This is a genomic window from Aerococcus loyolae (assembly GCF_002871915.2).
Lineage (GTDB): Bacteria > Bacillota > Bacilli > Lactobacillales > Aerococcaceae > Aerococcus > Aerococcus loyolae.
This window is the reverse complement of the sequence record NZ_CP126958.1, coordinates 1-57,671: the sequence shown is the minus strand read 5'-3', so window position 1 is coordinate 57,671 and position 57,671 is coordinate 1. Positions and strand designations below refer to the sequence as shown.

Here is a 57,671-nt window from a genome sequence, read left to right as displayed (position 1 = left end):
TATCCTGAAGGGGTAGCCAAGTACCTCGAATTTCTCCAAACCACCATTTCTAATGATTTATCCGGCTTAAAACTCTGTATTGACGCCGCTAATGGTTCCGCTGCGCCTTTAGTTAACCGTCTCTTTGCTGATTTAAATGCAGACTTCTATGCCCGGGCAACCCGTCCTGATGGCCTAAACATTAACGATGACTGCGGGTCTACCCACCCTGGTGAGCTCCAAAAACTAGTCCTCGAACAAGGGGCTGATGCTGGGGTTGCCTTTGATGGGGACGCTGACCGCTGCATTGCTGTTGATGACAAAGGCCGTTTAGTGGATGGCGACCACATTATGTACATCTGTGGTAAATACCTCAAAGACCATGGCAAATTAAAAGACGACACCATTGTTGCTACTGTCATGTCTAACTTAGGTTTCCATAAGGCCGTTGAAGCTGCAGGGATGAATGATAAGGTCACCAAGGTAGGGGACCGCTATGTGGTTGAAGAAATGCGTAAAGGCGACTACACCCTGGGAGGAGAGCAATCAGGTCATGTTATCTTTATGAACCATAACACGACCGGTGACGGCCTCTTAACCGCGATTCAATTACTCTTCGTCCTCAAACAATCCGGCAAGAAACTCAGCGAGTTAGCTGATGAAATGCCAACCTATCCTCAAGAACTCATCAATGTCAAAGTGACCCGCGCCGGCAAGGAAGAAGCCATGAACAATGCGGACGTCAAAGCAGAAATTGATGCGGTTGAGAGTGAATTAGGGGAAGAAGGTCGGGTCTTAGTACGTCCTAGCGGTACCGAAAACTTACTCCGGGTTATGGTTGAAGCTAAGAGCGATGACCTAGCCTTGACCTATGCCCAACGCATCGCTGACAAAGTCGCTGATATCTATGGGGTAGAAGAATAAAAGATTTCATTATAAAAGGAGTCCTCAATTAGGGGACTCCTTTTTTGCATACTAGCTATTCAAAATATCTTTCTTTTCAAACCTGCTCCAGTCACAGGACGAACGTCCACTTCAAAAACTGGTAACGCTCAGCCTTGCTGAGCTTATCCCAGTTTCCTCCAGTTGCTATAGCTGTTCGAAGCGGAGCGAGTTACAGATATAGTATGCGTAGCGGTTTCGTCCTTTAGTGTGACTGTCGCACTCTCTTCTATTTCTTACTTAGGCGGGCTAGGGCTTGGCGTTCTTTTGGGCTGACTTCTTGGTCATTGCGTTTGAGACTGAAATGATCGGGCACTGGGTCGACGCCGCCGCGAGCATAGGGCTGGCAGCGTAGAATTCGGGCCAGTCCCATCAGCGTCCCCTTGAAAAAGCCATGCTTTTCCAGGGCCCTAAGCATATAAGTCGAGCAAGTGGGATAGTAACGACAAGACGGCGGTAAGGCAGGCGAAATAAAGCGCTGGTAAAATCTTACCAGCGCTTTTAGTAAATAAGTAAGCATTAAGCCTTAACCGCTGCTTCAACATTAGGAATTAAGAGTGCTTTAGCCACTTGGTCATGGACTTCTTGGCCCTTCAATTGCCGAACAATTTCAAGAGCAAAGTAATAAGCCGTAGCAGGGCCTTGTGAGGTGATTACTTGGTGGTCTTTATCATTAACAACAAGTTCGTCGGCCACATATTCCTTGAAACTTACTTGGTCACTAAGGGCTGGGAAGATAGTTCCACGAATTTCTTGGGAAATTCCCGCCTTATCTAAGACTCTTGGTGAGGCACAGATGCTGGCAATATAACCAGAATCTGATTGATATTGTTCCTTGAGGAGCTCGATGACTTTAGCATTTTCTCTAAGGGCATTGGTCCCTCCAACTCCACCAGGGGTGATCACGATATCATAGTCCGCTCCCTTAATATCTTCTAAGAGATAGTCCGCTCGGATAGTGATATTGTGGTCTCCCACCGTATCAAGGTCACCTTCAGTAGCCACCACGTCAATGGCGATTTCAGCCCGACGTAAAATGTCAATCACTGCGACTGCTTCGGTTTCTTCATAATCCTTACTTAATAAGATCATTGCTTTCATCCGCTATACCCCTCCATTTGTTGATTCGTCAAAAGTTACTATCCCTATTGTAGGCTCATTTTCATAAAGTGTAAAGAAAGTAGTGATTAACCCTAACTGAATTAGTCTTTATCTTGGCCTTGTTTATGGTAGTTAATAAAATCATATTTTTGGGGTTGGCGTTTAAACTTTTCTACCACATACGGGCAGCTGGGTAAGATGTATTTACCTTCCTCTTTCATGTAATCCACCAAGTGATCAAGTAACTGCCCAGCCACTCCCTTTCCTCTAAGAGAAGGATGGGTCCAAGTATGGTCAGCAATCACAAATTTATCTGCCGGACTCCAAGTAATTTCACCGATTTTTTGGCCATCTTCACCTTCAATAATAAAAGCATTGCCGTCTTTTTGTATTTCGTAAGCCATAATCATTCCTCGTTTCCTAGTTCATTCATTCGGAGGCTGGATTAAAGGTCCTAACCTCTTTCATAAATTATCAAAACGTGTTCCAAGCGCGAGGTGAGCTCCATTTCAGAAGTCCTTGCAAATCCTCTTTGAGGATTTACTGCGAACTTCTTCCAATGTTCTCCCCTCTTTTTGCGCTTGTCACACTCTCGTTCACTAAGATCAGGATATCATGAATTTACCATATTTTCTAATAAGGTGATGTAACGCTTAGCAAAGGGGGATGTTTTCCGGTAGCGGGCTTCGATGTAACCAATTTTATTGGGCTTATTATCCTGGCCTTCGATAGGAATGATGCGTTCTAAATCAGCAAAAGGAGAAGTCACTAAACCGGACCCAATCAAATAAGCCTGGGTATTGGCTAAAACATTAATGACGGTAGCCCGGTCAGAAGCATAAACAACCTCTTGTCCTTCAAAATCAGGCTCCAGAGATTCTTCGGTAAATTGCATGGAAGAGCCCCGGCTTTGTTCAAATTTAATCACGGGGTACTGGCTCAATTCTTCTAAAGACACCTGGTCACGGTCAGCCAAGGGGTGCTTAGTCCCCACAAAGGCATGGGGGTAGAAGTTTCCCAATTGATGAAAGACCAACTCATAGCGGTTGAGATACTGTTCAATGACCCGCTGGTTTTTATCATTCATGTATAAGAGCCCTAACTCAGAATAGGACCGTTTGACATCTTCTAAGACTTGGCTGGTTGAAGTTTCCAAAAAACGAAAATCCCAGCCATTCCCGCTCTCTTCAGCAATTAATTGGCTAAATGCCTCACAAGCAAAGTCATAATGCTGTCCTGAGACAGAAAACAAGCGTCGCTCATTATCTTCTAAATAGCGGTTCTCTAAAGTTTCAACCTGTGAGAGAATATCCTCGGCGTAAGAGAGGAATTCGCTTCCCTCATTGGTAATGAATACTCCCCGCTTAGTACGCTCAAAAATTTGAATTTGGTACTCTTCCTCTAATTCCTTAATCGCGGTAGACAAACTAGATTGTGCCATATACAAGCGGCGGCTAGCTTCACGAAAGGAACCACTGTTGGCAACCACCACGGCATATTTTAATTTTTGAAAATTCATATGGATTCCTCTTTTATCAATAATTAATTAACGTATCTGATCAAATGCATTCCTTAGGTCCTTTACTAAGTCTTGGCCATTTTCAATGCCGACCGACAAGCGGACAATTCCATCATTAAGACCATATTTAAGCCGTAATTCTTCTGGAATATCGGCATGGGTCTGAGTCTTTGGATAAGTAACTAAACTCTCTACCCCACCCAAACTTTCTGCAAAGGTAAATATTTTAACGGCATGTAACCAATCATTGATTTTACTTTGGTCAGCCATTTCGAAGGTTACCATACCGCCTTTACCGGTATAGAAGACTTGGGAAACTAATGACTCGGTTTTTAGGTAGTCAACAATGGCTTGGGCATTAGACTGGTGTTGGTTCATCCGTAAGGCCAACGTTTTGAGCCCACGAATGGTTAACCAACAATCGATTGGACCTAAAGTTGCCCCTGTGGTATTTAACTGGAAGGCTAGGGCTTCACCAATGGCATCGCCCCTACAGGCTACCAAGCCAGCTAAAACATCATTATGCCCGGCGAGATATTTGGTAGCCGAATGAACCACAACATCTGCCCCTTGGCGAAGAGGTTGCTGTAGGACAGGGGTATAGAAGGTATTATCCACAACGACCAAGGCCCCAACGGCATGCGCCTTATCAGCAATGGCTTGGATATCGAATTCCGTCATCATTGGATTGGTAGGCGTTTCAATGAAGACTAATTTAACATCATCATTTAAGGACTGGTCAATTTCTTCTGCGCTTAAACAGTAAGTAAAGCGATATTGGCCGCGTTCTTCTACGGCATGGAAGTAGCGGTAGGTCCCCCCATATAAGTCTTGCAAGGTGACGACATGGTCGCCCGCTTCTAAAAGCCCTTCAATAACGAGTTGGATAGCTGCCATCCCTGAACTCGTGGCAAAACCATAGTCGCCCGCTTCTAAATTTTTAATCCCCTCTTGTAGGATATTTCGAGTCGGGTTGGCTGTCCGTGAATAATCGAATCCGGTTGACTCGCCCAAACCAGGGTGAGCGTAGGCAGTACTTAAATAAATTGGTGTATTAACGGCTCCAGTACGTTGATCGCTGCGGTTACCAAGCTGAGCAAGGTAGGTTTCAATATGTTCCATATATACAGACTCCTTCACATCTTTCCTATCATCATACCATGCTAGAGACGGTTTTTGCCTAAGAATAACAGAACACTACTGTTCGCCATAAGCGATCATTTTCTTTTTAATCAATTTACTCAATAAAAAAAGAGAATGTCAATGATAACATTCTCTCTTACTAAGTCATTTAAAACGATTATGAAAGCAATAAAAAAAGCTACTGACGGGATTCGAACCCGTGACCTCCGCCTTACCAAGGCGACGCTCTACCAACTGAGCTACAGCAGCAAGAATATTCCTAAAAAATAACTCCGCAAGTAGGACTCGAACCTACGACATCTTGATTAACAGTCAAGCGCTACTACCAACTGAGCTATTGCGGAATAAAATAAGATTGCACGGCAACGTCCTAGTCTCACAGGGGGCAACCCCCAACTACATTCGGCGCTAAGAAGCTTAACTGCTGTGTTCGGGATGGATACAGGTGGGTCCTTCTTGCCATCGTCACCGTACAATTTATTTTTTGAGCTTGTTCGCTCAAAACTGAATCTATCATGTCTTCCTTAAACCTCATACAACCTTATCCTTTGGATAAGTCCTCGACCGATTAGTATTTGTCCGCTCCACTTATTGCTAAGCTTCCACTCCAAACCTATCAACCTGATCGTCTTTCAGGGGTCTTACTACTTTCAAAGTATGGGAAATCTCATCTTGAGGGGGGCTTCACGCTTAGATGCTTTCAGCGCTTATCCCGTCCACACATAGCTACCCAGCCATGCTCCTGGTGGAACAACTGGTACACCAGCGGTGTGTCCATCCCGGTCCTCTCGTACTAAGGACAGCTCCTCTCAAATTTCCAACGCCCGCGACGGATAGGGACCGAACTGTCTCACGACGTTCTGAACCCAGCTCGCGTACCGCTTTAATGGGCGAACAGCCCAACCCTTGGGACCGACTTCAGCCCCAGGATGCGATGAGCCGACATCGAGGTGCCAAACCTCCCCGTCGATGTGAACTCTTGGGGGAGATAAGCCTGTTATCCCCAGGGTAGCTTTTATCCGTTGAGCGATGGCCCTTCCATGCGGAACCACCGGATCACTAAGCCCGACTTTCGTCCCTGCTCGACTTGTAGGTCTCGCAGTCAAGCTCCCTTCTGCCTTTACACTCTGCGAATGATTTCCAACCATTCTGAGGGAACCTTTGGGCGCCTCCGTTACACTTTAGGAGGCGACCGCCCCAGTCAAACTGCCTGACTGACACTGTCTCCCGACCAGCTAATGGTCGCGGGTTAGAATGGTCATCCCACAAGGGTAGTATCCCACCAGTGCCTCCATCGAGACTAGCGTCCCGACTTCGATGGCTCCTACCTATCCTGTACATGTGGCACAAACATTCAATATCAACCTACAGTAAAGCTCCATGGGGTCTTTCCGTCCTGTCGCGGGTAACCAGCATCTTCACTGGTACTACAATTTCACCGAGCCTCTCGTTGAGACAGTGCCCAAATCGTTACGCCTTTCGTGCGGGTCAGAACTTACCTGACAAGGAATTTCGCTACCTTAGGACCGTTATAGTTACGGCCGCCGTTTACTGGGGCTTCAATTCAGAGCTTCGCATACGCTAACCCTTCCTCTTAACCTTCCAGCACCGGGCAGGCGTCAGCCTCTATACATCATCTTTCGATTTGGCAGAGACCTATGTTTTTGATAAACAGTCGCTTGGGCCTATTCACTGCGGCTGACCTTGCGGTCAGCACCCCTTCTCCCGAAGTTACGGGGTCATTTTGCCGAGTTCCTTAACGAGAGTTCGCTCGCTCACCTTAGTGTTCTCCACTCGACTACCTGTGTCGGTTTGCGGTACGGGTTGTTTGATTCTCACTAGAAACTTTTCTTGACAGCGTGACGTCGGCGGCTTCGGTACTAAACTTCCCTCCCCGTCACAACTCATGAAGTCTGAGGCAAGCCTTTCACTCACCTTCTCACTCATTGCTTGGACGCGTTTTTCCATCTCCGCGCTCCGCTTAGCCTTCTGTGTCCTTCCATCGCTCAAACAAATCAAACAAGTACAGGAATCTCAACCTGTTGTCCATCGCCTATCCCTTTCGGTCTCGGCTTAGGTCCCGACTAACCCTGGGAGGACGAGCCTTCCCCAGGAAACCTTAGTCATTCGGTGGACGGGATTCTCACCCGTCTTTCGCTACTCATACCGGCATTCTCACTTCTATACGCTCCACATGTCCTCACGATCATGCTTCTCTGCCTATAGAACGCTCTCCTACCATCCTACGGATCCACAGCTTCGGTGTTCAGTTTAGCCCCGGTACATTTTCGGCGCAGGGTCACTCGACTAGTGAGCTATTACGCACTCTTTCAATGATGGCTGCTTCTAAGCCAACATCCTAGTTGTCTAAGCAACCCCACATCCTTTTCCACTTAACTGAAACTTTGGGACCTTAGCTGGTGGTCTGGGCTCTTTCCCTTTCGACTACGGATCTTATCACTCGCAGTCTGACTCCCGGACTAAACTATTTGGCATTCGGAGTTTATCAGATGTCGGTAATCCAGGATGGACCCCTCGATCAAACAGTGCTCTACCTCCAATAGTCATCATCCGAGGCTAGCCCTAAAGCTATTTCGGAGAGAACCAGCTATCTCCAAGTTCGATTGGAATTTCACCGCTACCCACACCTCATCCCCGCCTTTTTCAACAGACGTGGGTTCGGCCCTCCAGTGTGTTTTACCACACCTTCAGCCTGGACATGAGTAGATCACTTGGTTTCGGGTCGACGACAACAAACTCAACGCCCTCTTCAGACTCGCTTTCGCTGTGGCTCCGCTTCTTCAGCTTAACCTTGCTTGCTATCGTCACTCGCCGGTCCGTTCTACAAAAAGTACGCCATCACCCCTTAACGGGCTCTGACTGCTTGTAGGCATACGGTTTCAGGTACTCTTTCACTCCCCTTCCGGGGTGCTTTTCACCTTTCCCTCACGGTACTGGTTCACTATCGGTCACTAGGGAGTATTTAGGCTTGCCAGATGGTCCTGGCGGATTCCGACGGAATTTCACGTGTACCGCCGTACTCAGGATACTGAATGAGGTGGCTGAGCTTTCGCCTACGGGATTGTCACCCTCTCTGATCGCCCTTTCCATGGCGTTCGACTAGCTCATTCACTCCCGTCCATCAGTCCTACAACCCCAGCATGCAAGCACGCTGGTTTGGCCTCTTTCCGTTTCGCTCGCCGCTACTCGGGAAATCGATTTTTCTTTCTCTTCCTGTGGCTACTGAGATGTTTCAGTTCACCACGTCTACCTTCCCCTCAGCTATGTGTTCACTGAGTGGACCATTGTCGATAAAAACAATGAGGTTCCCCCATTCGGAAATCTCCGGATCAAAGCTTACTTACAGCTCCCCGAAGCATATCGGTGTTCGTCCCGTCCTTCATCGGCTCCTAGTGCCAAGGCATTCACCGTACGCCCTTATTCACTTAACCACCGGTTAAGTTGTATGATGCGAAAAGTTTTAAAACTCTTTCTTTTTCGGTTTTTACGCTTGGTAAAATTGGTTTATTGACATTTCTATCTCGCAAAAAATAGAAATGCGGAATGTTATGATAGTATTCAGTTTTCAAAGAACAATCTGCAACGTTTCCGTTGCAATGGAGGATAGCGGGATCGAACCGCTGACCTCCTGCTTGCAAAGCAGGCGCTCTCCCAGCTGAGCTAATCCCCCGGGTATGAGTTATGGTCATATAATAAACATGTAATGGGCCTGAATGGACTCGAACCATCGACCTCACCCTTATCAGGGGTGCGCTCTAACCAGCTGAGCTACAGGCCCGGTTAAATCCATCAACCATGTGGATAGACCTCTCAAAACTAAACAAAGAAGACTCAAATATGCATTCCGAATATATCCTTAGAAAGGAGGTGATCCAGCCGCAGGTTCACCTACGGCTACCTTGTTACGACTTCACCCCAATCATCTGTCCCACCTTCGGCGGCTGGCTCCAAAGGTTACCTCACCGACTTCAGGTGTTACAAACTCTCGTGGTGTGACGGGCGGTGTGTACAAGACCCGGGAACGTATTCACCGCGGCGTGCTGATCCGCGATTACTAGCGATTCCGGCTTCATGTAGTCGAGTTGCAGACTACAATCCGAACTGAGAATGGCTTTAAGAGATTCGCTTGCTTTCACAAGGTCGCTGCTCGTTGTACCATCCATTGTAGCACGTGTGTAGCCCAAGTCATAAGGGGCATGATGATTTGACGTCATCCCCGCCTTCCTCCGGTTTGTCACCGGCAGTCTCGCTAGAGTGCCCAACTGAATGCTGGCAACTAACAATAAGGGTTGCGCTCGTTGCGGGACTTAACCCAACATCTCACGACACGAGCTGACGACAACCATGCACCACCTGTCACTTTGTCCCCGAAGGGAAAGCTCTATCTCTAGAGTGGTCAAAGGATGTCAAGACTTGGTAAGGTTCTTCGCGTTGCTTCGAATTAAACCACATGCTCCACCGCTTGTGCGGGTCCCCGTCAATTCCTTTGAGTTTCAGCCTTGCGGCCGTACTCCCCAGGCGGAGTGCTTAATGCGTTAACTCCGGCACTGAAGGGTGGAAACCCTCCAACACCTAGCACTCATCGTTTACGGCGTGGACTACCAGGGTATCTAATCCTGTTTGCTACCCACGCTTTCGGGCCTCAGCGTCAGTGACAGACCAGAAAGTCGCCTTCGCCACTGGTGTTCTTCCATATATCTACGCATTCCACCGCTACACATGGAGTTCCACTTTCCTCTTCTGTACTCAAGTTCCCCAGTTTCCAATGCACTTCCACGGTTAAGCCGTGGGCTTTCACATCAGACTTAAGAAACCGCCTGCGCCCCCTTTACGCCCAATAAATCCGGACAACGCTTGCCACCTACGTATTACCGCGGCTGCTGGCACGTAGTTAGCCGTGGCTTTCTGGTAAGATACCGTCAAGACTGGAGCAGTTACTCTCCAATTTGTTCTTCTCTTACAACAGAGCTTTACGATCCGAAAACCTTCTTCACTCACGCGGCGTTGCTCCGTCAGGCTTGCGCCCATTGCGGAAGATTCCCTACTGCTGCCTCCCGTAGGAGTTTGGGCCGTGTCTCAGTCCCAATGTGGCCGATTACCCTCTCAGGTCGGCTATGCATCATTGCCTTGGTAGGCCGTTACCCCACCAACGAGCTAATGCACCGCAAGGCCATCGATAAGTGACAGCAAAGCCGTCTTTCCAAAGGCCACCATGTGGTGACCTTTCCTATGCGGTATTAGCACCCGTTTCCGGATGTTGTCCCCCGCTTATCGGTAGGTTCCTTACGTGTTACTCACCCGTCCGCCGCTAACGTCAGAAGTGCAAGCACTTCGTCGGTTCGCTCGACTTGCATGTATTAGGCACGCCGCCAGCGTTCGTCCTGAGCCAGGATCAAACTCTCATGAAAGAATCATGAGCGCTGATAGCTCATTTGTTTGCTGACTAGTTATAGTCTGGTCTAGACTTATTGTTTGAATTGTTGGTTCATCAACAAAATGTTGATGCCCTACACATTTGGTTCGTCTTCTTTGTTCAGTTTTCAAAGGTCTATAATTTATAACCGCTGTCCTTTTGACAACTATTATATATTATCACATGATGATGTTGATGTCAACATGTTTTTAAAATATTTTTTGAAGCACTTTGCTTACAAATAATATTTGCGCTGCTTCTTAAAAGAAACAACTCAATTAGTATATCTTGTTTTCATTGGGATGTCAACAAGTTTTTTAATCTTTTTTGCCTTGCTCCTGGAAGTTGTATTCCCTGGAAGAAAGGCACGAGTAAAATACTATCACAGCTTATGTGGTTTGGCAAGAACTTTTTTAATCTTTTATATAATGATTTCGCAAGCCCTGGTATTCTCCTTGGATGCGCTGCTTTAGATTGGCTTGATACCAGAGGCGCATCTGCTCCCCATAAAGGTGAATTTGTTGGGCGACTGGTGAACTTTTGCGGTCGCTTAGAAATTGTAAGACGACCTGTTTGCCCTTTTCTAAAGGATATGAAAAACGAGTAAATAGAGCATTGGCGATCACGTTATTGACATTATCCTGCCAACGCTCAACAGGTCTCGCTTCATCACTAATATGTAGGAAGCCCAGGGCCAGGCCAGCAAGTAAATAGTAGTCCAAGTCATTAGCTAAAGTATCTGTTTGCCCCAGACAGAGATTAAAGAAAGTAACAAGTTCACCATTTAAGTGGTTGAGCTGGGCCAGTTCTTCCTGAGATAACTGATAGGACCAGCTTAACCCGGTCTTATCCTCCTGATAGGACTGAACAAAGGAAGGGAAGTGACGTTTGAAGACCGGGTCCTCGATCGGATAGTCTGCGTTAGCTGGAATAGGGCGTACCCTCTCATAGCTATCATTGTAGACAAAGTGAGGTGGGGTGGTCTTGGTAGAGAACTGCATGTCAGCTCCCAGAGGATAGCGGTAAATAAAAGCAATGGCAGGCTCAAGGGCTAGGACTTGTTCATAGCTGACTAGTTTGGCCTGGGAATGCTTAAGAGAAGTGGTGGTATCCGCCTGGCTTAAAAATCGCCAGCCGCTATCATTCGCCAATGCGGGGGCTTCTCTCCAGGCCCACAACAGCGGTGCCTTTCTTTGAAAGAAATTGGTGGACACCAGCGATAGCTTGCCTTCTGGTAGCCATTCATTCATATCACATTCGCTCCTTGTACTCTTTATGCCTAAGCTCATTCCTGCATCCATTAAAAAACATTTTTCCTAGCCCGTCAATAGGCAGTCCGCAACGAAGTCTCCCTCTATATAGTAAGAACCGGCCCAAAAGCCGGTTTCCTCCTCAATTCATTCGCAAGCAACTAGGACAGGTACATAGGGATCGTTGCAATAAAGTTATTAATAAAGTGAACCGTCATTGCGGCTTCAATCCGCCCGGTCCGGTAATAAGTCCAAGCCAGTGCCATCCCCATGGCATAGTAACCCAGCCAATGAATCCAAAGATTTGAGGCGTGGAGGGTAGCAAAGAAAGCTGCCGCTAAAACCATCCCCAAGAAAGGGTGCTTAGGAACAAAGTACCGCATGATTAGGCCCCGGGTCAGAATCTCTTCACTAATGGCCGGTAGGATACAGAAGCAGAGGAAGATCTTCCAATTGGGCATCTGGTTAGCCGAGTTCATCAAAATGGTCTGGTTCACTGAATCAACCTGTTCAGGATAGAGCCATTGGGTCAAGCCTCCAATCAGCCATTGAAAGGCAAAGATTAAGACCACTCCAATTAAGACGTCAAAGAAAAAATTGCTGGTTAATTTCTGCCGGCTAAAGAACTTGAGCCCACAAGCACTCAACCCCCATATAAAGAGAGCAATCCAGATGATATCTAAGATAATATAGATTGTGGGATAGGAATTTAACAAGAGCAGGACATCCATAGCCGAGTCAATATTCTGCTCGGAGCCTAGAAAGAATAGGGTTAGGCCCTGGATGATGGTTTCACCAACAAAATAAGCGATAATACTCAAAATAACCAACCATTTACGGGACTTCCCTGGGTAGGGATCTTGATACCAAGTCTCATTCATCATAACCATCCTTTACTTGGGCACGGGGCCATTTTTTGATTATTTTTTTACTACATGATTATTTTATCAAGGTCTAAGAGGCTTGGCTATCTGGGGCCCTTGTAACCAAACTTATTTGTCTTTATTCAACAAAGCACCTATAATAAGTTTATCTTAACATAAGATAACAAATTACCAAGGAGGAAAAAATATGAGTCAATTGTTAGATACACTCTATGAAAAACTAGAGGAAAAGAATGACCGTATGATTGAAATTCGTCGTGAACTTCACGAACATGCGGAAAAATCTTTTGAAGAGGAATGGACTTCAGATTATATTGCTGACTTCTATAAAGATCTAGACTGTCAGGTTGAACGTAATGTCGGTAATGGTTATGGAATCGTGGTAACAATTGATTCAGGCAAGGAAGGCAAGACCGTGGCCCTACGTGCTGACTTCGACGCCCTACCTATTAAAGAAGACACTGGTCTTGACTTCGCTTCAAAAACCGATGCCATGCATGCCTGCGGACATGACGGTCATACGGCTTACTTACTAATCTTAGCTGAGACCTTTATCGAATTGAAGGATCTCTGGCAAGGAAAGATTGTCATCCTACACCAAAACGCTGAAGAAGAAGGCCCTGGTGGTGCGAAATCCATGGTGGAAGCCGGCTGTTTAGACGGAGTAGACAATGTCTTCGGTATGCACGTCATGAGTAACATGCCTGTAGGTGGCATCTACTATAAAGAAGGCAATGCCCAAACTGGTCGCGATAACTTCTTCCTTACCATTAAAGGGGAAGGTGGACACGCTTCCTCACCACATACTTCTAACGATGCCATCGTTGCTGGGGCTTACTTTGTTACCCAAGTACAAAGTATCGTCTCCCGCCGTCTCAATCCTTTTGACGTGGGATCCATTACCATCGGAAACTTCGACGCTGCCGGTGCTGCTAACGCCATCAATGGCCAAGTCAAAATCTCTGGCGACGTCCGTTCCATGTCACCTGAAGTTGGCGAAACCATCGAAAAAGAAATCAAGGCTAAAGTTAAAGGCTTAGAAGCCAGCTTTGGTGTCACTGTCGAACTCGAATACCTCAAAGGTTACCCAGTACTCTACAATGACCCTGAAGTGACTGAATTTGCGGTCAAAGCCCTAGAAGATAACAAGTACCCTGAATTGAAGAAAGTGGAAGCTACCCAACCACAACCACCTTCCGAAGACTTTGCCTTCTATGCGAAAGAAGTCCCAAGTGCCTTCTTATGGGTTGGCTGTGCCAGTGATGACCAAGACGCTCACCCCGCTTACCCTCACCACCATCCAAAATTCTTTATGGATGAAGGCGCCCTTATCGTTGCTGCCAAAGGGATGGCCACCATCGTTTCCAGCTATATCGAAAACGACGGCATAAAAGCCTAACCCTAATCAATCCCTAATAAAAAAGGTCAGCTAAGACCCTGAAGAGGTCTCGAGCTGGCCTTTTTTGTCTTTGAATCATTTACTTAAATTTCATCCGTCGATTACGGCGAATAAATTTAGGCAGGTGTTGGTTGAAGATGATAGATACCAGGGTATCAGTAGTAAAAACCGCTAAGGCAATGGCTAAAGCGATGAAGAGGGTGGTCGATAATTCCGACAGCCCCCGAGACATATCTCCTTGGAAGAGAAAGAAGGCGGTCCGGTACATGCCACCCCCAGGCACCAAGGTAAAGAAGCCCGGGATAAAGAAGACCGTCACCGGTTCATGGAAGAGTCGGGCAAACCAGTGAGACATCCCAGCAATCAAAAGGCCGGCAATATAAGTGGCTAAAACCGTCCCTATATTGAAGAAGTCCAGGCACAATAAATACAAGGCCCAGCCGGCAGTATCAATAATTGAGGTTTTTAAAATCATCTTGCGGGGCTCTTCAACAGAAATGGAGCAAGAAATACCGACAAAATAAGCAGCAATCAGTTGGATAAGATAATTAGACATGTGATAACCCCCCTAAAATCGCCAAGCCGACCACAGAACCAATCGCAATCATCAAGGCTTCAAAGAAGGCCTCCATGGCCCGTGCCGACCCCGCAATATAGTCTTCCCGGAAAATATCCCGCAAGGAGTTCGTAATCGCCGTCCCCGGCACCATGGGCATAAGGGTAGCCACAATAACGGTGGCCACATTCATTTCTGGGAAGAGGTGAAAGAGCATTAAATAAGCCGCCAAAGTGACTACCAAGGACTGGATCACATTGGAGAGGGCGTGGTTGATGTAATACTTATCAGTTAGGATGGTCATCAAGGAGAGGATCACCCCATTTATTCCGGAAGCGATAAATTCTTCCAGCCCACCTTCAAATAAAATCGAAAAACTTAACGCTAAGCCAATAATTCCCAAGGAAGATACCCAGGTTGAATATTGATTGGAGGCTTGGCGGATGATCGTGAGTTCTTGGTAGGCTTCATCCATGCTGATCTTGCCACCAAGCAAGGCCCGGGAAACGGTATTCACCTTGGAGATCTTATTGAGGTTATTGGACCGGGAGGTAATCCGCTTGATCCCAGCAAAGCCCCCACTGGCATAATTAGGGTCATCTAGAATGGCATAAATACTGGTAGAGAATGAGACCGCAACGGCATAAGAGGCCTTGGAATAGGTCAAAATCCGGTTCATGGTATCCTCCACCCGATAAGACTCTGCATTACTCTCGCACATGATCTGTCCGGCTAAGAGAGCAGTTTCTAGAATCTTCTTTTGCATCGTTGGTGTTTGCTTAGTGGTTCTTTCTTGCAATTGAGCACCCCTTTTCTAACTTTTCCCATCGATTGTAACATATCTAAGAAAAGATGGGAGAAATTAGCCCCCGAAATCTCCCTACTTAAAATCCTGGTCTCATCTACTTTATTTTAAGAACGACAAGCACTTAAAAAGAGGCCATGACCCCAGTCATAACCTCTGTAATAATTCTGATATTATACTTCTTTATTAAGACACTTTTCCTAAACTTAGAGAATAAATTTTTTGAACTGTAACAAGGTATGTTTTATTAATTATTTTCATAATACTATGTAACGCCTAGTAGCGAGATACGGCCTTAATTGGCATTTGGATCACCTTAACCTTTCTGTTGAGAAATGATTGGGCTTAATTCCAAATCCTTCACTCCCTTCCGAGAACAAAGAAAAAACGAGCTCAATTAGATCAAGCTCGTTAACATCTCTTTATTCATTGGTGTTAAAAAAGGCAATAGCTCTCCTAGCAATCCTGGCGCGCATTTGAAAGTATTATGCTTAAAGACCACCATGATTGTCACCTCTTCATTGGCTACACTTTGGAGAGTTACTGTAATTTCATTATAGCCAGACTCCCAAGATTTGTAAAAGGATAAGCTGACTAAATCAATTCATCCTCACCAGAGCGTTTGCCATCAATAAGCACCTTGGCAATCCGCCAGCTATCCCGGAATGGATGGTAGTGGGTAGTCCGGTCCTCTTCATAGACCGTTTCAATGGTCTCTTCTAAGTAAGGAAGTTCCCGCTTCGCCATCACGATCAACATATTCATTTCATATTCAAACTTAGACCCAGGTAAATCGATCAACCAAAGCAATTCCTTAGCATTAATCCCCCGTAAACCAGTTTGGGTATCGGTAATCCAGTAACCAAAGAGCCAATCAAAGAGGCGGGTAGTGGTTTTATTACCTAAGCGGCTCAAAAAGGGCACCTGGTCTTGGTCGAAATCGCGCTTACCCAAGACAAAGGAGACATCCGGGTGGTCTACTAGCGTTTTTCCAATGTTTAAGACATCTTTGACGGTATGTTGACCATCCGCATCCGCAGTGACAAATCCCTTATAGTCTTGGCCATGTTTCAATTCAAAATCAAAGGCGGTCTTTAAGGCAGTCCCCTTGCCACGATTAATGAGATGAGTCAAAACTTCTACCCGGTCACGTTCAGCGACTTGGTCGAAGATGGCTTGGCAGTCTTCTGGGCTCCCATCATTAACGACCACTACTTGCGGGACGCCGGCTTGGAGCAATTGATCGACATAGGGGACCAAGTCTTGGGTGGGTTTATAGGCTGGAATGATAACCGCAAATTCTTGCATACTTTAGACTCCTTATGGCAAAATTCTTAACTTCTATTATGGCACAGTTCCCCCTAAAAGTGAATTTTAAAAGCGGATCTTAAGGAAAATTCAGCATTTATTGCATTATTTTAGTCCTAAAGTTTATAATGCTAAGTGGAAAAACAACGAAAGGATGCGATCCCATGAAAAAAACACAAAAACTCGCTGAGAAGCTGTTCTTTTCCTGTTTACTGACCATGTCCAGTGGGGGCCAGACAGCTTATTCTTATCTCAACCATAAGGGGGTTTTTGCTGGTTTTCAAAGTGGTAACCTCATCCGCATGGCCGTTAACTTGGGAGAGGGACATTTTGCTGACTTACCGCCCTATTTCGTCTCAATTATTTTCTTCATGATCGGCACTGTCCTGACCCGCATCCTTCATTTTCATTATGATGATCCCTCTCACGAGATCAGACGCAATGCCTTGGTCTTGATAATTTCCTTTTTAGCCATGGCCGTTGTGGCCTGGATTAGCCCAAATGGTCACCACCTGCTGGCTACGGCTTTCTTGACCATTTCAACCGCAGCCCAATTTGAGGAATTCCGCTCCCTGGAAGGAACTAACTACACCCCGACCATGATGTCGGGTAATTTTAAACGCCTCACCGAAAATCTCTTTGACTACTTCCTCTACCCCAACGCTACCGTCAAGGCCAGCGCCAAAAGTAATATTTTTTATTTTATTGCTATTATTCTCTCCTACTTTATCGGCGTCTTGGCCATCAGCCTGGGCCAAAACTGGCTGGGCATCTGGACCATTTTCATTCCTATGACGCTCACAGCCCTAGGCATCGGCATTCTCTTCCTCCAGGCCTACACCAACCACAGCCAGGCCTGAGTTCTTTTTATAGAAGAAAAGCGATTCACCTAGGAACTTAAATCTCCACTTGCTTGCGGTCCAGCAGGGCCTTGACTCTCACCAGTCAGGTAATCAATAGTAATTCCGGGTTGGCGGTTAGGAACAAAGATATGGAAGTGGACTTGCCCCTGGTCTTCAAGGGAGTAGCCTTCCATATAGACCCCAGAAGCTAATTGGTTAAACTGGTTAAAGACTGGCGTCACCCGGTATCTGACATGGTGGTTGGTCTCTTCAATATAGGCCGCCACATAGTTTTCAATCGGCAGCATGCCTTCATTATTAAACCAGCGCGTTCCCGTCATCAAATTCTTGGAATTGGCATTCTCACCCGTTAACTGGTAGCCGATCAAATGGCAGCGGTTATAGAGCCAGCCACCCGGGACATTGACATAGGACCTCTGCCGCCAACCGGTAGGCGTCACACTGGTCAGGGGCTCGCGGGCATCATCAGGCATGAGTTCCACGCCCAAGAGGCCTTCAGCCCCAGTCACCCGCTGCAAGAAATCCAAGTCCCCGTAGTTAGCATAGGCAGTCGTCAACTCCAATTCACTGCTAGTGAAGAGAGGGACATTATTATTGACCACCAGAAAAGCCTGTCCCTCTGGCACCTGGGGAATGCTGTGGTGGATTTCCTCGCGCAAGGCCTGAACTTCTTCGTCACTATGTTGGGCGTTAGGACTAGCCTGACTTTCTTTTGGAAAAGGGTTGTCCGCTTGGCCCGGCGCTTTATCTTCCTGACTTGAAGAAGAGGTCTGAGACTGTCTCCCTTCCCCGCCCGGGTCCTTAGTCTGACTAGGCTCCACATACAGGGCAAGAGCCACTAAGACCAAAACGAAAAGGCTAGAAATAATTTTTTGTTGTTTTTTTGATAGCTTTTTCTTGAATAAGTTTTTAGGTAGCACAAAGGCGGACAACACTAGTAAAACGACCACCATAATGGCTAGCAACCAGGACATCTTATCACTCTCCCTTAAAAAAGCATAAGCGATGATTACTTAAAAGGCAATTATTCTTCTTTTCGGGCGGAAACTGTCCCAATCTATTACTTTCTGGTTACAAAAATGACTTGTTCGTCTCACAATGCGAAGGCATGCTTTATAATAAGAAAAAGCATTTACAAAAAGTACCTTTTAGGGAGGATTACAATGAAGAGAGCCTTAATTAACGTCGACTATACCAATGATTTTGTCGCTAGTGATGGTAGCCTAACCTGCGGGGAACCTGCCCAAGCCATTGAGGGGGCAATCAGTCAGCTCAGTGAAGAATTTATCCAAGCGGGAGACTTCCTCGTCTTTGCCATTGATGCCCACCATAAGGGTGACCCCTACCATCCAGAGACCAAGCTCTTCCCACCCCATAATATTGTGGGAAGCCACGGCCAAGCCCTCTATGGGCAATTAGCTCAGGTTTATGAGGACAACAAGGACAATAGCCAGGTCTATTTCATGCCTAAGACCCGCTATTCAGCCTTTGCGGGAACCGATTTATTGATCAAATTACGGGAACGCCATATTGAAGAAGTGCATATTGTGGGAGTCTGCACCGATATTTGTGTCCTCCATACCGCCATTGATGCTTATAATTTAGGCTTCAAGATCGTTATCCATAAGGACTGTGTGGCCAGCTTCAACCCCCAAGGACATGAATGGGCCTTGAATCATTTCCAAAGCTGCTTGAATGCCGAAGTGATTTAAAATATTGAAACATAAAAAACTGAGCATTTTCCTCAAGTGAAAAAGGAAGATGCTCAGTTTTTTTGAATGAGCTTTGAAAAAGGAATTATTTTAAATAGTCTGACAAATTAGTGCAGGAGTTAAGAAAGTAAAATTATTTATAAATATATTTGACAATTATTTTAATTGTCCCTATAATAATCTCAAATTAATCATAGAATCGATGAAGCAAAGAGTACCGCTAGAGGATTTGTAAAGTGAGGAACGTTAGTGGAAAGTTCTCAAAAACCTAGTGGGAAACGCATTGCTGAGATGACTTAGTGAATCCTTAGCTAAGTCCGCCCCCAGGCGTTACCATGTCAAGCATTGCAAGTATTTTGCGATATTAGAGTGGTACCGTGGATAAGTCCGCCTCTTATTAGAGGCGGGCTTTTTTCATTTTATCCCTCAATAAAGATTCGATGAGAGTTTGGTCCTAGCCGGCTAAAGGGCACCATAACAAGAGAAATTTTAGAAATTTAAGGAGGATTTTCCATGAAAGCAAACGTAAAAAAAGTGTTACTCGCCTATTCCGGAGGCTTAGATACCTCAGTCACCATCACTTGGTTAAAAGAAAATTATGATAACTGTGAAGTCATTGCCATGACCGCCAATGTCGGCCAAGAAGATGACTTTGATTTCATCCATGACAAGGCCCTTCAATGCGGGGCTTCCAAGATTTATATTGAAGACCTCCGCCAAGAACTCATTACCAACTACATCTACCCTGCAGTCCGTGCGGGTGGCAAGTACGAAAACAAATATCTCTTAGGGACTGCCCTCGCCCGTCCTTTGATTGCTAAACGGATGGTAGAAATCGCCCACCAAGAGGGTTGCGATGCTATTGCTCACGGTTGTACCGGTAAGGGCAATGACCAAGTCCGTTTTGAACTAGGGATCCGGGAATTCGACCCAGATATGACCATCATCGCTCCGTGGCGGGAATGGGAAATTTCTTCTCGGGAAGAAGCCTTTGACTACGCTGAAGCCCACAATATTCCCCTCCCCATCACCCGGGAAACCAACTATTCCAAAGATGAAAACCTCTGGCACCTCTCCCATGAAGGGCTGGACTTGGAAGACCCTAGCCAAAAACCTGACTATGAAGCCATTTTAGAGCTAGGTGTAAGTCCCAAACAAGCCCCTGATAAAGCCACTCCGATCACTGTCGACTTTGAAGCGGGGAACCCGGTGGCCGTTAACGGGAAGAAGTTAGATCCGATTGCCTTAATCCAAACCCTCAACCAATTAGGTGGGGCTAATGGGATCGGTATCCTCGACCTGGTGGAAAACCGTTTAGTGGGCATGAAATCCAGAGGGGTCTATGAAACTCCAGGGGGCACCATCCTCTTCCATGCCCATGAGAAGCTGGAAGAACTTACCCTGGACCGGGATACCCTACACTTTAAACAAATTCTGGCCTTGAAATACAGCGAACTCATCTATAACGGGCTCTGGTTCTCCCCACTCCGTCAAGCTATGCAAGCCTTTGTTGACCATACCCAAAGTCATGTCAACGGCCAAGTCAAACTGGAACTCTACAAGGGCAACATCATTGACGCTGGGGTAACTAGTCCAGATAGCCTCTACCGAGAAGAACTAGCCACCTTCAATGAAGATTCCATTTATAACCAAAATGATGCAGAAGGCTTCATCAAGCTCTTCGGTCTGCCTCAAAGTGCCCGGGTGAAGAAGTAAAAACGAGATCTTGTAGGGATTTCGCTTTAATTCAGCAAAAATATAATTTATAAATTTTAAATTTTTACTTGACTCCGCTGGCTAAACTGGCTATGATATTAGCAAGATTTAACAAGGAGGTCACATCATGAAGAACGCATTCCAAAGCTGGCAAAAATGGCATAGGAAGTGAGCGAACTTTTATCGGTTTAGACTCACTTTATTTACCTTGAATGTAAAGGAGTCTATGCCGAGTGTGACCTGAATATCCACGACCGCATAGAGAAAGTCTATGCGGTTTTTTGTCGTCTCATAAGGTCTTAGACTCCAAGTAAGAACAGTTTAAAAAAAGATTTGGAGGAAATCGAGATGACAGAAATTAATAACGGTTTTTATGGTGAATTTGGTGGCTGCTATGTTCCCGAAGTGGTGAAGGAGGAATTGGACCGGATTGCCGACTTCTATGAAGACATCAAGGACGATCCCGACTTCAAAGAAGAACTCGCCCTCTACCTACGCGACTATGTCGGCCGGGAAAACCCGCTTTACTACGCTGAGAACTTCAGTAAACATCTAGGCGGACCCAAAATTTACCTCAAACGTGAAGACCTCAACCACTTAGGTGCCCACAAGGTCAATAACACCATCGGTCAAGTCCTGATCGCTAAACGCATGGGCAAGAAACGGCTCATCGCTGAAACCGGAGCCGGCCAACACGGGGTCGCCACCGCAGCCGTAGCCGCTAAATTTGGCATGGAATGTACGGTTTACATGGGGCAAAAGGACGTGGAACGGCAGAAATTAAATGTCTTCCGAATGGAACTGATGGGAACCAAGGTCGTTGGCGTCAAACGAGGAGCCCAATCCCTAAAAGAAGCCGTGGATGCCGCCTTTGAAGACCTAATTGACAATTACCAAGACACCTATTACTTAGTTGGATCAGCGGTGGGTCCTCATCCTTATCCCAGCATGGTTAAACACTTCCAAAGTGTTATTAGCCAGGAAAGTAAGGCTCAAATCCTGGAACGTGAGGGTCGCTTACCTGACGCGGTAGTTGCCTGCATCGGAGGCGGGTCTAACGCCATCGGATCCTTCGCCCATTACTTAGACGAACCTACTGTCAAACTCTACGGAGCTGAAGGGGGAGGTAAGGGCCTAGACAGCGATCAAACGGCAGCGACCTTGAATCTAGGCTCCATCAAGATCGAGCACGGGATGAATACCTACTGCCTAGTCGATGAAGAAGGCAATACCAAGCCAAGTTATTCCATCTCAGCCGGCCTCGACTATGTGGCTGTGGGACCGGAACATGCCTATCTCAAAGACAGTCACCGGGCTGAGTATATCGCCATCACTGACGATGAAGCCCTGGCCGCCTTCCAACTGCTTTCGCGTACAGAAGGGATCATCCCAGCCCTAGAATCTTCCCACGCCCTAGCCCTAGCTGCTAAACTCGCCCCCCAATACACAGCCGACCAAATCCTCCTCGTCACCCTATCCGGACGCGGTGATAAGGATGTCGACCAAGTTCTCAGAATACTCGAAAACTAAAGAACAGAGTGTGACAGTCACAACAAAGGACGAAATCGCTGGAGAAAACTGGAATAAGCACAACTAGCTTGAGCGTTACCAGTTTTTGAAGCGGACGTTCGTCCTGTGACTGGAGCAGGTTTGAACAGAGTGCGTCAAGTGCATCAAAGAGCAAGACCACTGGAAGAAAAGGACGTAAGAATTCTCAAAGAGAATTCGTCGTCATTTTCTGAAGTGGACGCTTGCTCTGCACTTGGAGCACGTTTGAACAGAGTGCGACAAGTCTACAAAGAATGAAACAAACTATAACTAATTATTCTTAAATCAATAAGACATTTTCTTCCTCATTAAAAACGAAGCCCTAAAAAATGCCCCGCCCCATAGGAGAGTGGAGCGTGGCAAGCAAGGCTTCGTTTTTTATTGTTAATAGCCTTTGTGACTTAGTCGCTTGCTTTTAGCTAGGCTGGGTCTAATTGACTATCCTCTCCTTATCGCCTATCTTTGATATAAGGAGGATTTCAATGGCAAAATTAAAAAGAAAAACCTATGAAGAAAATTCAGAAGCAGAGGACATCGTGGTCAAGATCGGTCCCCTACGTTTATATTTTCAGAATGTCTATACCATTATTTCATTAATCAATGATATTTTTACCGGGAGCCTTTATTTTATTGGCTCGATTTGTAATTTCTTTGGTGCGCCCGCTATTTATGGCAATACCCTCTTTTTAATTGGGGGCTTCTCTTTTGTCATGCGGCCGATTATTAAACTCATTCATAATATTCATATCTATAAGCAGGATAAGGTCAAACGCCAACGTGATGAAGCCCAGATGAATCCTGAAAAGGTCTTCCAAATCCACCATAGCCAAGCCAGTCCTGACCAAGCAGGCGACTACTTGGGAGATGCTTACAACCATGAATACTACGAGGACGATGATTATCAATCGCATTAAAAAAAAGCCCCTGTCGCATGGGGAGGGTTGCAACAGAAGCGGTATAAGATAACCTTTTCTCAAACATTAAATAATTTGCCAATCATTTAAAGAAGGACACTTGAGAAAATAGAGGTCGAATAATCTTACACTCTTACTTTAGCATTCGATTGTAAATTTCTAGTAAATATTAGGTTTTGTTTATGTAAATAAATAAACAAAAGTACATTTTTTAATAAAAAAAGTCCATTAGACACTTAAATAGACACTTAAATTTCTCAGACCCGTTTTAAGCAGGGTCTTTTTATATAGAAAGAGCTAGCCAAAAAGAGAAATAGTGAAGACTTGTTTTCCACGTGCTTACTCTAGTTGGCTAGCTGTATTCGAATGACCTCGATTATATAAAATATTCAGTGAAAAGTCCTACATCAGACTTTCATAGAGTGCGATGACTTCATCTAATTGGGCTGGGCGTGGGTTACCTGGCGTGCAGACGTCAGCCATGGCATCCTTAGCGACTAAAGGAATGTCCTCAGCCTTGACACCCAAGTCACTCAACTTAGCAATCATGCCGACATCTTGAGCAATGGATAAGGTGGCTTGGCAAGCGGCATCACGGGCTTCTTCAATACTCATTGTATCTGTTCCCTCTACACCTAGAGCCTTGGCAATGTCTCGGTATTTTTCTCCGGTGTAGTCTTTGTTATAGCGCATCACAACCGGCAGAAGGATCGCATTGGCTTGACCATGAGGGATGCCATACCAAGCACTTAGGGGGTGGGACATGCCATGCACCAGGCCTAAACCAACATTAGAATAACCCATGGCTGCAATATATTGAGCGCTTGCCATATCTTCTTTGGCTTTGGGATCTCCTTCCACTGCCTTGCGGATGGACCGGCCGATCATTTCAATGGCCTTGATATGGACCATGTCACTCATTTCCCAGGCACCGGGGGTAATATAGCCTTCAATAGCATGGGTCAAAGCATCCATCCCGGTAGCAGCCGTTAACTTCTCAGGCATGGACATCATCATTTCACTGTCCACAAAGGCGATATCAGGAATATCATTAGGATCAACACAGACGAATTTACGTTTCTTATCGGTGTCAGTAATCACGTAGTTAATGGTGACTTCAGCCCCAGTTCCTGCTGTGGTTGGTACCGCAAAGGTCATCATGGCCTTGTTCTTAGTCGGTGCGGTTCCTTCTAACGAAACCACATCAGCAAATTCGGGGTTTTCGATAATGATGCCGACTGCCTTAGAAGTATCCATGGAGGAACCCCCACCAATAGCAATAATGCAGTCCGCCCCACTTTCTTTGACAAAGTCGACACCAGCCTTCACCGTATTGACACTTGGGTTGGCTTCCACTTGGTCAAAAACATCATAAGGAATATCATTTTCATCTAATAGATCGGTCACTTGTCTAACCACACCCGCATCAACTAGACCCCGGTCAGTGATGATGGCCGCTTTGGTCAAATCCTTGCCACGAAACTCTTCAGGAATATGTTGAATAGCTCCGGGCCCAAAATAAGAACGTTCATTAAGAATCATACGATAAGTCATGATAAGACTCCTTTCACATTTTCCTTTATGTATCCGTTTTCATTTAATATGTTATAACTTTCACATGGAAAAGTAAAGCAATCTTTTAAAGGACTTAAAGAGCCAAAGCGTATGAATTAAGACCATTTCGTTCGACTTAAAAATTGCGCTTAATAGCTATAAATACGAAAAGAGGTAGCCCATTGAAATACCCAAGGAAAATTTTCATCAGATACCAACAAGCTACCCTTATTCGAATGACCACAATGAATATGGTATAGTGACAGCGAACTGTCACCTCTATATGTTACAACTTTCACATGAAAAAGTAAAGGAAAATTTTGCTTAATATAAGAAAACTTTATTGTCGGTAAATTGCAATATCAAGTGCATATTTATTTTAAAAAATCCCAGTGTCATGCCAAATAACTAAAAAGCTGATAAAGTCAATAATTCTTGGCCCGTTTTTCTCTAGCTTAAAGTGCTTGATTATCATTTAGAGATTCAGGGTGGGGCTGTCAAGGTGGAGAGCGAAGCGGACCTTGACTGGCCCACACTGAATCTCTATGCTTTGTTAAGCACTTTAGCCTGCTTCTTTAAGCGTTTCCTGAAGTTTCGCAACTTCTAGGTTATAACAGTCGTTAGGGGTTTGATAATCTAAGACCTTTCTAAAGCGATTATTTATTGTATTCGTATAGTGTGCGAGTTCCTGGTATGTCAGCTTTTTAAAGCTTGTCCCTTTGGGCAAGAATTCTCTTAACATGCGATTATGTCTCTCATTACTGCCTTTTTCCCAAGCTGAATAGGCATGGGCGAAAAAGACTTCCAAATCCTTCAGAGCATACTCAAGCTGAGATAGTTTAGAAAATTCACTGCCGTTATCGGTCGTTAAGGTTTTAAAACACGCTTGACCCTCTTTAAGAATCACCTTTTTAACCGATTTTACAATGGAATCTGCATCCCACTTCCAAGTCTTCTTGGTGAGGAATTTTCGCGTTTTCCGTTCAACTAGAGTAATAAGACATGGCTCTCCTTTAGTCTTCTTTCCTATCACGAGGTCAAGCTCCCAGTGACCAAATTCTTCTCTTGAAAGGACGTCTGGGCATCGCTGATCAATGCTTTTTCCAAATACCTTTTTATTCGTCCCACGCGGTTCACTAGGTTGTTTTCTTGGACGAATCCTTGTTTTCATAGGAAGATCAATATTCCTCACATTTAATAAACCAAGATTGATATATTTATACATGGTTTTGGTGCAAGGAACTCTTTCTAAAGGGTGTTTTCTGCGGTAATCATGAATAAACGTATCAACACTGAAAATACGGTCTTCTTTAGGTGTCAGTAAGGCTTCCTCAAAGGCTTTAATGAAGTTAGATTTTCCATACAAAGCGCCTCTGGCTTTAGAATTTGACCGATTATCTTTATAAACACGCGAGCCAGTTTCTGCAAGATAGACATCAACGTAGGTATGATCATAGTTCATTTGACGTGTTTTTCCACGTTTTAGTTCACGAGATATGGTGCATTGATTGACGCCAACGGCGTCAGCAATCTCTTTCTGTTTATGTCCTTCTTGGTGCATTGCTTGGATAATTCCGCGTTTTTCTGCAGAAAGGTGTGTATATGATCTAGGTTTCGTGTTAGAATGTTTCATAGCCAGTGAGTGCTCCTTTACTTGGGTTTAGACGCTTTTAAGTATAGAGCATCACTGGTTTTTTGTCGTCCTTTTCTCTATGCACTTCATTTTACAATTTACCAAACTTTATTGTCCAAGGAGAGTGATTTTTGACGATTGGACACACTCGACCAGTAGCGATAGGATAAATCCGCTTTTTCTTTTTGATCATCTTGTTGCCTGCTTACTAGCGTGATATAATAAAAGCAAAGGTTGGGTGCATTAAGTGCCCGTTTTGTGGAATTACTACAGCATTGTTACAATTTGGATTAAAGCTATTATCAAGCTAATAATTGCCGTTATTAGCCCAATGTATGCAATTGATAATTCAATGTTTGAGCGGTCTTTGGGCCGCTTTTTTATGTAAATAGGATGATATAAATGGCCAACTTTTTTGTTAGTGTTCATCATGTTAACAATGAGATACAATTAGTATGAAATAATAATAGATGAGGTTATTTATATGACTAGGATTAACATAAGAGTTGATGGCGATTTAAAAGAAAAAGCAGACGAATTACCGAACAAACTAGCGACAAATAAGCAAATTAAGAACAGGCAAGCCCGGGCAGAAGCGGAAGGCGACCAAGTAAAAACTTATGATAATGTTAATGACTTACTAGAGGCACTAAATGAGTAAAATTAGATTCATTAGATCTTACAGACATGATATAATAAAAACAAGGGACGGGACTAGCGTACTAGCCTCGTAAGAAAATTATTAAAGATTTTTGATTAAGTCTATTAGTGTAAGAATTAGCTCAATAACCGCAATGGTTAAGCCTATTATATCTTTACCGCTGATAGGCTTTTTCTTATGCCCAAAATAGGACAGAATTACAGCAAAAAAGCTCTCTTGATGGAAATTATTTAAGTAATATATATTACCAAGTCAGCAATGGGGGTAGAAATGTCTTCCGTCTTTTCTTCCGTCCTGAACCGGAAATATGGCCTTATCATCATCTATCCTCATATACAAAAACAGCGCACTAACAAGCTTTTCAAGTACTTGTTAGCGCGCTCTGTCTCATAAATGGATCCTGAGGGGCTCGAACCCTCGACCCACGGATTAAGAGTCCGTTGCTCTACCAACTGAGCTAAGGATCCGTTGACTACCTTTATAATGTTACTCCTGTTTGACCTAAAATGCAAGACTTTTTTTCATTTTAGGAGGAAAAAGTAGCCATAATTCGCAATTTCCTTATAGGATAGCGGAATTTCAAGCAAAATTGCTCCCATTCAGAGTTCAGTCATTAAGCCATTTCCTCATCTCTAAAGCTGACTGAAGAGAATTTATTGAACTCTTTGGTAAAGATCAATTTGACGGTTCCCCGAGCCCCGGCCCGGTTCTTTTCAATGATGACTTCTATGATATTATTCTCATCCTGGTCTTCGCCCTCTTCCCCATCTTCGCGCTCATAATAGTCTTCGCGGTAGAGGAAGGCCACGATATCGGCATCTTGTTCGATAGATCCTGATTCCCGGATATCACTAAGAACTGGGCGTTTATCCTGCCTCTGTTCTACGGACCGCGATAATTGGGATAAGGCAACCACGGGACAAGAAAGTTCTTTGGCTAATTTCTTTAATTGCCGGGAAATTTCAGAAACCTCTTGTTGGCGGTTTTCGCTCCGTCGGCTCCCTTCAATCAACTGCAAGTAGTCAATCACAATCAAGTCCAACTTGCCCTTGTCTTGGTAGAGACGGCGGGACTTGGCCCGGATTTCTGCCATCCGGTTCCCGGGAGTATCATCAATGTAAATTTCAGAAGACCCCAAGGCCCCCATGGCCACAATTAAGTCTGACCACTCTTGTTCCAGCAGTTGCCCCGTCCGCAAGCGGCCCGCATCAATACTGCCCTCGGCACATAACATCCGGTTAACCAAGGATTCAGCCCCCATTTCCAGAGAGAAAAGGGCAACCACTGCGCCCTGTTTAGTGGCAACATTTTGAGCGATATTTAAGGCAAAAGCCGTCTTCCCGACCCCAGGGCGGGCGGCGATAATAATCAATTCGTCTTCATGTAACCCGGCCGTCATGCGGTCTAAATCGGGATAACCTGTCGCTAGCCCCGTAATCGACTTCTTATTCTTGGATAATTCTTCGATGGTATCCAAGGACTGGTTCAAGACCTTACCAATATGGACAAAACCACTGCGGTTACGGCTTTGAGAAACATCTAAAATCGACCGTTCGGCATGGTCCAAGATGTCCATGACATCGGACTGCTCTTCGTAACTCTCTCTTGAGATTTCATTGGAGGCATGGATTAATTTCCGTAAGATCGATTTTTGTTCCACGATTTGGGCATAGTATTCCGCATGGGCAGCGGTTGGGGTATTGGTTGCTAGTTCGAAGAGGTAATCTGCCCCACCGACATTGTCCAGCATGCCTTGACTTAAGAGGCTATCCTGAACCGTAATCACGTCAATCCCCTCTTGGTCTTCATTCAGCTGCCGCATGCTTTCAAAGATGAGTTGGTGGGCCCGTTTATAGAAATCTTGGGGTTCGATATATTCATTGACAGCAGGAAAAACCTCAGGATCCAAGAACACCGACCCTAAGACTGCCTGTTCCGCTTCTATACTTTGAGGCGGAATGCGCTCGATTAAATTATCATCTGCCATCGCTTCAGACCATCCTTTCTCATCCGATCCCTACTATTATACATGAACTTTTCTAAATACCATATACTAATCCTTGTCAGTCAAAAAGACAAGAAAAAGAGCCAGTGAGGTAAAATCCCCCGGTCCTGGCTCTTTAAGCTTGCGACTAATTATTCTTCAACAATGTGGACACGGATAGTCGCTTCCACATCAGTATGCAATTTGACCGGCACATTCCGGTAACCGAAAGCCCGGATGGGTTCTGGCAGGTCAATTTTACGTTTGTCGACCTTGATGTCGTATTGTTTCTTCAAGGCTTGGGCGATTTGCTTAGAGGTCACCGAACCGAAGAGACGACCATCTTCGCCACCCTTGGCTTTGACTTCCACAACAGTCTCTTCATCTTCCAATTTTTTCTTCAATTCCTTAGCTTCTGCGAGTTCTTCAGCAGCTTCCTTAGCTTGGGCTTTCTTCTTCCCTTCTAAGGCAGAAACGGCTGACTTGGTGGCTTCCTTAGCTAAACCTTTCTTGAAGAGGAAGTTTTGCGCATAGCCGGTGTTAACCTCTTTGATTTCGCCTTTTTTACCTTGGCCTTTCACATCTTGTAGAAAAATGACTTTCATTGTTAAGCCTCCTTGTGTAATTTTCTTGTCTCATAGCTAACAGGCTTTGGGTATAAGGCCTGTTCACGAATAAACATAATCTTATTCTAATAAAGAATTGACCAGAGCTCAAGCTTTGGCCTTGTCTTCCGCTTACTTATCGGAGGAATGCCGGCGAATGAGTAGGTCGCGATCGGTAAAGAACTTCCGATAAGTTAATAAAGAAGACACAAAAGTGGTAATCGCCGCTGTCGATAGGGTCATAAACATGACAATACTTTGGTAGAGGACCGCTGTCATGGGGTCAACGCCCGCAAAGAGCAGCCCCATCATCATCCCAGGCAGGGTGACGATCCCCGTGGTCTTGGCGCCATCAATGGTCGGAATCATTCCATCAGCAATGGTTTGCCGGATCAATCCCTGCGAAGCTTGCCGGGGAGTGGCGCCCAATGCCAAACGTTCTAGGATGGCCTGGGACTGGTCACTAAAATAGGTCAGTAGGTCCGAAAAGACTAAACCTACCGCATTCATGGCGTTACCAATAATCATACCCGAAATAGGAATCACTTGGGAGGGGGTCCATTGGACTGCTCCTGAGCCCACAAAGACAAAGAGCGTCACCCCTTCTGTCACCATCAGGGTCACCAGAGCAATCCAAAAACGTCCCTTAATCTGCCCGCCGCGCTTAGAGGCGTTCCAAGCCGCGATCACTAACATTATCAGTAGTAAGAGGGCAGATAAATAAAAATTATCTTTAGTAAAAATAAATTGAAAAATCAATGCTGCAATCGACAATTGGATAACAATTCTGATCCCCGCCGTCAAGATCGCCTTCTCTAACTTCAATTGGTTAAAATAAGAAATCGCTAAACTAATCAATACTAAAGAAAAAGAAAAGGCTAGGGCTATTGGGGTCATACTTACATTTTCCATGCTATTCCTCCTCCTAATCGCGACTATGGCCGCTTAATTTTAAGCGTTGCCGGTCATCAAAGAAACTCTGATAGGCAAAATGGGTCGCCACGTAAGAAGCGATGGTTGCCGTTGAGATATGGGTAAACATAATCATCATCTGGTACATAATGGCGGTCTTAGGCTCCACCCCAGCAAAGAGCAAACCATTCATGGTCCCTGGAAAGGTCACAATTCCCACCGCATAGGCCTTGTCCAAGGTCGGCCGCATCCCCTTTTGCATGGCTTGGCGGATAATTCCCATGGACGCCTGCTTAGGATTGGCTCCCAGAGCTAAACGTTCCTGAATTTTTTGGCTATCTTGGTCGAAAGTGGTCAATAAATGACCATAGGCTAAACCCAGAGCCGTCATGGAATTCCCAGCAATGGTTCCTCCTAGGGCAATCACCTGAGAAGGGGTAAAAGCCAGGGCTCCAGCTAGGACCAGTAAGGAAAGCGTCCCGACTACCGTAAAACTAATAGCTAAGAGCGAGATCCAAAAAACATGGTCAATCCCCTGGCCCCGTTTGGCCGCGTGAAAGGCCGCATTAATAATAATCAGACCGATCAGCGTTGCAGTCAAGAGCGGGTGGTTGATATCAAAAATAAAGGAAAGGACTAAACCCACCAAGTAAAGTTGTAGGACCACTCGAAAAGCGGAAGTAACCAGTTCGCCCTCTAAGCCTAAACGTTGGCGGTAGGAAATGTAGAGACTAATCACCACCAGACCCGCACTGAGAACTAGGGAGAGGGGGTTGGCTTGGAGCATACTATTCACCCACTTCACCCCCTGCATTTCCTTGGTTGGATGATTCTTCTTCATCAGCTGGCGTTTTTTCCGTAGCTGATAAGGTCAAGGTGCGGTCGGTCATCTCGTGCTCGGAATCAATATGAGAAACCATCAAGTAGGTCACCTGGTGTTTAGCGCGGTAATCTTTTAGCCAGGACCAGACCAGGTCACGGGACTTAGCATCCAGGGCACTGGTAATTTCATCTAATAAGAGCACCTTGGGTTCAAAAAAGAGGTTCCGAATTAAAGCTACCCGTTGCTTCTCCCCGCCAGATAAGGTATCAATTTCCTTATCGATAAAATGCCTATCCAGGGCCATGGCTTCTAAACCGCGCTTGGCTAAGTCTTCATCAAAGTCCTCCCCACGAATTTCAAAGGGGAAGGCCAGGTTTTCTCTGACGGTATGGCCAAACAATTGTGGGGATTGGAAACAGTAGGAAACTTGCTTACGAATAGTGGTTGGTGGGTAGTCCTCAATCGCTTGGTCATTTAATTGGTAGCTTCCGGAAACCTGTAAAGCCGGGTCATACAATTGGGCCAAGTATTTCAATAAGGTACTCTTCCCTGAACCGGAAGGCCCTTTGATCCCGACAAATTCACCCGCTCCAATGGAAAAAGATAAGTCCTTAATAATAGTCCCCTGATCACTGGCAATAGTTAAATGGTCGACTTGGATAATATTCTCTTTCATAATTACCTACTTTCCTGATAAAGAAAATAATCAACAAGAGCCTGACTGTCCCATGTTGATTATCTTCCTTCCTATATAATAAAAGTTAAAACTCTGCTTTTGACAAACTCCCGGCCTAGTCTTCCTCACTTTGTTTCTTAATCACATCAATTAACAGCTCACGGGCTTGACTGACAGAAACATCAGAAATTTGGGTAGCAGCATTAGACAAGTGTCCGCCACCACCAAGTTCTTCCATAACGGTTTGGACATTGACATTCCCCATACTACGAGCAGAGATCCCTACCCGCTTGTCTTCCCTTAAGAAGACCACGAAGGAAGCTACAATCCCATTCATGGATAGTAAAGAGTCAGCCGCCTGAGCCGCAGTCACTGTGGAATAGACCGTGTCATCGTCACCCGCAGCGATCCCATAGTAAGGGGGCATGATGTCGACGCTTTCGATCAATTCATTCCGTTTAATGTATTCGGACAAGTCCTCCTTGAGGAACTCTTGAATCAGGATTGAATCGGCTCCACAGGATTTTAAGTAAGAAGCGGCGTCAAAGGTCCGTGACCCTGTCCTCAATGTAAAGTTTCTGGAGTCAATAATAATCCCAGCTAACATGGTCGTTGCTTCAATCCGATTAATGGATTTAGAAGAAGCATTTTGATATTCAAAGAACTCGGTGATCAGTTCACAGGTTGATGAAGCGTAGGGTTCAATATACTCTAGGAGCACATTCTCAGGGTATTCTTCCCCTTTACGGTGGTGGTCGATCACCACTACCCCATTCACCATATCAATCAATTTTGGTGCGGTAGTAATGGAAGGCCGGTGAACATCAACGATAAAGAGTAAGGAATTGTGTTCAATCAGCTCCTCAGCCTCTTGGGGACTAATGATGGACTCATTAATGACCTCGTCCTTACGCAATTCCACCAGTAACTTCTCAATATCAGAATTGATCCGCGATTCATCAATAATAATATGACACTTGCGATCATTCATCTCGGCAATACGGCGGATCCCAATGCAGGCCCCGATAGCATCCATATCCGGATAATCATGCCCCATAACAAAAATGGATTCGTTTTGTTGCATCATTTGAGCGATGGTGGTGGCGATTTGGCGGGAACGAACATGTGTTCTCTTCACCATAGGGTTGGTTTTCCCACCATAGTAACGAGCTTTTTCGCTTTCAATCTTAATCACCACCTGGTCTCCCCCACGACTAAGGGCTAAATCCAAGTTAGATTGGGCAATTTCATTAATTTTACCAATATCAGGCGCTTCGTCATCCTCTTCTTGGTAAGAAATCCCCATGGAAATGGTCAAGGGGAAGTTGCCCTTAGAGGTGGTTTCGCGAATAGTATCAATCACTGAAAAGCGATCTTCTTCCATTTCCATCAGTTCCCCATAAGTGGTGACTAAGAGGAAACGGTCATCATCCAAACGTTTGATAAAAGAACCAAACTTCTTAGCCCAAGCAAATAATTGCTTAGTCATAAAGTTATCCACTGTGGATTTCCGTCGGTCGGAATAGGAAGCGATGGTTTCATCATAGTTATCAATCAAGATATTGGCAATAACTAGACGGTTCTTATCAGCCACATCTGCAATCCGACCATATTCAGTGATATCTAGCATATACATGGCATTTTGGTCTTCCAAAAGTCCCACAGAGAGATAGTGGTCGTCCCAGGAAATCGGGTGACCAGTGACATCATCTTCATCCGTTTCTTTTAATTGGTGGTAGATATCGGATAAAACGCTATCCACGTCATCAATCTTATTGCCTAAAGTATCACTACTATTAAAGTAATTTTGCATATAGGGATTCATCCAACGTATGGTATCATCCTCTTCAAACAAAATAATTCCTAGGGGGATCTGTAAGAGAATTTCATTTTCAATGGTCTGAATATCATCAGTGAGGTCATAGACCTGCTTATTCAGTTCCTGTTCAATCAGTCTGAACGCCACATAAACCAGAATAATAGCAAAAATAACCAAAAGAAATGAAATCATGGCAATCAAGGGATTGTTATGCATTAACATCCCTACCGCTAGGAAAACTAAGATGGCAGCAATAACCAAAGGCACAAAAATATTGGATTGATTTAAGATATTGGACAGACGTCCACTATGTTTATTATCTTTCATATTTTTCTCCTTTGTAGTTAACGATAAAGGTATACATACATCCTCTATTTTACCATATTTTTAATAAATTCTAAAGATTTCCTATTCTCAGGCGATATAAGTCTGTAAGGGATCGGTGCTGGGAAATTATTGGTGTCATATAAAGAGCTGTCAGCGAAATAATGTAACTAATAAGAATTTATCCCCTGATTTTCGAGAAGAAAACAAATTATTATACTTGTACAGTAGAAATAAGGGGTCCTATTCACATAGGAAGACATAATAGAAGCCCCATAAAGGAAACATTTTAATGTTTTCACAGAAATGTTTCACGTGAAACATACTTTCTTATTTCTAAATTTGGAAACTAACTAAAAGCTCTATAGCGCGAAATTGCTAATTCAGTCCTTAATTTTATATCACACTAGCTGAAATTGATCATCATCAAGTTATATAGAGAGCTAGAAAGCTTTCCTAAGTATCAAAGTATCAAAGCTTATTAATAAAATTTCCTTACATCGATTAATTCATAAGTGGATTAGTAGCTAATTTTAATAATTCCACCTTAATCAAGAAACAAGACTTAGTTATTATCCTTATTTGAAGTGCAGTCAAGCTATAAATTCAAATCTCATACTTATACAATTAATAGTGACTTATATGGATACTTCATAGTGTTAAAAGTAATATAAATACCCATAAACTTTGCCATTTCTTTATATATATAGGATTATTTATTGTTGGTAATTTCTCAGCTCATAACCTCTTTATAATAGATTGTCTAAGTGTTACCTCTCCATGAAATGGGCGAAATTGCCACTTAAGGGATTGTTTCACGTGAAACATTTTAAAAAATAGACTAGTACTACTTTAGCTAACAATGATTTATTATTTATTAGTAGTGTCAGATTAATGTATTGATATATAGAACTCTTTACCATGAAAATCTTATAAAATTTTGTCAAATTATACTTTATGGAAGGCATGGCGCCATTGTTTCACGTGAAACAATGGCTATAATAAAGTTTTTATTTAAATTGCTATCTACTTATGTTATCACACCACCACTATTATTATCTTTTCCATAGACTATAATTCTTCAAAGCTAATCAAAATCATATATAGAAGGGTGGCTGTAAGACTATCTATAATACATAAAAACTTCCATATAATTAGATAAGTCCTAAAATCTGCCTTTATTTTATAATTATTAGCTAAGTTTAAATAAATCCCACTATGTAGACGACAGTAAACAGTTCTAAATAACTGATGTTCCACGTGAAACATTTGTAATAGGAGATTATAAATCTGTTAAACAGAGAATTTTCTTGTTTCACGTGGAACAATTATGTAAAGCAATAAATACTGAGCTATATTGAGTGATAAATTATAAATATCAGCTATACTCTTTCTTCCCCGTAAAAATATTACTCGTTTAAGAGAATGGGCCAATCATCAATCATCAATCTTTTCTCTTACTTTGAGGGCCAATAATTGTAAGCTTCGTAATAAACATAGTTCTAGAGTACTAGTAACTAAGATAAATAAGCTCATAAAAGGGAAAACTACAGTCAGTTTAGTAATTTTAAGAGGAAAACTGGGAATATTGTAGTAATCATAATGACTTTATACTAAAAAAGGATCTACATAATAGAATATAAACCAACGGAGGACCCTAAATACCTAGAATTTCAAAAAAGAATTCAAAGTAAAGATGTTTCACGTGAAAGATAGTCAGCAAGCAGCCAGCCATTTTTTCTAACTAGATTACCGCATATTCTTGAAATAATGTTCAGTTAAACTTTTTCTTCTAATAATGTATTAGCTTAATCAAGAGACATTAACAAAGACATAAAGTCTAAGGCAAAAGAAGAAGCTGAAAAGCTAATTAATCTAGTTACAGGTTCAGCTTTAATAAAAAGGGAGGAAAAAGTATATATAAAAAAGACCTTGTAATTACTCAATCATCTCTTATTTACTAACAAACAGAGAAAACAAGCTGTAAATAAGAAAAACAACATCTAAAAGGGCTAGGCAGTTGATACATAAATGCCTATCCAGAAATAGTAAATAATATACATACATCTAGTAAGCTCTATTAAAAGATCCCATCCTAAACGGAATCTCCTTTCAGACTATCTTATCCACAAGCTTAAAAGTGAACGTTCTTTTCATAATACTAATTGTGAGTAAATGATATCCACTTGTGGATAATGTCAGATACAAGAGCAAATTTCTTAGCAGAACACCTATATTCCGAACACTTATCCACAATTGCAAAGGGCTTAGTAGCAAGGTTTCCAGCAAGAACATTCGTTTTATTAACAGATTTATCCACAAGTGTAAATCTTATCTACTTATTTGTTTCACGTGAAACACTTATCCACAAAAAAAGCCTAGCATTCAGGCTAGGCTTCTACTACTTCTATTCTATAATTACTTATCCACAGGCCCTTTTCAAATTAAGAATCCTCATATTTCTTTAATAAACGCATATTCATATAATACATGAAGAGATAAAAAGTAACTGTCGCTACCAAGAGAAAAACAACTTCTCTCAATCCAAATTGGACAGCGCCTTCCCTAACCTTTTGACCTAAGCTCTGAAATAGGAGAAGGATAATCCCATAGATAAGGGAATTTTTGACGGTTTTCTTTCGAATCCGTTTTTTATTAGCTGGGTAATCAGAGGAATCAACTTCCTTAACCATAATGCCTAATTTCATCGAAAAGATCAGGATATAAACCATGGTTATAACAATGCCCAATAAAGACCCCCATAGGATGAAATTAAAGGCAATTAAAGACTGGTTAGCTGGAAAAAAGAGGGCAATTAAGAATAGAATGGCTTCCCAGAACCATAGAAAAATGAAACACTTGTTCCCCATACGCTCGCATTGAGTGAGCCGATATTCATCCATTTCTTCAACACCATAAAGGAATTTTAAGAAACGAATATAGAGACTATTCTTCTTTCTCATCATCATCTTCCTCCCAAAATAAAGCATTTAAATCAGTATCTAAGGCTTTGGCTAAGGCAATGCAGAGCTCTAGACTTGGATTATAGCGGTCATTTTCTATCATATTCACGGTTTGACGAGCAACGCCGATCTCTTCTGCTAGAGCTTTTTGCGATAATCCCGACCGTGTGCGGTAATATTTTAAGCGATTCATCGTTCACCTCACCAATTTCACAGCAATGTCAGTAATACAGGACAGTATAATCGAATATTTTTGTTTTGTCAATTATAATAGACAAAGTATCTTTAGCTCTTCTTTGTCCACAAGTGGATAAGTTTTTTTCTGAAGCCTTCGTCTAAGCTTACTTTCGAGTGCTTAGTAGAAAAAAGAACATAAAAAAAGACTGCGATAGTAGTTATCACAGCCTCCTTTAACATTTTATTATTCAGCAACGGTAAATGGCAAGAGGGCCATAATCCGTGCGCGTTTGATTGCTGAAGTTAAGGTACGTTGGTGTTTAGCACAGGTACCAGTTACGCGACGTGGTAAAATCTTACCCTTGTCAGAAACGTAACGACTTAGCAAATCGGTATCTTTATAATCAATAAAGTCCATATGGTTAGCGCAGAAGAAACATACTTTTCTACGTCTGCGTCCACCACGGCGACGATTTTGTGCCATGTTCATTATCCTCCTTTGTCCATTCCACTAGAATGGAAGATCATCATCAGCGATATTGATCGATCCGTCATTATCATTTGATGGGAAAGGATTATTGTTTCCACCAGCAAATGGGTCGTTGGATCCACCAAAGCTGTTATCATTCATTGAAGGGGAATCTTGTTGATTATTATAGCCGCCAAAGCTTTGATTAGAGCCAAAAGAGTCATTCGCAAAATTATTGCCTGGGTTGGCAAAGTTATTGCCATTGTCACTGCCTTGTGGGCGTTGTTCAGTGACACTCTTAGGTTCCAGTAAGCTAAAGTTATTTGCTAAGACTTCAGTCACATAAACACGTTGGCCTTGTTGGTTTTCGTAGTTACGGGTTTGAATATTGCCTTCAATCCCTACCAAAGAACCTTTCCGTGTAAATTTAGCAAAGTTTTCAGCAGCTTTACGCCACATCACACAATTGATGAAATCTGTTTGGGTTTCACCTTGGGCATTGCGGTAGTTACGGTCACAAGCTACAGTAAAGTTGGCTACTGCAGTTCCACTTTGGGTATAACGTAGATCAACTTCCCGAGTTAATCGGCCGACTAAGACGACATTATTAATCATACAATGACCCCTCTCTTAAGACTTACTTCTTATCACTAAGCTTCAACTTTTGTAATCATATGACGTAAAATGTCGTCATTAATCTTGGCAAGACGGTTGAATTCATCGATTCCAGCTGCGTCTTCAGCTTCGCATTCGATCAAGTGGTAAACACCTTCACGGAAATCATTGATTTCATATGCGAAACGCAATTTTTGCCAATCTTCTGATTTAGTGATTGTTGTGCCGTTTGAAGTTAGGATATCGTCAAAACGTTTCACTAAAGCCTCTTTAGCTTCACTGTCAATGTTTGGACGGATAATGTATAACACTTCATATTTTGTTACATTTTCACTCATCAGTTCGCACCTCCTTTTGGTCTATAAGGTTCTTAATTCAATTAAGAACAAGGAGAGTAATTTTCATACTCACAGTTTTTAATCATAGCAAAAACCACTAGGAATAACAAGGATAAAATCTGGAATTCAGTAAATTTTTGCCAAAGGACTTGAATGGGAGGCATTGACAAAAGTCCTATCGACCTATCTAATCAAAATGTGTTCCAAGCGCAGAGCAAGCGTCCGCTTCAGGAAATGTTATCAATACTCTCTTTAAGACTTTTGCCGCCATTTTCTTCCAGCGGTCTTGCTCTTTAGCGCGCTTGTCACACTCTCTAGGTCTATTCTAGCAGTTATTTCCAAAATCTGCTGGAAGAAAGGTCAGGTCTTAAAAGGGTCTAACTAGTCAAAATATCGCCGCGCTTTAGCGGGATTTAGCCAATCCCCTGTGCTATAATAAATAGATAAAAAAAGAAAGACGAGGGAGGAATTACTATGTCAGAAATGACATTGGCCCAAGAGCTATCCGCCATGCGCCGGTACTACCACCGTTTTCCTGAGCCGGCCTGGATGGAATACCAAACCACCATCAGTATCATCAGTCGCTTAAAAGCACTGGGCTATGAGGTCAAGTATGGCAAGTCCATCCATAATCCGGATTGTATGATGGGTCAACCCAAAAAGGACCTGGCCCAGGCCTACGCTGGCACGATTAATCAAGAACTTGATTTTGACATTCAAGAAATCCTAGCAGGTTATACCGGAGCCGTATGCGAATTGGATACGGGACGTCCCGGACCAAGTATTGCCATGCGCTTTGATATTGACGGTTTAGCCATTAAGGAGAGTAAGAATAAGAAACACCTACCTAATCGTTATGGTTTTGCCTCTAAACACAAGGGCTACATGCATGCTTGCGGCCATGATGGTCATATTACTGTCGGTCTTTACCTGGCCCAATGGTTAAAGGACCACCAAGATCAATTGACCGGAAAGTACTTATTGATCTTTCAGCCGGCCGAAGAAGGGGTCAAGGGCGGCAAGTCCATGGTCAATACTGGCCTGGTAGATGGTTATGATTACTTTCTTTCTGGGCATATCGGGATGGGTGCTCCTGCTGATAGCGTGACTATTGGTACGGATGGTTTTCTCGCTACTACGAAAACAGACATCCAGTTTTCTGGTTTATCTGCCCATGCGGGTGCCAGCCCAGAAAAGGGTCATAATGCCATTCTGGCTGCTGCTTCCGCCTTATTAAACCTGGAAACCCTGCCCCAATATTCCACTGGGGCCGCCAGAGTCAACGTCGGCAAGATTCAAGGCGGGGCCGGACGAAATATTATTGCCAATTCCTGTCGCTTAGAAATGGAAACCCGGGGCTCTTCATCAGCCATCAATGACCATCTAAACAAGCGGGTAAAAGAGGTGGTCGCGGGGGCAGCCATGCAATACCAATGCAAGTACCAAGTCCAACAAGTCGGAGAAGCCCCTGCTTTAAACCATAGGGATGAGAGCTTCTACCAAGAACTCCATCAGCTTCTAGACCAGGCAGATATTCCTAATACCATTGGCTTTCATTTTGGGGCTTCAGAAGATGTGGTCTTCTTTATGAACCGGGTGGCTGAACTGGGAGGCAAGGCCTGCTTCTTCCTCTTTGGTAGCGAGTTAGCCAAGGAAAACGGCCACCACAATTCTCAATTTGACTTTGAAGAATCCGTCTTAGTGACCATGGTGGAGACCTATACCCACTTATTAATGCATTATGGACAGAAAGAGAAGGAGGAATCCCATGACTAAATCAAGCTTACGCCGCTTTAAAATGCCTAATTCCCTAGTGGTCCTATTTATCTTATTAGTTGTTATTGCCGGACTGACCTATATTATCCCGGCTGGTGAGTTTGCCACCATGACCTTGCCATCGGGGCAAGAAGTAGCTAATCCCGAGCAATTTAACTATGTTCCTAGCAACCCCACCAGCTTTACTGACTTTTGGAATGCCATTCCTAAGGGCTTCACCAAGAGTGCTAGCGTGATTGCCTTTACCTTAATTATTGCTGGTACCGTGGAAGTCTTAAAGAAAACCGGACTCATTGATGGCATTGTCACCAATCTCTCAGCCCGCTTTTCCGATAACGGGGTCCTGGTGATTCCGATTTTGATGTTCTTCTTCGCCTTGATTGCGGCTTTTATCGGGACAGCGGAGTTAAGTTTAGTTTACCTACCCATTATTATGCCTCTGATTTTAAGCCTAGGCTTTGATAAATTAACTGCAGCAGGCGTGGTCCTCATTTCCACTACCTGCGTGGGCTTCTCCTCCGGTTTTACCAATCCCTTTACCGTGGGAATTTCCCACCAGATTGCCGGTCTCCCCATGTTTTCCGGGATGGGCTACCGGGTCTTGGTCTTTATTGTTTTCTATATAATTTCTAGTCTCTATCTCATGAGATATGCCAAGAAAATCCAACGTGATCCTGAAATCGTCCTCAAAGAAGCCTACCAAGAGGGGCTATTGGAGTCTGAGGAGCAAAAGATTGGCCAAAACAGCCAAGCCGTCCGCCTCACTGGCCGGCAAAAGCTCATCGGTATCGTTTTGATCCTCCTCTTTGCCTATATGATTTACAATGTCCTGGTGAATGGTTGGGGCATGATTGAGATGGCCGGACTCTTTGTCATGATTGCCGTTTTCAGTGCTTTAATTGACCGCATGCCAACCAATGACTTGATCCAAGCCTTTATGGAAGGCTGTTCCAGTGTCCTATCGGGTGCTATCTTAATTGCGGTAGCCAATGGCGTCTCGGTCTTGATGAATGAGGCAAAAATCTTGGATACCGTAGTCCACCAATTTGGTAATTTACTCCAAGGCCTTCCGGTTTATCTGTCTGCCTTAGCTATTTTTCTCTTTATTACTTTATTTAACTTCTTCGTCACCTCAGGGTCAGGTAAGGCTATTGTCGCTATGCCGATCATCTCACCGCTAGCGCGGATGGTGGGACTCAACCAACAAGTAGCTGTCTTGGCCTACACCTTAGGGGATGGCTTAACCAATGTTTTCTATCCGACTTCAGGTTACTTTATGGCGACTATTGCTAATGCCAAGATTGAGTGGGGCGACTGGGCCAAGTTCTTCCTACCACTCTTAGGGATTCTTTTCCTTGCCAGCATGGCCTTAATTAGCATTGCCCAAATGATTGGCTACGGGCCTTTCTAGACCATTGTGACGACCAGTATCAAGTAAAAAAGGAGGCAACCGATGTCAAATAAACGTATTGTGTTAATTAATTTAGGCGGGACCATCACCAGTGTCCATACCCAAGCTGGGGGATTACAGTCAGGCTCCTTAACCGGGGCCGAACTGTTGAAGGATATGGACCTGTCAAACTTAGCCGTTGATCTCAAGATTAAAGAAGTCAAAAGTATCCCTTCTAACGAGATGAGCTTAGCCGATATGGCCGATATTGCCCAAGCCATTGAAGCAGAAATCGACCAGGGCGCCCAAGGAATTGTCCTCACCCACGGGACCGATACCATGGAGGAGACCTCTTATTTTGTCGATCTACTCCTGGATACCCCCGTCCCCGTCGTCTTTACCGGTAGCCAGTTATCCAGCCAGGACTTGGGTTATGATGGTTTTTCCAATATCCGGGATGCCGTCTTGACCGCTGCCAGTGACGCTAGCGCCGGTAAGGGGACGCTTTTGGTCTTTAACCAATGTATCTTTACCGTGAATGATGTGGTGAAAAATAATAGTATCGGTCTCCATGCCTTTGAATCAGTCAATGCTGGACCTTTAGGGGTGACCTATGGGGGCCGGGTCCACTATTTCCGTGACTATCATCCGGTCGATAAATTCCCGGTCCACTTAGAACAAAGCTTCAGCCCCAATGTCTACCTGGTCAAGGCCAGCTTGGACTTTAATCCTAAAATGATTACTGCCTTGGTTGAAGCGGGGGCCGAGGGCTTTGTTTTGGAAGGCTTTGGGGTAGGTTCCTTACCACCAGCCCTCCAAGATATCCTAGAACAAGTCATCCAAGCAGAGATTCCAGTCGTCTTAGTCGCTAAAGCCAACCGCGGTGGCATTCATAAGGTCTATGCCAGCAAGGGTGCCGCGATTCAATTAGAACAGGTCGGCGTCATCTTAGACCAAGGCTACCTCAACGGCCAACACGCCCGCCTAAAACTCATTGCCATGCTCAATAGTCCCTTAAAGGACGATATCGCCGGCAATTGGAACAAGTACTAATAAGTTAGCTCAACCGCTTGAGAAGGCCCTTTAAAAGCTTCTCAAGCGGTTTTTTATAATGGGGCTGAGGCTTAAAGCTGGCAAAATGTTATCTTTTATCAGCGCACTTGATTTTTTCCTTTACATTTACCCAAGTTTAGGCATACAATAGTAACATCGCGCAGGCGTGGCGGAACGGCAGACGCGCTGTCTTCAGGCGGCAGTTTCTTTGAAGTGTGGGTTCAAATCCCATCGCCTGCATAAAAGAGTGCGAGGTGACGTAAAAAAGTGAAACACTGGAAGAAATATGCGGAAATCCTTGAAAAGGATTGACAAATATTTCTGAAGTGGAGTTCACTTTTGTCACCGAGCACGTTTAAATAGAGTGCGACGGGTGCACTAAAGATCGATAGAGCTACGCATACTATATCTGTAACTCGCTCTTCGCTTCGAACAGCTATAGCAACTGGAGCTAAAGAGCAAAAATTCTTGAAAAGAATTTCTTGCACTTTAGTGAAGTGGAGATCGATCTGCACCCGGAGCACGTTTGATAAGGATGTGAGGGCGCCGTCAGAAACTTGAATCATTGGAGGAAAATACCATAAGCACAGCAAATATGTGCGTTGGAATTTTCTGAAATGACTTCAAGTTTGGCGTCCGAACTCAACTAAAGAGTGTGACAGTCACACCAAGACACAAAAAGGAGAGGCCTTAACGCTTCTCCTTTTTTCGTCCCTTAAATATGCTTTTCTAAGTAAACCGTATCTAGCCACTGGTCAAATTTATAGCCCACCCGGTGCAAGTGACCCACTAATTGGTAACCATTTTTTTGGTGGAAGTTGATACTGACCTGGTTATCTGCAGTTACTAGAGCCAGGATGGTTTTAATCCCTTTAGCCTTCAAATCCCGCTCCACCGTCTGATAGAGGGCAGTGCCTAACCCTTTCTCGCTTTTGTTGACTTGGCTGTAGATAGAGATCTCAGCGCTATAGCGGTAGGCAGAGCGCTCATGGAAGGGATGAGCATAGGCGTAGGCCAAGACCTGTCCTTGGTCATTACAAGCAACATAGTAGGGGTAGTCTTGAGCGATTGAATGAATTCGTTCAGCCATTTCCTCACTAGTCGGCGGCACTTCTTCAAAGGTAAAAGTAGTCTCCTCCACATAATAGCGGTAAATATCCGCCAGAGCCTGACTATCCTCTCTTCTCACCGGTCTGATTTGCATGGTAATCCTCCCTCATTGTTTTTAATCTCTTATAGTGTAACCCTTTGTCAGTAAAATTACCCGATAAAATAGAAAAACCATGTAAGTTTTTTACCTACATGGTTTTTTGTTTACGCTTTTAGCGCTTGATTATTTAGTATTGACTTGGCGCTCGCTCTTCCAGAGAGAAATGGATTGTTTAAAGGTATCCCAAGGTCCCTTATCACTATAGGCCAAGACATTGCTCTTGTAGAGGGTAGTGGCAAAGATAAAGATCAGTACCATGGTTATTAGAGAAACCACAATGGCCACCATAACTCCAGTCCATTCCACTGTATGATCCGCTAAACGGAAAGGCATCACGAAAGGAGTAAAGAAAGGAATCTGTGAGGAGATCCGGTAGAAGGCGGTATCGGTTCCGGCTTGTTGGCCAAAGATTCCAATATAGAAACCGATCAGACCTAACCAGATCACGGGTTGAGACACCTTTTGGGCATCTTCGGTCTTGGTCACCAAGGAGCCTAGGAAAGCAGCTAAGGCAATATAAGTCACAATACCCATTAAAGCGAGGAGCCCGCTGATCAGTAACATGGTCAAGTTATTAGAGAGGAAGGCTTTGATATCAAAGGCCTGGGTAATTTCCTCTGGTAGGCTGAGAATGCCGAATTGGGTGGATAGGATCCGCCACAGGATAAAGAGGAGGACATAGATCCCAACTTGGGTCAGAATCATCAAGATCACTCCTAAGAGTTTGCCGTAGAAATGAGTCTTAGCGGGAATACTGGAGAGGATAATTTCCATAATCCGTGAGCCTTTTTCGGCTGCCACTTCTTGGATGATGATATTAATAAAGAACATCAGGAAGTAGAAGATGATAAAGGCAGCCATGGAAGCGACCCCAGTCCGTCCCATCTCATTCATGGCGTCCTTGTTTTCTTCAGCGACGCTGCCGTCCTCTTTGACATTGATGGCGACTTCTTCAATCGGCACTTGAGCTGTCATCAGGCTTTGGAGTTGGTCAGGGGCAATCCCAGCAGCCTGGGCATTAACCATCATTTGGTACTGAGTTAAGGTCTGTTGCAGGTTAACCTTGGCATTTTGGCCTAGATTGCTCTTCCCGTAATAAGTCGCTTTGAGCTGACCATTTTCCTGGTCCAACTTCAACATGCCATCGACTTCGCCATCAGCTAGGGCTTGGCGGGCTTGGTCTTGATTTTGGTCGAAGTTAAAGTCTACGTTATTATTATCCAGACTCTTGAGGACTTGGACCATCCCAGGGTCTGCATCGACAACCGCAATTTGGTCCGGCGAACTCGTTTCACTCTGGGAAACAAAGTAGGCTACCGCAGCGATAATCCCGATAAAGATAAGGGGAGAGAGGACCATAAAGATAAAGGATCCTGATTTGACATTCTTACGATAAACTTGGCGAATAACGACCCATAATTTACTCATTGTGTCCACCTGCTTTCATTTTGAAGATTTCTTCCAGTGTTGGTGGTTGTTGGCTGAAGTGGCGGATATAATTGCCATGGGTCAGGGTTTGGAAGATGGCTGGTCCGTAAGACTCATCGGTCAGGTAGAGGCGGTAGTAGTTATCTTCCTTAACCCCCACATGGTCGACCCCTTCCAGGGCTTGTAACTGGTCCTTGGTCCAATCTGGCGCTTCCACTTCAATCCGGGTCCGGCCGAAGCTTTCTCGAATGTCGCGAATCTTCCCATAGAGGACTTGCTCGCCGTCATGGATCATCAGCATATCGTCGCAAATGGCTTCGACATTATTCATATTGTGACTGGAGAAAATAATCGATGAGCCCTTGTCACGCAGGTACAAGATTCCTTCCTTCAAGAGGTCCGCGTTGACTGGGTCTAAACCGGAAAAAGGTTCGTCCAGGATAATAAAAGCGGGTTCGTGGATCAAGGTCGCAATCAATTGAACCTTTTGTTGGTTCCCCTTAGACAGGCTATTGATCTTATCGGTCCGTTTACCTTTGACTTCAAAGCGGTCCATCCACTCATCAATGCGGTCAAGGACCGCCTGCTTCTCCATACCCCGCAACTGGGCAAAGTACAGGATTTGTTGCTCAATGGTCATCTTCTCATAGAGACCCCGTTCTTCGGGGAGGTAACCAATGGTCTCATAGACCTGGTCACTCATGGGTTGGTCGTTCCATAAGACTTCCCCACCATTCTCTGGGGTTAAAAAGTTTAAGATCAAGCGGAAAATGGTGGTCTTTCCCGACCCGTTTCGACCGATCATGCCCAAGATTTTACCTTGTTCAAGATCAAAAGAAACATCGTCAACCGCCACTAAATCGCCAAAAGTCTTACGCAAATGACGTGCTTTTAACATGGGCAATGTTCCCTCCTTAATAATCATTCGATAAAACCGCTTACATATCCATTACTATTTTATTACGCTAGAAAAGAAAAATCTATTCTTAGCCTAAGCATGGATAAATAGTCAGTATTAGAGAATAAGTATACTTTATTAGTTAATTTTTGTCATATATATCTGACTAAGTTCAGTGTAAAGGACTTGAGAAACAAAGTCAACATGTAATCGGTTATTATTTCTTATAAGCCACAATCCCCTTGTTAATCATTATAATTGAGCCTTTATCTCCCCAACAAGTTGCAACAAAAAAAGAGTGCTCCTAAAGTTGATAAAAATACAACTTTTAGGAACACTCCAGCTTTTATCATCACTCAGTCATGTGATTTTTATTTCATTAGTCTTCATCGGATCTTTGACTATCATCTTCCTCTAAGAGTTGATTAGAGAAGTCTTGCATTTTGCTTTGGATTTGGTCTTGGCTGAGGCGGGCTGTATCTTGGTCATCACCTGAATCAATGTCAGGGTCACTTAAGCCGGTTTCAGTGGCGTATTGACCTTGTTGGTCTGGATCAGCTTCCACAGTCTCTGCCTCTTTCAAGGCTTCCTCATCGTCCTCTGGATCGACAACGGCCATGGTGGACACGTGAGCGGCTTCATCTAAGCGCATGAGTCGAACGCCTTGGGTGGCCCGACCAGTTTGAGAAATATCAACGGAATGGAAGCGAATCACTACGCCTTCATCGGTCATCAGCATGATATCTTCATCCAAGTCAACGGTAGCTAAGCCAACTAGGGGACCGTTCTTTTCAGTAATGTTGACGGTCTTAACCCCCTTGCCGCCCCGGTGCTTGATGCTGTACTCATCGGCAGGGGTGCGTTTGCCGTAACCCTTTTCTGTCACGATCAAGACATCTTGATCAGGGCCTAAAATCGAGGCTCCAACCACATAGTCGTCCTTATCGAGACGGATACCACGAACCCCCGTCGCTGTCCGCCCCATGGACCGGACATCGTCTTCAGCAAAGGAGACCGCATAACCTTGGCGGGAGCCGAGAATAATATTATCTTGGCCACTGGTTTGTAAGACAGCGACTAATTCATCGTCATCACGGAGGTTAATGGCAATCAGACCATTATTTCGGATATTGAAGTATTCCTCAATCGGCGTCCGTTTGACCCGTCCTTGCTTGGTGACAAAGAAGAAGTAATCTTCCGTGTTAGCGGCCTTATCACTTGGGGTCACATTAATTACCCCGCGGACTTGTTCATCTTCTTGGAGATTGAGCAAGTTAACAATGGGGAGACCCTTGGCTGCCCGGCCGTATTCAGGGATTTCATAGCCCTTAATTTGGAAAACGCGGCCGCGGTCCGTAAAGCAGAGGATGACATCGTGGGTCGAGGTCGACAGCATGGCATCAATATAGTCGCCATCCTGTAAGGCCATGCCCTTCACGCCACGTCCGCCCCGGTTTTGGGTCCGGTATTCAGAGTCTTCTACCCGCTTGATATAACCCTTACGTGAGAGGGTAATGAGGACATTGCTTTCTTCAATTAAGTCTTCATCTTCTAAATTAGTAATTTCACCCACGCGAATTTCGGTCCGACGTTCGTCACCGAAACGTTTTTCAATTTCTAAGAGTTCTTGGTAGATAATTTCATAACGTTTTTCTTCGCTGGCTAAGACTTCATTCAAGTAGGCAATTTCTTCCATCAAGTCTTGATGTTCATTATCGATCTTTTCCCGTTCCAAGCCGGTCAAGCGAACTAAACGCATGTCGAGGATGGCTTGGGCTTGCTTATCGGAGAGACCATATTGGTCCATAAAGATGCTTTTAGCCTGGTCACCGGTCTTGGATGACCGTAAGATGTTAACAATCTCATCAATGTGGTCTAAGGCGATCTGTAAGCCTTCTAAGATATGGGCTCTAGCTTCCGCCTTTTCCTTTTCAAAGATGGACCGGCGCCGGATAATTTCTTCTTGGTGGTCCAAGTAACGGTTGAGGATTTGCTTGAGACTAAGGGTCCGAGGCACGCCTTGGTCAATGGCCACCATATTAAAGTTAAAGTTGGTTTGCATTTGCGTTTGCTTGAAGAGGTTGTTCAAGATCACGCTGGCACTGGCATCTTTGCGGCATTCAATCACAATCCGCATGCCTTGACGGCCAGTTTCATCGCGGACCGCGGTAATCCCATCAATCCGTTTGTCACGCGCCAAGTCGGCAATCCGTTCCACTAACTTGGCCTTGTTAACCATGTAAGGAATTTCGCTGACGATAATGCGTTCCTTACCGCTGGCCATGGTGTCAATTTCTGCCCGGGCGCGGACGATAATCCGACCTTTCCCGGTTTCATAGGCCTTCTTAATCCCGGCCTTACCGATTACGATCCCCGCAGTCGGAAAATCAGGACCAGGAATGGCTTCCATCAGGTCTTGGGTGGTTGCCTTGGGGTTCTTCATCAGAATATGGAGGGCCTGGATGACTTCACTTAAATTATGAGGAGGAATATTGGTGGTCATCCCTACCGCGATCCCAGTAGCTCCATTAACTAAGAGGTTAGGGAAGCGGGAGGGGAGGACTTCGGGTTCACGTTCTTCCCCATCATAGTTAGGAATAAAGTCCACGGTTTTCTTATTGATATCGCGGACCATTTCCAAGGCAATCTTACTGAGCCGGGCCTCGGTATAACGCATAGCCGCGGCTTGGTCCCCGTCGACCGAACCAAAGTTTCCGTGCCCATCAACTAACATGTAGCGGTAGGAGAAGTCTTGGGCCATCCGCACCATAGATTCATAAATCGCTGAATCCCCATGGGGGTGGTACTTACCCATAACATCCCCGACAATCCGGGCTGATTTCTTATAGGGTTTGTCCGGAGTGACCCCGAGTTCATTCATCCCATAGAGAATCCGGCGGTGGACGGGTTTGAGACCGTCACGCACATCGGGGAGGGCCCGGGCGACGATAACACTCATGGCATAATCCAGGAAGGAGTTACGCATTTCATGTGATATTTCACGTGGCGCGGGTTGTTTATGTTCTTCAACCATTGATTATCAACCTTCCTTTCTATAAGTCGATGGTGGCATAAGTCGCATTATTCTCGATAAAATCACGCCGTGGTGCGACTAAGTCCCCCATCAGCATGGAGATATTCCGGTCCGCTTCCTGGGCGTCATCAACCGTCACTTGCAGCATTTGCCGTTGGGTTGGGTCCATGGTGGTTTCCCATAATTGTTCAGCGTCCATTTCCCCCAGCCCCTTATAGCGTTGGACACTAGGACGAGGACGTTCCGCTAGGGTCTTCATGTAATCATTGAGTTCTTGGTCACTGTTGACATAGTGGATGGTCTTGCCTTGGCGAACTTGGTAAAGCGGTGGTACCGCAATGTAGATATAGCCCGCATCGAGTAGGGGACGCATGTAGCGATAAATCAGGGTTAATAAGAGGGTCCGGATATGGGCCCCGTCGACGTCGGCATCGGTCATGATCACCAATTTATGGTAACGGGCCTTGGTCACATCAAAATCATTGCCCCAACCGGTTCCCATGGCGGTAAAGAGGGAGCGAATTTCCTCATTGGCCAGGATCCGGTCCATAGAGGCCTTCTCCACATTCAAAATCTTCCCACGGATGGGTAAGATAGCCTGGAAGTGACGGTCCCGACCTAATTTGGCTGAGCCACCCGCAGAATTTCCTTCGACGATGAAGAGTTCGCATTCTTCCGGTACCCGGCTGGAACAGTCGGCCAGTTTACCCGGCAGGTTAGAGATCTCTAAGCCCGACTTCTTCCGGGTCATTTCCCGGGCCCGTTTAGCGGCTTGCCGAGCCTTAGAAGCCAGGATTCCCTTATCGACAATTTGCCGGGCAATGTTTGGGGTCTCATATAGGAATTGTTCCAAATGTTGACCAAAGAGACGGTCAGTAATGGTCCGAACTTCCGAGTTCCCCAGTTTCATCTTGGTTTGCCCTTCAAATTGAGGATTAGGGTGGCGGATCGAAACAATCAGGGTTAAGCCTTCACGGACATCTTCCCCGGATAAGTTATCGTCTTTTTCCTTGAGCAGGTTTTGACTGCGGGCATAGTCGTTGATAGTCCGGGTGAGGGCGGTCTTAATCCCCGACTCATGGGTCCCGCCTTCAAAGGTATGGATATTGTTGGCAAAGGACATGAAATTGCTATGGTAGCCAGCCGTATATTGGAAGGCGACTTCCACTTCAATATCATCCATTTGCCCTTCCAAGTAAACCGGTTCTTCAAAGAGGATTTCCTTATTTTCATTGAGGTATTGGACGTATTCTTTAATCCCACCTTCATATTGGTAGGCAACTTCCTGGGAATCTTCCTCGCGACGGTCTTCTAGGGTAATATGCAAGCCTTTGTTTAAGAAAGCTAATTCCCGGACCCGTTTATTGAGGGTTTGGAAGTCATAGTCAGTGGTATCGGTAAAGATCTCAGGATCGGCCACAAAATTAACTACCGTACCGGTTTTATCGCTTTGGCCGACCACTTTCAAGTCGGAAACGATATGTCCGCGGCTGTATTCTTGCTGGTAAATCTTACCATCCCGGTAGACTTCAACCCGGAGTTTGGTTGAGAGCGCGTTAACCACGGAAGCCCCCACACCGTGTAAGCCCCCGGAGACCTTATAACCGCCACCGCCGAATTTCCCCCCGGCATGGAGGACGGTAAAGACGGTTTCCACCGCAGGACGGCCGGTTTTTTCCTGGATATCGACCGGAATTCCCCGTCCATTATCGATGACGGTAATGGAACCATCACTTTCAATCTTGATATCAATCTTATCTGCATAACCAGCCAGGGCTTCGTCAATGGAATTATCGACGATTTCCCAAACCAGGTGGTGGAGACCAGGGGCCCCGGTCGAACCGATATACATCCCGGGCCGCTTGCGCACCGCTTCTAAGCCCTCGAGGACTTGGATCTGACTGGCATTATATTCGCCGGCCTGGTTGGGCTGATTTTTATCTTTAGGGTTATGGTTTTGAGGTTGTTCGTGTTCGGAATTATTTGCTTGATTTTCTGCCATCTTGCTTGATTCACTCCTTCAATTCCACCTGACCCGCCTTAATGGTAAAGAGGTCAGGATCGTCAATCTTATCTGCCTGGATGCCTTCCATACTGGTTGTAGTCAAGAAGGTTTGGACTTTTTTCTCAATAGTTTTCAGCAGATGGGTTTGACGCTGGTCGTCCAATTCACTTAAGACATCATCTAATAATAATATGGGGTATTCCCCGAGGGTTTCGTGCATGCATTCAATCTCTGCCAACTTCAAACTCAAAACCGTGGTCCGCTGTTGGCCTTGGGACCCGTATTGTTGAACGACTTTATCATTAATCATTAACTTTAAATCATCACGTTGGGGACCGATTTGAGTGGAGCCCACTTCAATTTCACGTTCTTGGATGGACTGAAATTTGTCCATGAGCTCGGTTTTTAATTGGTCCACCGTGGACGTCTCATCGACAGTGAGGCTGGCTTGGTAGGCCAGGGTCAGTGTCTCCTTATCCATGGATAATTGAGCATGGATAGGCTTTGCATAGGCTTCCAATTTCTGAATGAATTGGAAACGTTGGACCATCATCCGACTGGCAAAGTCCACCAGCTGTTCGGTTAAGACATTCAAATACAACTTATCGTGGGCTTCCCGCCGCTGGAGCTGCTTCAAATAGGTATTGCGCTGTTTGAGCAAGTGTTGGTAATTACTAGAGTCATAGAGGTAAGTCGGGTTCATTTGACTCAGTTCCCGGTCAATAAAGGTACGGCGCAGTTGCGGGGCACCCTTGACCAGTTCCAGGTCTTCGGGGGCAAAGAGCACCACATTGAAGGCCCCAATATAATCACTCAGCCGCTCTTGTTGCAGGCGGTTGAGCTTGGCGATCTTGCCTTTTTTGGTCATAGTGAGGGATAAAGGAATCTCCCCATTCTTCTTGGCAACTCGGCCTTCAATCCGGGCAAAATCAGCCCCAAAGCGGATCACTTCCCGCTCCTTAGCCGTCCGATGACTCCGGGCCAAAGACAGCATATAAATGGCTTCGATCAGGTTGGTCTTGCCTTGGGCATTGTCGCCAATAAAGACATTGATTCCCGGATCAAAGTCCATGGTGACCTGGTCGTAATTACGGAAGTCCTTTAAGTAAAGTGACTTAAGGTGCATGGTGATCTGCTAGTGGATCGCTTTCGCTAGCCCCTCGAATAGCGTAAATGGCTCCTTCATGCGGAAATTCAACCACAGAGCCGGGATAAAGTTTCTTGCCCCGTCTTTGTTCTTCCTGACCGTCTAAGATCACTGGGTAATTGGCCAGGTAAATTTTGGCCTGGCCTCCGGTTTGGATATATCCCAGTGCCTTCAATAGCTGTCCGAGTGTAATATACTCAGTATCGATGGCGACAATATCTACGTCTGACATCACACACCGCCTCCCTTTACTTTAAACTAAAAAAGCGTACTCCAATTCGGTCTCTTAGAGTACGATTTGTCTCCCTTATTCAAGTAATATTATACCCCAAATCCTCTATATAAGCAAAAAAAGGCCCTATTTTCCACTAGAGCCTCTTTTAGCCACTTCCTACTAATGCTTTTTAGAAGTCCATTAAAGCCTAAAAATGAAAGTTTGACATGTGGAATGGACTTTAAGTGCGGATAAGTTAAAAAATTAAGTTGAGACTAGGGTGGGCAGCCTCTCCGCTTGTGAACTTGGCCGTAAAAAAAGCTGGGATGTCGTCCCAGCTTCATTTGCTTTCAATTATCTTTTTTTACTCATCTACTTCAATGACCCGGCCTGGGTTGAGGAGGTTATTGGGGTCAAGGGCTTTTTTAATGGCTTTCATGGTATTTAATTCCGTTTCAGAGAAGAAGATGGGCATGAATTTCACCCGTTCGAGACCAATTCCATGTTCTCCAGAAGGGAGCCCGCCGTTTTCAGCTAAGAAGTCATAGAGGCGGAGGTCATATTGGTGGAGACGGTCTTCCCATTCTTGGTCATTGAGTTCTTTCTTCATGAGGCAGATATGGATATTACCATCTCCGGCATGACCAAAGAAAGTGGAGGCAATCCCTAAGTCATCGGCAATCTCTTTGGATTTATTGATGGCTTGGGTGATCTTATTGACCGGAACGACAGGGTCATCTAAGCGCATGGGACCTGCCTTATAAATTCCTGAGAGGATATGGTCACGGATGTCCCAGACGCCTTTTTCCACTTCACCGCTTAAGAGTTCAGTCGCTAAAGCCCCGGCATTTTGAGCGATTTTTTCCAAGTTTTCCAGATCTTTTTGGATGGCCGCTTCCTGGTTACCACTGAGGGTGACTAAGAGGAAGGCTTGGCCAGTTTTACTTGGCATTTCCTTACCGAGCAATTCTTCAGCGTAGGTGATAGCATCGTGTTCAAACATTTCCAGGGCGGTAGGTGCCACAGAGGAATGCAAGATTTCATAAATGACCGGTCCTAATTCTTCTAGGCGGTCAAAACCGATTAAGAGGGAATTTTCATACTTGGGTTCTACCCGCAATTTCAATTGTAATTGACTGATAATGCCCAAGGTCCCTTCTGAACCGATGAAGAGATCCTTCAAGTCATAGCCTGAGGAATCCTTATTATTCAAGCTACCGGCATTAATCACTTCACCATTGGCTAAAACCACCCGCATGGAACGGATATTATCCCGGGTCACCCCATATTTAATGGCCCGCATACCACCTGCATTAGTGGCCGCATTACCCGCTACGGTAGCCCGTTTTTCACCAGGGTCAGGGGCATAGAAATAGCCACTACCCTCTAAATAATCACGGACTTGGTTTAAAGTCACGCCCGCTTCCACGGTCAAGGTCAAGGTTTCTTTATCGAGGTCGAGGATTTGATTCATTTTTTCCAGATTTAAGAGGATTTCACCTTGAGGATAGGTGCCACCAGCCAGAGCCGTATGCCCACCAATGGTCACGAGCTTCTTCCCTTCAGCCTGGGCTTTCTTGACGGCTTCAACGATTTCTTCTTCATTTTCAGGATAGATAATCCCTTCCGCATGGCCGGCTTCTGATTCATGGATAAAGGTAGTGAGATATTTGTCGTCAACTTGTCTTTCAATTGTCATTGTAATGCCTCCTTATGTTAACTTTATAGTAAAGTAATCGGTTTCAGCATGCAATGGAAACGCTTGTCTAAAACTGAGCAAGATAAGCTTTTGAAAGAGAAATTTTCCAATAAAAAAGACTAAGACAGAAGCCTTAGTCTTTTAAAACGTGTTCCAAAACTCAGCCCTGACGTCCACTTCATACAGGGTGTGAGACTAGGCGTTTAGACTTGGATGATTGGAGCAAGTCAGAATAAAAGCGAAGCATTCGCTTGTTTCTGACTTGTGAAATCACTCCAAGTCTGCCAAGTCGAACCCAACTACAAATCATTTCCAGTAGCTTTCAGCTACTGTTCATAATTTGCTCCAGTTGCTATAGCTGTTCGAAGCGAAGAGCGAGTTACAGATATAGTATGCGTAGCTCTTCAGGGCTCTGTTCGACTTTTGTCACACTCTCATATTAATTACCAGGTGTTCGGATTGGGGTGATGAGTTGAACCATGTTAAATTCATCTTCATCTTCACTTGGGGTCAAGATAAAGGAGTGGGTCGGGTTAACGAAACGAATGACCACATCTTGGCCGCCAAAACTCCGCAGAGCTTCCCGTAAGTAATCAGGGTTAAAGGAAATTTCCAAGTCATCGCCTTCAAAGCTTAAAAGACTGAGTCTTTCCTTAACATAACCAATCTCAGAAGAGTGACCGGAAAGAATGGCTTCTTCTTGGGAGAGGGAAAGTTTAACCACATTGTTCTTGCCTTGGTGGCTTAAGATTAAAGCCCGTTCCACCGCGTGCACCAATTCTTGGGCATCAACTTTAATTTTAGTGTTGTAGTCCAAGCTCAACAAGCGGTCGGTATCGGGATAGTTTCCTTCCAATAATCTGGAATAGAGGTAGACGTTATCAATCTTAAAGAGGACTTGGTTATCGGTGACCATCATTTCAATATCTTCATTATCATCCACTAGGCGGGTGAGTTCGGTCAGGGTTTGTCCTGGAATATTGATCTCTAAAGCTTTACCTTGGCTTTCTTCTGGCATGGTCAAAGGCACAATCCGTTGACTGAGCCGGTGGGAGTCGGTTGATACCGCTTTCAGTTGCTCATCGGCCAGAATGAAGTGAACCCCGGTAAAGAGCGGGCGGATTTGTTGGTTAGATACCGAAATAATGGTGTGGTTAACCACCCGTTTAAAGAGATGCCCCGGTAAGACATAGGTCGAATCGGCATCAATTTCAGGGAGAGTGGGGTATTCACTGCCGGCAGTCCCATTGAGGTTAAAGACGGATTCTCCTGAACGGATAACGGTTTGTAGGTTATCTTGGACTTCCAAGGTGAGTTGGTCTTCAGGTAATTTTTTGACAATGTCACCAAGGAAACGGGAAGGGAGAACAATAGACCCTGTCTCAGCAATCGATAACTGGTTACTTTCATCTTCTTTAGAAATATAAATTTCAATCGAAATAGTTGAATCACTACCAGTAAGGATGATTCCTGAATCCAGAACAGCGATTTTAATTCCGGTTAGTATCGGAATAGTTGTCCGTGAGGATATCGCTCGTTGGACATTGTTTAAATGATCAACAAAGATGGAACGTTTAATTGTAAATTTCATAAAAAGCTCCTTTGCTGGATGCGTGCTTATTTATATATATATTAATAGTATAGTAATAGTAGTAGGTCATGTGGAAGCTGTTGAAAACTTCCTCAAAGAAGTGACCTTAAAACTTTTCCACTTGTGGATAAGTTGTGGGTAGGCTTGTGCCTAACTTAGGTATTTATCCACAGGACTTTTTCTCTTATTAGTTTAGCATAAAAAGCTCACTTTGCCTGCCTTGATGATAGAAGAGTCGGCTTGGAAGCTAACGTTTGAGTAAATTTTGAATACTTTCGACATTTTCCTTAATCTCAGTGGCTGATTTCATAGCTTCTGAGATTTTTTCATGGGCATGGAGGACTGTGGTATGGTCTTTGCCGCCGAATTCTTGGCCAATCTTAGGCAGGGAGGCATCAGTAATTTCCCGCGAGAGGAACATGGCAATTTGCCGGGGGACGACAATGTCCCGTTTCCGTTTCTTCCCTTTTAAATCAGCCACAGTCAGGTCAAAGTAATCGGCTACGGTTTCTTGAATTTCAGCAATACTTGGCACCTTCTTGGTGTTGGCGTCGCGATAATTGGATAAGGCCCGCGCGGCGACATCTGGACTGAGCTCTTCTTGGTTCATGACCGCATAGGCTTGGACGCTGGTGAGGGCTCCCTCTAACTCGCGAATATTGGTATCAATTTGACCAGCGATATAGGAGAGAGTTTCGTCTGGGATATCAATGCCGTTCACCTTGGCTTTGTTGCGCAGAATGGCAATCCGCGTTTCCAAGTCTGGTGGGGTGATATCCGTCGATAGGCCTTGCTTAAAGCGGGAAACTAGTCGGTCCTCTAACTCAGGAATTTGACTAGCATCGCGGTCGCTGGTGAGGACGATATGCTTATTATTATTGTAGAGTGCGTTAAAGGTATGGAAGAACTCTTCCTGGGTCGACTGCTTGTTACCAATAAATTGAATATCATCGACCAAGAGCATGTCCACATGGCGGTAGGCTTGGTGGAAGTCCGGCATGGTATTGGTCCGAATCGCTTCAATGAAGTCGTTGGTAAAGGTCTCACTGGTAACGTATTTGACAATGGCATCAGGATGAGTCCGTAAGACTTCGTGGCCAATCGCTTGCATGAGATGGGTTTTTCCTAGTCCTACGCCCCCATAGAAGAAGAGCGGGTTGTAGTCCCGTCCTGGACCTTCAGCTACGGCTAAGGCAGCAGCATGGGCCATTTTATTCCCTTCACCTACCACAAAGTTTTCGAAGGTGTATTTAGGGTTCAAGTCGCTATGCCGATTAGCTGGGCGGCTATCAGCTGGGGCACTAGTTGGGCTAACAGCTTGACCGAAGTCTAAGTGATTGCTCCCCGCTTGTTGGTTGTCGAGTGTAATTTCGATCCGAATTTCCCGGCCGAGATAGTCATAAATAACCTGTTGTAGCTGCATCATATAATTGGATTCAATATGTTTTTTATGCAGTTGGGAAACAGCTTCGATGTATAAGACATCATGATCCATCCGCAGGGGCTTGAGGCCCAAAATCCAGGTATCGAAACTTCCCTTGGTCAAGTGCTCACGAAAATACTCGCTCACCACTTGCCAAAGTTCCTGTAAAGGATCCAT

General features: G+C 44.7%; 45 protein-coding genes, 6 tRNA genes, 3 rRNA genes and 1 other annotated feature (1 of these 55 running past the window's edge). Of the genes, 12 read left to right on the top strand and 42 right to left on the bottom strand.

Going from position 1 to position 57,671, the window contains the following annotated elements; genetic code table 11:
* Window positions 1–903, top strand: partial view of a phosphoglucosamine mutase gene (gene glmM, locus CJ190_RS00270; protein WP_064292971.1) — the 3' portion only. It extends 465 nt beyond the left edge of the window; only the last 903 of its 1,368 coding nucleotides appear in the window; its start codon lies beyond the left edge, outside the window; it ends in the stop codon at window positions 901–903.
* A gap of 247 nt (window positions 904–1,150) precedes the next feature.
* On the opposite strand, the gene yidD is transcribed toward glmM, so the two are convergent.
* The 14 genes from yidD to CJ190_RS00200 all read right to left on the bottom strand — a co-directional run bounded on the left by yidD (window position 1,151) and on the right by CJ190_RS00200 (window position 12,249).
* Window positions 1,151–1,441 (bottom strand): membrane protein insertion efficiency factor YidD, encoded by a 291-nt coding sequence (gene yidD, locus CJ190_RS00265; RefSeq protein ID WP_064292220.1) that lies wholly within the window; start codon window positions 1,439–1,441, stop codon window positions 1,151–1,153.
* The gene (locus tag CJ190_RS00260) at window positions 1,441–2,022 is read right to left on the bottom strand and encodes a DJ-1 family glyoxalase III (protein WP_064292221.1); all 582 of its coding nucleotides are present in this window, start codon (window positions 2,020–2,022) and stop codon (window positions 1,441–1,443) included. Before CJ190_RS00260 ends, yidD begins: the two co-directional genes overlap by 1 nt.
* Window positions 2,023–2,123: 101 nt before the next feature.
* On the bottom strand, window positions 2,124–2,426 hold the full coding sequence (locus CJ190_RS00255) for a GNAT family N-acetyltransferase (RefSeq protein ID WP_064292225.1): 303 nt from the start codon (window positions 2,424–2,426) through the stop codon (window positions 2,124–2,126).
* A gap of 209 nt (window positions 2,427–2,635) precedes the next feature.
* Window positions 2,636–3,541: a LysR family transcriptional regulator gene (locus CJ190_RS00250; RefSeq protein WP_013669238.1), complete on the bottom strand. Its 906-nt coding sequence runs from the start codon at window positions 3,539–3,541 to the stop codon at window positions 2,636–2,638.
* Between the two features lie 27 nt (window positions 3,542–3,568).
* On the bottom strand, window positions 3,569–4,663 hold the full coding sequence (locus tag CJ190_RS00245; RefSeq protein WP_064293509.1) for an aminotransferase class V-fold PLP-dependent enzyme: 1,095 nt from the start codon (window positions 4,661–4,663) through the stop codon (window positions 3,569–3,571).
* A 197-nt stretch (window positions 4,664–4,860) separates the two neighbouring features.
* Window positions 4,861–4,933 (bottom strand) — tRNA-Thr (locus tag CJ190_RS00240).
* 21 nt (window positions 4,934–4,954) lie between these two features.
* A tRNA-Asn gene (locus CJ190_RS00235) sits at window positions 4,955–5,028 on the bottom strand.
* 13 nt (window positions 5,029–5,041) lie between these two features.
* Window positions 5,042–5,157, bottom strand: a 5S ribosomal RNA gene (gene rrf / locus CJ190_RS00230).
* A 75-nt stretch (window positions 5,158–5,232) separates the two neighbouring features.
* A 23S ribosomal RNA gene (locus tag CJ190_RS00225) occupies window positions 5,233–8,136 on the bottom strand.
* 166 nt (window positions 8,137–8,302) lie between these two features.
* Window positions 8,303–8,375: transfer RNA gene (locus CJ190_RS00220), tRNA-Ala, on the bottom strand.
* Between the two features lie 34 nt (window positions 8,376–8,409).
* Window positions 8,410–8,483: transfer RNA gene (locus tag CJ190_RS00215), tRNA-Ile, on the bottom strand.
* A gap of 82 nt (window positions 8,484–8,565) precedes the next feature.
* Window positions 8,566–10,113: ribosomal RNA gene (locus tag CJ190_RS00210) — 16S ribosomal RNA — on the bottom strand.
* Together the 16S, 23S and 5S rRNA genes with 4 tRNA genes alongside form the textbook arrangement of a ribosomal RNA operon.
* Window positions 10,114–10,531: 418 nt before the next feature.
* Window positions 10,532–11,368: an immunity protein Imm33 domain-containing protein gene (locus tag CJ190_RS00205; RefSeq protein WP_064292229.1), complete on the bottom strand. Its 837-nt coding sequence runs from the start codon at window positions 11,366–11,368 to the stop codon at window positions 10,532–10,534.
* A gap of 161 nt (window positions 11,369–11,529) precedes the next feature.
* Window positions 11,530–12,249 (bottom strand): CPBP family intramembrane glutamic endopeptidase, encoded by a 720-nt coding sequence (locus CJ190_RS00200; RefSeq protein WP_064292230.1) that lies wholly within the window; start codon window positions 12,247–12,249, stop codon window positions 11,530–11,532.
* A 190-nt stretch (window positions 12,250–12,439) separates the two neighbouring features.
* Between CJ190_RS00200 and CJ190_RS00195 the strand changes: the two genes are divergently transcribed.
* Window positions 12,440–13,651, top strand: a complete 1,212-nt coding sequence (locus tag CJ190_RS00195) for an amidohydrolase (protein ID WP_064292231.1) — start codon at window positions 12,440–12,442, stop codon at window positions 13,649–13,651.
* Between the two features lie 79 nt (window positions 13,652–13,730).
* Here CJ190_RS00195 and CJ190_RS00190 read toward each other — a convergent pair whose 3' ends face one another.
* From CJ190_RS00190 to CJ190_RS00180, 3 genes are all read right to left on the bottom strand, one after another.
* Entirely contained in the window at window positions 13,731–14,207 is a 477-nt protein-coding gene (locus tag CJ190_RS00190) for a threonine/serine exporter family protein (RefSeq protein ID WP_060777500.1), read from the bottom strand.
* Window positions 14,200–15,006 carry a threonine/serine exporter family protein gene (locus tag CJ190_RS00185; RefSeq protein ID WP_082888595.1) on the bottom strand — a complete coding sequence of 269 codons (807 nt, stop codon included), beginning with the start codon at window positions 15,004–15,006 and terminating at the stop codon, window positions 14,200–14,202. Before CJ190_RS00185 ends, CJ190_RS00190 begins: the two co-directional genes overlap by 8 nt.
* Window positions 15,007–15,606: 600 nt before the next feature.
* Window positions 15,607–16,320: a glycosyltransferase family 2 protein gene (locus CJ190_RS00180; protein WP_070598008.1), complete on the bottom strand. Its 714-nt coding sequence runs from the start codon at window positions 16,318–16,320 to the stop codon at window positions 15,607–15,609.
* Between the two features lie 164 nt (window positions 16,321–16,484).
* Between CJ190_RS00180 and CJ190_RS00175 the strand changes: the two genes are divergently transcribed.
* A complete protein-coding gene (locus tag CJ190_RS00175; protein ID WP_064292233.1) occupies window positions 16,485–17,180 on the top strand; it encodes a YoaK family protein in 696 nt (231 codons plus the stop codon).
* Window positions 17,181–17,209: 29 nt separating this feature from the next.
* Here the strand turns inward: CJ190_RS00175 and CJ190_RS00170 are convergent, their stop codons facing one another.
* Window positions 17,210–18,157 (bottom strand): DNA/RNA non-specific endonuclease, encoded by a 948-nt coding sequence (locus tag CJ190_RS00170; RefSeq protein ID WP_064292234.1) that lies wholly within the window; start codon window positions 18,155–18,157, stop codon window positions 17,210–17,212.
* Window positions 18,158–18,346: 189 nt separating this feature from the next.
* Here CJ190_RS00170 and CJ190_RS00165 point away from each other — a divergent pair, with 189 nt between their 5' ends.
* The 4 genes from CJ190_RS00165 (at window position 18,347) to CJ190_RS00150 (ending at window position 23,073) form a co-directional block, all read left to right on the top strand.
* The gene (locus CJ190_RS00165) at window positions 18,347–18,895 is read left to right on the top strand and encodes a cysteine hydrolase family protein (RefSeq protein WP_064292235.1); all 549 of its coding nucleotides are present in this window, start codon (window positions 18,347–18,349) and stop codon (window positions 18,893–18,895) included.
* Between the two features lie 193 nt (window positions 18,896–19,088).
* Window positions 19,089–19,293: a binding site (T-box leader), on the top strand.
* A gap of 115 nt (window positions 19,294–19,408) precedes the next feature.
* Window positions 19,409–20,611: an argininosuccinate synthase gene (locus tag CJ190_RS00160; RefSeq protein ID WP_070598007.1), complete on the top strand. Its 1,203-nt coding sequence runs from the start codon at window positions 19,409–19,411 to the stop codon at window positions 20,609–20,611.
* 348 nt (window positions 20,612–20,959) lie between these two features.
* Window positions 20,960–22,141, top strand: a complete 1,182-nt coding sequence (trpB, locus tag CJ190_RS00155) for a tryptophan synthase subunit beta (protein WP_064292237.1) — start codon at window positions 20,960–20,962, stop codon at window positions 22,139–22,141.
* A 500-nt stretch (window positions 22,142–22,641) separates the two neighbouring features.
* Entirely contained in the window at window positions 22,642–23,073 is a 432-nt protein-coding gene (locus CJ190_RS00150; RefSeq protein ID WP_064292892.1) for a YrhK family protein, read from the top strand.
* A gap of 402 nt (window positions 23,074–23,475) precedes the next feature.
* On the opposite strand, the gene fucO is transcribed toward CJ190_RS00150, so the two are convergent.
* Entirely contained in the window at window positions 23,476–24,627 is a 1,152-nt protein-coding gene (gene fucO, locus CJ190_RS00145) for a lactaldehyde reductase (protein WP_064292891.1), read from the bottom strand.
* A gap of 562 nt (window positions 24,628–25,189) precedes the next feature.
* Window positions 25,190–26,260: an IS30 family transposase gene (locus CJ190_RS00140; protein WP_101562109.1), complete on the bottom strand. Its 1,071-nt coding sequence runs from the start codon at window positions 26,258–26,260 to the stop codon at window positions 25,190–25,192.
* 484 nt (window positions 26,261–26,744) lie between these two features.
* On the opposite strand from CJ190_RS00140, the gene CJ190_RS00135 reads away from it, so the two are divergent.
* Window positions 26,745–26,921, top strand: a complete 177-nt coding sequence (locus CJ190_RS00135) for a hypothetical protein (protein WP_156496342.1) — start codon at window positions 26,745–26,747, stop codon at window positions 26,919–26,921.
* 394 nt (window positions 26,922–27,315) lie between these two features.
* On the opposite strand, the gene CJ190_RS00130 is transcribed toward CJ190_RS00135, so the two are convergent.
* From CJ190_RS00130 to rpsF, 12 genes are all read right to left on the bottom strand, one after another.
* Window positions 27,316–27,388, bottom strand: a tRNA-Lys gene (locus CJ190_RS00130).
* Between the two features lie 146 nt (window positions 27,389–27,534).
* On the bottom strand, window positions 27,535–28,908 hold the full coding sequence (dnaB, locus tag CJ190_RS00125) for a replicative DNA helicase (protein WP_064292890.1): 1,374 nt from the start codon (window positions 28,906–28,908) through the stop codon (window positions 27,535–27,537).
* Window positions 28,909–29,057: 149 nt separating this feature from the next.
* Window positions 29,058–29,510 carry a 50S ribosomal protein L9 gene (gene rplI, locus CJ190_RS00120; RefSeq protein WP_060779022.1) on the bottom strand — a complete coding sequence of 151 codons (453 nt, stop codon included), beginning with the start codon at window positions 29,508–29,510 and terminating at the stop codon, window positions 29,058–29,060.
* Window positions 29,511–29,642: 132 nt separating this feature from the next.
* Complete coding sequence (locus CJ190_RS00115; protein WP_064292889.1) at window positions 29,643–30,422, bottom strand: ABC transporter permease; 780 nt, start codon at window positions 30,420–30,422, stop codon at window positions 29,643–29,645.
* A gap of 13 nt (window positions 30,423–30,435) precedes the next feature.
* Complete coding sequence (locus tag CJ190_RS00110) at window positions 30,436–31,209, bottom strand: ABC transporter permease (RefSeq protein WP_070598153.1); 774 nt, start codon at window positions 31,207–31,209, stop codon at window positions 30,436–30,438.
* Window position 31,210: 1 nt separating this feature from the next.
* The gene (locus CJ190_RS00105) at window positions 31,211–31,921 is read right to left on the bottom strand and encodes an ABC transporter ATP-binding protein (RefSeq protein ID WP_064292887.1); all 711 of its coding nucleotides are present in this window, start codon (window positions 31,919–31,921) and stop codon (window positions 31,211–31,213) included.
* Window positions 31,922–32,036: 115 nt separating this feature from the next.
* Entirely contained in the window at window positions 32,037–34,067 is a 2,031-nt protein-coding gene (locus CJ190_RS00100) for a DHH family phosphoesterase (protein ID WP_070598127.1), read from the bottom strand.
* Window positions 34,068–36,508: 2,441 nt separating this feature from the next.
* Window positions 36,509–37,027, bottom strand: a complete 519-nt coding sequence (locus tag CJ190_RS00095; protein ID WP_070598128.1) for a DUF3278 domain-containing protein — start codon at window positions 37,025–37,027, stop codon at window positions 36,509–36,511.
* Window positions 37,011–37,220 carry a helix-turn-helix transcriptional regulator gene (locus CJ190_RS00090; protein ID WP_013669762.1) on the bottom strand — a complete coding sequence of 70 codons (210 nt, stop codon included), beginning with the start codon at window positions 37,218–37,220 and terminating at the stop codon, window positions 37,011–37,013. Before CJ190_RS00090 ends, CJ190_RS00095 begins: the two co-directional genes overlap by 17 nt.
* A 228-nt stretch (window positions 37,221–37,448) precedes the next feature.
* Complete coding sequence (gene rpsR / locus CJ190_RS00085) at window positions 37,449–37,688, bottom strand: 30S ribosomal protein S18 (RefSeq protein ID WP_013669454.1); 240 nt, start codon at window positions 37,686–37,688, stop codon at window positions 37,449–37,451.
* Window positions 37,689–37,715: 27 nt separating this feature from the next.
* Entirely contained in the window at window positions 37,716–38,288 is a 573-nt protein-coding gene (ssb, locus tag CJ190_RS00080) for a single-stranded DNA-binding protein (protein ID WP_064292227.1), read from the bottom strand.
* Window positions 38,289–38,323: 35 nt separating this feature from the next.
* Window positions 38,324–38,626, bottom strand: coding sequence for a 30S ribosomal protein S6 (rpsF, locus tag CJ190_RS00075; RefSeq protein WP_013669618.1), 303 nt, complete (start codon window positions 38,624–38,626; stop codon window positions 38,324–38,326).
* Between the two features lie 474 nt (window positions 38,627–39,100).
* On the opposite strand from rpsF, the gene CJ190_RS00070 reads away from it, so the two are divergent.
* The 4 genes from CJ190_RS00070 to CJ190_RS00055 all read left to right on the top strand — a co-directional run bounded on the left by CJ190_RS00070 (window position 39,101) and on the right by CJ190_RS00055 (window position 43,085).
* On the top strand, window positions 39,101–40,402 hold the full coding sequence (locus CJ190_RS00070; RefSeq protein ID WP_070598129.1) for an amidohydrolase: 1,302 nt from the start codon (window positions 39,101–39,103) through the stop codon (window positions 40,400–40,402).
* A complete protein-coding gene (locus tag CJ190_RS00065) occupies window positions 40,395–41,813 on the top strand; it encodes a YfcC family protein (protein ID WP_168162787.1) in 1,419 nt (472 codons plus the stop codon). The genes CJ190_RS00070 and CJ190_RS00065 overlap by 8 nt, the downstream gene beginning before the upstream one ends.
* Before the next feature lie 42 nt (window positions 41,814–41,855).
* Window positions 41,856–42,845 (top strand): asparaginase, encoded by a 990-nt coding sequence (locus CJ190_RS00060; protein WP_064292745.1) that lies wholly within the window; start codon window positions 41,856–41,858, stop codon window positions 42,843–42,845.
* A 160-nt stretch (window positions 42,846–43,005) separates the two neighbouring features.
* Window positions 43,006–43,085, top strand: a tRNA-Leu gene (locus tag CJ190_RS00055).
* 475 nt (window positions 43,086–43,560) lie between these two features.
* On the opposite strand, the gene CJ190_RS00050 is transcribed toward CJ190_RS00055, so the two are convergent.
* The 10 genes from CJ190_RS00050 to dnaA all read right to left on the bottom strand — a co-directional run bounded on the left by CJ190_RS00050 (window position 43,561) and on the right by dnaA (window position 57,671).
* Window positions 43,561–44,049, bottom strand: a complete 489-nt coding sequence (locus CJ190_RS00050; RefSeq protein ID WP_064293073.1) for a GNAT family N-acetyltransferase — start codon at window positions 44,047–44,049, stop codon at window positions 43,561–43,563.
* Between the two features lie 129 nt (window positions 44,050–44,178).
* A complete protein-coding gene (locus CJ190_RS00045; protein ID WP_064293072.1) occupies window positions 44,179–45,483 on the bottom strand; it encodes an ABC transporter permease in 1,305 nt (434 codons plus the stop codon).
* Window positions 45,476–46,381 (bottom strand): ABC transporter ATP-binding protein, encoded by a 906-nt coding sequence (locus CJ190_RS00040; RefSeq protein ID WP_064293071.1) that lies wholly within the window; start codon window positions 46,379–46,381, stop codon window positions 45,476–45,478. The genes CJ190_RS00045 and CJ190_RS00040 overlap by 8 nt, the downstream gene beginning before the upstream one ends.
* A gap of 379 nt (window positions 46,382–46,760) precedes the next feature.
* Window positions 46,761–49,415, bottom strand: a complete 2,655-nt coding sequence (gyrA, locus tag CJ190_RS00035) for a DNA gyrase subunit A (RefSeq protein ID WP_070598130.1) — start codon at window positions 49,413–49,415, stop codon at window positions 46,761–46,763.
* 19 nt (window positions 49,416–49,434) lie between these two features.
* A complete protein-coding gene (gene gyrB / locus CJ190_RS00030; protein ID WP_064293069.1) occupies window positions 49,435–51,417 on the bottom strand; it encodes a DNA topoisomerase (ATP-hydrolyzing) subunit B in 1,983 nt (660 codons plus the stop codon).
* 10 nt (window positions 51,418–51,427) lie between these two features.
* Window positions 51,428–52,546 carry a DNA replication/repair protein RecF gene (recF, locus tag CJ190_RS00025; RefSeq protein WP_013669202.1) on the bottom strand — a complete coding sequence of 373 codons (1,119 nt, stop codon included), beginning with the start codon at window positions 52,544–52,546 and terminating at the stop codon, window positions 51,428–51,430.
* Window positions 52,536–52,799, bottom strand: coding sequence for a S4 domain-containing protein YaaA (gene yaaA, locus CJ190_RS00020; RefSeq protein ID WP_064293068.1), 264 nt, complete (start codon window positions 52,797–52,799; stop codon window positions 52,536–52,538). The genes recF and yaaA overlap by 11 nt, the downstream gene beginning before the upstream one ends.
* A gap of 346 nt (window positions 52,800–53,145) precedes the next feature.
* Window positions 53,146–54,480: an FAD-binding oxidoreductase gene (locus CJ190_RS00015; RefSeq protein WP_064293067.1), complete on the bottom strand. Its 1,335-nt coding sequence runs from the start codon at window positions 54,478–54,480 to the stop codon at window positions 53,146–53,148.
* 439 nt (window positions 54,481–54,919) lie between these two features.
* A complete protein-coding gene (dnaN, locus tag CJ190_RS00010; RefSeq protein ID WP_064292854.1) occupies window positions 54,920–56,071 on the bottom strand; it encodes a DNA polymerase III subunit beta in 1,152 nt (383 codons plus the stop codon).
* Window positions 56,072–56,318: 247 nt separating this feature from the next.
* The gene (gene dnaA, locus CJ190_RS00005) at window positions 56,319–57,671 is read right to left on the bottom strand and encodes a chromosomal replication initiator protein DnaA (protein WP_064292855.1); all 1,353 of its coding nucleotides are present in this window, start codon (window positions 57,669–57,671) and stop codon (window positions 56,319–56,321) included.

Bases quoted from the DNA above. Each gene is read 5' to 3' on its own strand.
- CJ190_RS00150 (WP_064292892.1), top strand. From the start codon at position 22,642: ATGGCAAAATTAAAAAGAAAAACCTATGAAGAAAATTCAGAAGCAGAG.
- CJ190_RS00255 (WP_064292225.1), bottom strand. From the start codon at position 2,426: ATGGCTTACGAAATACAAAAAGACGGCAATGCTTTTATTATTGAAGGT.
- CJ190_RS00245 (WP_064293509.1), bottom strand. From the start codon at position 4,663: ATGGAACATATTGAAACCTACCTTGCTCAGCTTGGTAACCGCAGCGAT.
- rpsR (WP_013669454.1), bottom strand. From the start codon at position 37,688: ATGGCACAAAATCGTCGCCGTGGTGGACGCAGACGTAGAAAAGTATGT.
- CJ190_RS00065 (WP_168162787.1), top strand. From the start codon at position 40,395: ATGACTAAATCAAGCTTACGCCGCTTTAAAATGCCTAATTCCCTAGTG.
- yaaA (WP_064293068.1), bottom strand. From the start codon at position 52,799: ATGTCAGACGTAGATATTGTCGCCATCGATACTGAGTATATTACACTC.
- CJ190_RS00205 (WP_064292229.1), bottom strand. From the start codon at position 11,368: ATGAATGAATGGCTACCAGAAGGCAAGCTATCGCTGGTGTCCACCAAT.
- CJ190_RS00095 (WP_070598128.1), bottom strand. From the start codon at position 37,027: ATGAGAAAGAAGAATAGTCTCTATATTCGTTTCTTAAAATTCCTTTAT.
- dnaB (WP_064292890.1), bottom strand. From the start codon at position 28,908: ATGGCAGATGATAATTTAATCGAGCGCATTCCGCCTCAAAGTATAGAA.
- CJ190_RS00105 (WP_064292887.1), bottom strand. From the start codon at position 31,921: ATGAAAGAGAATATTATCCAAGTCGACCATTTAACTATTGCCAGTGAT.
- CJ190_RS00190 (WP_060777500.1), bottom strand. From the start codon at position 14,207: ATGTCTAATTATCTTATCCAACTGATTGCTGCTTATTTTGTCGGTATT.
- rpsF (WP_013669618.1), bottom strand. From the start codon at position 38,626: ATGAGTGAAAATGTAACAAAATATGAAGTGTTATACATTATCCGTCCA.
- CJ190_RS00165 (WP_064292235.1), top strand. From the start codon at position 18,347: ATGAAGAGAGCCTTAATTAACGTCGACTATACCAATGATTTTGTCGCT.
- CJ190_RS00170 (WP_064292234.1), bottom strand. From the start codon at position 18,157: ATGTCCTGGTTGCTAGCCATTATGGTGGTCGTTTTACTAGTGTTGTCC.
- CJ190_RS00250 (WP_013669238.1), bottom strand. From the start codon at position 3,541: ATGAATTTTCAAAAATTAAAATATGCCGTGGTGGTTGCCAACAGTGGT.
- CJ190_RS00160 (WP_070598007.1), top strand. From the start codon at position 19,409: ATGAAAGCAAACGTAAAAAAAGTGTTACTCGCCTATTCCGGAGGCTTA.
- ssb (WP_064292227.1), bottom strand. From the start codon at position 38,288: ATGATTAATAATGTCGTCTTAGTCGGCCGATTAACTCGGGAAGTTGAT.
- CJ190_RS00115 (WP_064292889.1), bottom strand. From the start codon at position 30,422: ATGGAAAATGTAAGTATGACCCCAATAGCCCTAGCCTTTTCTTTTTCT.
- fucO (WP_064292891.1), bottom strand. From the start codon at position 24,627: ATGACTTATCGTATGATTCTTAATGAACGTTCTTATTTTGGGCCCGGA.
- gyrA (WP_070598130.1), bottom strand. From the start codon at position 49,415: ATGGTTGAAGAACATAAACAACCCGCGCCACGTGAAATATCACATGAA.
- CJ190_RS00140 (WP_101562109.1), bottom strand. From the start codon at position 26,260: ATGAAACATTCTAACACGAAACCTAGATCATATACACACCTTTCTGCA.
- CJ190_RS00200 (WP_064292230.1), bottom strand. From the start codon at position 12,249: ATGAATGAGACTTGGTATCAAGATCCCTACCCAGGGAAGTCCCGTAAA.
- CJ190_RS00050 (WP_064293073.1), bottom strand. From the start codon at position 44,049: ATGCAAATCAGACCGGTGAGAAGAGAGGATAGTCAGGCTCTGGCGGAT.
- CJ190_RS00045 (WP_064293072.1), bottom strand. From the start codon at position 45,483: ATGAGTAAATTATGGGTCGTTATTCGCCAAGTTTATCGTAAGAATGTC.
- CJ190_RS00100 (WP_070598127.1), bottom strand. From the start codon at position 34,067: ATGAAAGATAATAAACATAGTGGACGTCTGTCCAATATCTTAAATCAA.
- dnaA (WP_064292855.1), bottom strand. From the start codon at position 57,671: ATGGATCCTTTACAGGAACTTTGGCAAGTGGTGAGCGAGTATTTTCGT.
- CJ190_RS00040 (WP_064293071.1), bottom strand. From the start codon at position 46,381: ATGTTAAAAGCACGTCATTTGCGTAAGACTTTTGGCGATTTAGTGGCG.
- CJ190_RS00195 (WP_064292231.1), top strand. From the start codon at position 12,440: ATGAGTCAATTGTTAGATACACTCTATGAAAAACTAGAGGAAAAGAAT.
- CJ190_RS00175 (WP_064292233.1), top strand. From the start codon at position 16,485: ATGAAAAAAACACAAAAACTCGCTGAGAAGCTGTTCTTTTCCTGTTTA.
- yidD (WP_064292220.1), bottom strand. From the start codon at position 1,441: ATGCTTACTTATTTACTAAAAGCGCTGGTAAGATTTTACCAGCGCTTT.
- CJ190_RS00070 (WP_070598129.1), top strand. From the start codon at position 39,101: ATGTCAGAAATGACATTGGCCCAAGAGCTATCCGCCATGCGCCGGTAC.
- rplI (WP_060779022.1), bottom strand. From the start codon at position 29,510: ATGAAAGTCATTTTTCTACAAGATGTGAAAGGCCAAGGTAAAAAAGGC.
- dnaN (WP_064292854.1), bottom strand. From the start codon at position 56,071: ATGAAATTTACAATTAAACGTTCCATCTTTGTTGATCATTTAAACAAT.
- gyrB (WP_064293069.1), bottom strand. From the start codon at position 51,417: ATGGCAGAAAATCAAGCAAATAATTCCGAACACGAACAACCTCAAAAC.
- CJ190_RS00260 (WP_064292221.1), bottom strand. From the start codon at position 2,022: ATGAAAGCAATGATCTTATTAAGTAAGGATTATGAAGAAACCGAAGCA.
- CJ190_RS00180 (WP_070598008.1), bottom strand. From the start codon at position 16,320: ATGCAAGAATTTGCGGTTATCATTCCAGCCTATAAACCCACCCAAGAC.
- CJ190_RS00090 (WP_013669762.1), bottom strand. From the start codon at position 37,220: ATGAATCGCTTAAAATATTACCGCACACGGTCGGGATTATCGCAAAAA.
- recF (WP_013669202.1), bottom strand. From the start codon at position 52,546: ATGCACCTTAAGTCACTTTACTTAAAGGACTTCCGTAATTACGACCAG.
- trpB (WP_064292237.1), top strand. From the start codon at position 20,960: ATGACAGAAATTAATAACGGTTTTTATGGTGAATTTGGTGGCTGCTAT.
- CJ190_RS00060 (WP_064292745.1), top strand. From the start codon at position 41,856: ATGTCAAATAAACGTATTGTGTTAATTAATTTAGGCGGGACCATCACC.
- CJ190_RS00135 (WP_156496342.1), top strand. From the start codon at position 26,745: ATGACTAGGATTAACATAAGAGTTGATGGCGATTTAAAAGAAAAAGCA.
- CJ190_RS00110 (WP_070598153.1), bottom strand. From the start codon at position 31,209: ATGCTCCAAGCCAACCCCCTCTCCCTAGTTCTCAGTGCGGGTCTGGTG.
- CJ190_RS00015 (WP_064293067.1), bottom strand. From the start codon at position 54,480: ATGACAATTGAAAGACAAGTTGACGACAAATATCTCACTACCTTTATC.